This window comes from Aliirhizobium smilacinae (assembly GCF_006335145.1).
Taxonomy (GTDB): Bacteria; Pseudomonadota; Alphaproteobacteria; order Rhizobiales; family Rhizobiaceae; genus Neorhizobium; species Neorhizobium smilacinae.
This window is the reverse complement of sequence record NZ_VDMN01000002.1, coordinates 571,577-629,247: the sequence shown is the minus strand read 5'-3', so window position 1 is coordinate 629,247 and position 57,671 is coordinate 571,577. Positions and strand designations below refer to the sequence as shown.

Here is a 57,671-nt window from a genome sequence, read left to right as displayed (position 1 = left end):
GCCGCCCTTTGCCCACCAGAGCTCGTCATTGGCATCCAGGAATGTTTCGCCATGGCCGATATAGCCGCCGCGGCACAAGGTCAGCCAGTAGCGATGGATCAGTTCCGGCCCATCGATATTGCCCCATTCCTTGGGAATATTGCCCTCATATTCAGGCTCGTCGTTGATGACCGGCTTGCCGTAGGCCGCGCGCCAATCCAGCGTCTTCTTGACGTCCCAGTTCTGAATGCAGACATGATCCACCCAGGGCTTTCGATGGTCGTAATTCTTGTCGACGTCGCCATTGTGGATCGACTTCGGGTGACGAAGCGGATCGCCTTCCTCGATAACGTGGAAGAAGCGATCCCAGCGCTCCATCGGCTTGGTGTCCAGAAGGAAGTCGTATTCGTTGGCAAGCGACCACCAGACATTCCGGTAAGCGGCGATACGGGCAACGATGTAACGGAGATAGCGGAAATCCTGCTCCTCCGTCATCGTGCAATAACCCCAGCGGTCATAGGGATGGAAGAGGATGATATCGGCCTCGATACCCATTTCCATCAGGCGGCCGATCTGCGTTTCGAAATGCCGGAAGCATTCGAAATTCGGCTTGTCCATGTCGTGGCTGCCGTCGGCACGCTTTTCATAGACGTCGTAAAGCGGTTCGTTGGTGTTGTAGATGTAGTCCTTCGGGAATACGCCCATGCGGATCTTGTTGAACGGCGCATCTGCAAGCGTCTTTAAAGTTTGCTCCTGAAGCTCGACCGTCTGATGGGTCCAGGCGTAGCAGGTCGTGCCGAAGGGCAGATAGGGCTTGCCGTCGGCATGAGCGAAATGGAACTGGTTGCGAACGCGCACCGGGCCGTGGACGCCCGACCGGGCCGGACCAACCGTCAACCGGCCTTCCAGGCCTGCAAGTGCCTTGGCGCCGGACGTGGTTACAAACCGCCAGTCACCCTCCGTATCCGGGCAGAAACGTACCTTGTAGACACCGTCGCCGTCATAAAAGCCGGGAACAGGCACCTGGCGGTTATCCAGCGAAAACGTCGCTCCGAACGTCACGTCGAGATAAGGGTTGCCATCGGCCGGGCCATTGGCGGAAAACTCGAAGACATCCCAGCGGCTTGTTTTTTCTGTCATTTTCAACTCCCAGATATGATAGGATTTTCAGCCCTTTACGGCGCCCGATGTCAGTCCGCTAACGAAGTATCGTTGGAAGATCATGTAGACGAGGACTGCAGGAAAAACGGTCATTGCGATCGCAGCATTCAGTTGGCCGTAATCGGTCGAGAACTGCCCCTGGAAGGACATCAGGCCGAGCGGCAAGGTCCACATGTGGCGGTCCTGCAGAAGCACCAGCGCCATGGCGAACTCGTTCCAGGTGGAAACGAAATCGAGGATCAGCAAGGCGGCAAGAACCGGCAGAGAGATCGGCAGGAATATCCGGCGGAAAACGGTGACATGCGATGCGCCGTCGATCAGCGCCGCCTCCGACAATTCCTTCGGCACTGCCTTGAAGAAGCCGTGCAGGATGAAGACCTGATAAGGCACGCCGAATGCAAGATAGGGCAGGATCACGCCGGGATAGGTGTCGATCAGGCCAAAGCCGTTTACCAGCGTGAAGATCGGAGCCAGCATGACCTGGAACGGGATCATTGCGCCGAAAAGGAAGAACAGCAGAAGCAGTTTCCCGAACCGCAACCTGATCCTCGCCAGCGCATAAGCTGCCATGGCGGAGAACATCAGGCCGAGCGGCACCTTGATAACGGTGATGATGGCGCTGTTCCTGAACGTCGTCTCGAAATTGCCGCGTGACCAGGCACCGGAGAAATTGTTCCAGGCGATCGCCTCCGGCGGCGTGAAGGCGCTGGTGGCCATGATCTCGGCATTGGACTTGAGTGCCGTGAACGCGATCAGAACGACGGGCGCGATCCAGACCAGTGCAAAGGTGACGAGGACGATCCAGAGGATGATGAGGAAAGGATCCCTACGGGGTTTGATCTGCAGGGTTTCCTCCTGAATGCGGGGGGCCACAGTCGTCATTCGGCTGCTCCTTCATCACGTTGCGACCAGCGCAGATAGGGGACGACGATGGTGAGCGTGACCAGAAGCAGGATGACCGAGATCGCGGATCCCCTGCCGAAGTCGAAGATCTGCATCGACTGCATAAAGGCCCAAAGCGCCAGCATCTGCGTCGATTGCGCCGGGCCACCGCCGGTCATGCCGTAAACGATGTCGAAGGCCTTGAGTGAGGAGATCGTCGAAAGCACGAGGACGATCGCCAGCGTCACCCGCAACGCCGGCAGCGTCACATGCCGGAACACCTGCCACCGGTTGGCGCCGTCGATGCGCGCTGCTTCCACTAGAGACCGATCTACGCTTTGAAGGCCTGCCAGGAAAAGCACCATGGAAAAGCCGACATATTGCCAGGTATAGGCAACGAACATCGAATATAGAGCAATCTCGCGGTCGCCCAGCCAGTCGCTGATCAGGGACTGCAGGCCAAGACTGGTCAGTACCTGATTGAACAGACCGAAAAACGGATCGTACATCCAGCGCCACATGGTCGCGACGGCGATCGGCGCGATGATGACCGGCAGATAATAGATCGCACGCATCGGCACCCGGCCGAAAAGTCGCTCATTGAGGCCAAGCGCCAGAAGCAGGCCGATGCTGGGCGGAAAGATGACAGCGAGAATTGTCCATGTGATGGTGTTCCGCAATGCCAGCCAGAACACCGGGTCATTGGTCAGGATGTAGCGATAGTTTTCGAGCCCGACCCATTCCCTGTTCGGGGCAAGCCCGTTCCACTCCTGAAAGCTCAGGAACACGACCTCGATCATCGGCCAGATCGCGAAGGTCGCGTAAACCGCCAGTGCCGGACCGATAAGCATCAGCGCTTGCGTCCGTGAGGACTGCATGAATTTCGAATTGAACATTTGGAAACCCGCTTGTCCGAGTCCTGACCTGCAAGGCAGGTCGACAGTCTCCGCGGCACGGACGCCGCGGAGAGATCAGGCTTCTGCCCGATTTACTTCTTGCGATTGCCGATGAACGTCTGCATCGCAGCCGCCGCGGCCTGCGGCTCGATCCTGGCAGCCGCGACATCGTTGATGACGCGGAAATACTCGGTCGTCACATCGAGCGGGAACGCCTGGTCGCCGTTAACGAAAGTACCGGTCGCCTTGGCGAAGATCTCGGTCCATTCCTTGTGCATGGCGAGCGCATCGTCTTTCAGCTTCACTTCCTTGTTGACGGAAAGTGCGCCGAAGACACCGGCAATCTGGGTCTGAAACTCGGTCGAGGTGAAGGAGTTGATGAACTCAGCCGCCAGCTCGGACTTTTTGGTTTTCGACGAGATATAGAAATATTCCGCGAAGCCATAGAGCCGGCCGGTACCGTTCGGGAACGGGAAGACGTCGTAATCGTCAACGTTACCGCCTTCCTTGATCTGCGATACCAGCCAGTCGCCTTCGAGCATCATCGCGGCCCGCTTGGCCAGGAACAGCGTGAAGGACTGCTTCTGATCGACGCCCATGAACGGCGACAGGATATAATTCTGCCCCCACATCTTCATTTCGGCGAAGGCCTTGGTGACGCACTCGGTCTTGCTCCAGTCCACCTGCATCGACTTCAGCTGGTCATGCACCTCGGCGCCGCAGGTCGTCTCGAGGATCTCGTCCATCAGGCGCATCAGGTGCCAGTTGACCGAACCGCCGAAAGTGAAGGCGGGTATGCCTGCCGCTTTCAGCTTCTTGGCTGCTTCGACGAGCTCGTCATAGGTTTTGGGCTCTTGGGTGATGCCGGCCTTTTCGAACATAGCCTTGTTGTAATAGACACCTTCGCCGGAGAAGCGGAAGGGCATGCCGTGCTGGCCGGGACCATAGCTCTTGGAAAATGCGAGTGACGGCCCCGTCAGGCGGTCGTTCCAGCCGTATTTGGCGTAATCGGCAGTGATATCCTTGCTGAGACCAGCCTTGACATATTCGCCACCAAGGCCGAGGCCCGCCCAGCTCATGTAGACGTCCGGCCCCCTGTCCGATCCGGCCGCGACACGCAAGGCGGTCTTGTGTTCATCGACGCCACGCATGACGATTTCGACGTTTACACCGGGATGGGATTTTTCAAAATTTTCGGCGGCGGTGTGGAGTGCTTTGACCTGCGATTCCGCAGAATAACTGATCGTCCACACAGTCAGATCTTCTGCCTGTGCCGTCGTTGCGGCAACCACCACTACGGATGTCGCCAAAAGCCTTGCGAAACTATTCATAAGATCTCCTCCCAAAGATCGCTTGAAGCCCGTAAAAGACTATCAAAGCATTTTCGCTTTATGTCAATTATTTTCGAATGCTTTTATTTTGGTAATTTCGGCATTTCGGTTGCTTACATTTCGGTTCACACGCGAAAGTAGTTCGACTTGAATTGGCTTTGCTTAACGAGCAGCGGAGATTGCCAAAGCCTCTCGCTCCTCAGTTGGCAATAAGCCGTGCCAGCAGCGACTGCCAGCCGCGCGTGGCCTCAGTCCGCCAAGCGGCAGCATCGGTACGTGGTTGAAATTCGCTCCGGGTTTCATCCAGGCTCGGCGTATCGCCATGAAGACTGAGAAGCGCCATCATCGCCACGCCGATCGCCCCGACTTCCGCCTGACCGCTTCGTGTCACCGGCCGATCGAGAACATCCGCCTGCAACTGCATCAGAAAATCGTTCGAAGAAGCCCCGCCATCCGCCAGCAGGCCGTCCAGCCGTGCGCCGAGATCCTTTTCCATGGCGACAAACACATCCGACACCTGCAGAACGATGGCATCGAGCGTCGCGCGGGCAATATGGGCACGGGTTGTCGCCAACGTCATGCCGGAAATGGTGCCCGAGACATTGTCGTTCCAATGGGGAGCGCCCAATCCCGCAAGCGCCGGCACGAACGTAACCCCGGCAGCATCCGGAACAGTCTGAGCCAGTGCCGACAGAGCTTGCGCATCCGGCAGGCCCAGCATTTCAGCGGCAAAGGATGCCGCCTGAGCGGATACGGTGATATTGCCTTCCAGAGCGTAGGCGACGCCGCGACCATCGCTCCAGGCGATCGTGCTGGACAGGCCGTTTTTCGACAGGACACGCCCGGGCGTCAACGTCATCAGCGACGAACCCGTACCGTAGGTGGCCTTGACCAGACCCGGTGCCCGCACGCGATGACCATAGAGTGCGGCGTGGCTATCGCCCATCATCGCAAGGATCGGGACGCCTGCCTTGAGTGCCGTCGCGCCTTCGGCAACCTCACCGAACCGGCTATCCGAAAAGCGAACTTCTGGCAGCGCAGCGCCCGGAACGCCAAATAGTTCACAAAGACTTTCGTCCCATTTCAACGTGGCCGTATTGAATAGTTGCGTGCGCGACGCATTCGAATGATCGGTCGCGAATTCTCTTCCATTGCTCAACTTGTAAAGCAGCCAGCTATCGACCGTGCCGGCACGAAGGCGACCTTGCACCGCCAGCGGCTTCGCTTCCGGCACGTTTTCCATGACCCATGCGAGTTTGGAGGCCGGGAACAGGGCATTGATGGAAAGCCCCGTCGCCTCGACCACCATCGGGTCGCGACCTTCGGCGATCAGGGCTTCGCAGGCCTTTGCCGTGCGCCGGCACTGCCACAGGATCGCCGGAGTGATCGGCTTGGCCGTTTCAGCGTCCCAGACCACCAGCGTCTCGCGCTGGTTTGCGATGGCAAGCCCGGCGACAGCAACGCTATTGCGCTGCACGATGTCGGCGATCACCGCCTGCACGCTCGCCCAGATATCCTCCGCAGATTGCTCCGCCCAGCCAGGCCGGGGATAGCTGGACTTCAGCGGTGCCGAAGCCTTGGCGACGACTACGCCCGCGGAATTGACCAGGATGGCCTTGGTATTGGTCGTACCCTGGTCGATAGCAATGACATGTTCTCCCCTCCCGCCATCACTCATCCGCGTTTGCGCCCGATCGCCTTGCGTGCGGATCTGGCGATCCCTTCCGCCGTCAGGCCGAAATGATCGAACAGCCATTCAACGGAGCCGGTCGGCACAAACCCCGGGAACCCCATGCGCTCGATCGGCACCGGAAGATGGGCAGAGGTATGCTCGGCAACCGCGCCACCGAGGCCACCGTGAATATTGGCTTCCTCGACTGTAACGATCGCGCCCGTCTCGCTGGCGGCTTCGGAAATCGCGGCCTCGTCGAGCGGAGTGATCGTCGCCATGTTCAGGATACGGGCGGAAATGCCTTCGGCTTCCAGTTCTTCAGCGGCCTTGACCGCCAGATGAACCATCGTACCGCAGGCAATGATCGTGACGTCATTACCTTTGCGAACGAGTTCGGCCTTGCCGGGCTGGAACCTGCGGTTCTCGACAGCAAGATCGGGCACCGGCATGCGGCTCAGCCGGATATAGACCGGTCCCTCATGGACAGCGGCCCATTTCACCGCTTCGGCCGTCTCCCAGCTATCCGCCGGAACCACCACCATGATATTGTTCAGCGGCCGCAGCCAGGCAAAATCCTCGATAGAATGGTGCGTCGGTCCAAGCTCGCCGTAAGCCACGCCGGACGATTGGCCGACAAGCTTCACATTGAAACCGGCATAGGCAATATCGGCCTTGACCTGTTCAAGTGCGCGTCCGGTGAGGAAGCAGGAAGCCGCCGATACAAACGGGATGCGCCCGCCATTGGCGAGGCCGGCGCCGACACCGACCATGTTCTGTTCGGCGATGCCGACATTGACCAGCCGATCGGGGAATTTCTTCTGGAAGCCCCCAAGCTTCGAGGAACCGACGGAGTCATTGACGACGGCGACGATGCGCGGATCGTTTTCGGCAAGTTCCTCGATCGTACGAGCCCAGGCATCGCGACAATCGTAAAAACCTTCCTGTTTTGCAGCGGGAGCAGCCATCAGACCAGTTCCTCCATGGCAATCTTGAATTGTTCGGCATTCGGCACGCCATGGTGCCAGGACGCCTTGTTTTCCATGAAGGAGACGCCCTTGCCCTTGATGGTGTTGGCGATGATGCACAGCGGCTTGGACCGTCCGCCCGGCTGTTCGGACAAGGCACTGACGAGAGCATCGACATCATGCCCGTCGATCACTTCGACATCCCAGCCGAAAGCGCGGAACTTGTCGTCGAGCGGATCGAGGCCGTTGGTCTCTTCCGTACCCATGCCCTGCTGCAGCCGGTTGCGGTCGACAATGAGCGTGAACTTGCCGAGCTTACGGTTGCCGGCACTCATCGCCGCTTCCCAGTTCGATCCTTCCTGCAGCTCTCCGTCGCCGGTCAGCACGAAGGTGCGATAGTCGCTATTGGTCATATGCCCGGCGATCGCGATCCCGAGGGCGACCGGCAGACCGTGACCGAGCGGCCCGGTATTGGTTTCCACACCCGGAAGATAGTTGCGGTTGGGATGGCCGTTCAGCTTCGACTGCGGCTGCATGTAGGTCGACAGCCAGTCTTCAGGATAATAACCGGCGGCGCAAAGAGCGGTATAAAGCGCGCCCGTTGCATGGCCTTTCGACATGATGAAGCGATCCCGATCCGGCATGTCCGGCTTCTTCGGGTCATAACGCATCACGCCGAAATAGAGCGTCGCAATGATGTCGATCGCCGAAAAATCTCCGCCGGGATGACCGAGCTGCGCGTCGAAAACCATCTTGAATGCCCTGCGGCGCATCCACAATGCTTTCTCGCGGATCGTATCGGCGATGTCATTCTTCAACATGGGTATTGGCCTTTCATTGCCAGATTGGCTGCTGCCGTGACCGGCGCCTACATGGCGCCGAACAGGGCCTTCTGCGCGATCTTCAGCGCCCCGATCGCGTCGTGGCGGCTCTGGGCTTCCTTCAAGGCATCGACATCGAGAGCATCCAGCCCCTTCGATGCGGCCTTGAGGAAATCGATCGCGTGATTGGCGGTCGCGACGCTGTCTTCGCGGAACGGGAACTGGTCGAGCTGCCAGACGCCTTCCCACTTGTTCTTGCGCAGAACATAGAAGAACTCGAAGAGTTCGATCGGGTGCAGGCTGCCGGCAACCAGATCGTCATCCCAGGAACGGTAGTTGTCGTTGACGTCCATGCCGAACAGCCGACCGTAATCGATTGCAAGCTGGGCGCTGTCGGCAGCCGATTCACCGCCCATGATGGCATGGCCGAAATCGAGCAGGATGCCGACATTCGGCAGGCCTATCTTCTCGATGCCGAGAAGCGTGCGGGCAACCGAACCGAAACTCATCCGTACGCGCGGTTCGCGCGGCTTGTATTCGATGACGAATTTCAGATCCGGGTTTTCGCTGGCCAGCTGCCCGACGCCATCGAGCGAATGCTGCCAAAGCGTGCCGTAATCGACCTGGAACGGATAATCCCAGCCATCCTGGCCCGGCCACAGTTTGACGTAATCGGCACCGAAATAGCGGACCTGATCACAAGCTTCGGTTACCAGTTCATGGGTGCGGCGACGAACGCCCGCGTCCGGATTGGTGAAGGAGCCTTTGACGAATTCGCGTGTGTAGATCTCCGGCGTGATACCGATGACGCCGAGCTTGTTGCGATCCAGAGCTTGCTTTACCTGCGCATTGGAAAAGTCACCGCCGAAGAACGGATAATTGATATCCACCACGGACAGATCCGCGACCTGGCCGGCAAGATCGATGGCGTCGATGACGCTGCGTGGAGAGCCGTACCCGTCCGTCGCATATCGGTCGAGATAGGTTGCGAAGTGCCAGATTCCGGCGCCGTAACGTTGTTCGGTCATAAGGTTTCCTCCGATTATTCCGTTGTCGTCATTATTGGGCCATCCGTATGAGGGTGCGCGCTTCACCGCGCCGCCGCCCTCCTCAGGACAAGGCGCCCACCTTCGCGAAATCCAACAAAAGACTTTTGATTACTTTCGATCTCTTTCGTTTTCAAATTAACTGACATACGTCGACAGAACATTCAAGTGGATTGTTGGAGTTAAGGCGGCATGTCGCCTAAAAAATATGCCGCATTGCAACATGGGCGGGAAAGATAATAAGCATTTCGCACATAAAAGCGCAGCCATCAAAAACATATTGACATTAAACGAAAGTGATCGATAGTTTCGGGAGGAGGCCACGGGAGGGTGGTTTTTTCAACGGGAGGTTCTCATGAAGCTTACGAAACGTCTTTTGATGTCCGTGGTCGCACTTGGTATTGCCGGCGCCATGTCAGGCACTGCACTTGCAGCCGACACGATCGCAATCATTACGCCTAGCCACTCCAACCCATTCTTCAAGGCCGAAGCCGACGGCGCTGCTGCCAAGGCAAAGGAACTGGGTTATGCGACCATGGTTCTCGTTCACGACGATGATGCCAACAAGCAGAACGAACTTTTCGATTCTGCCATTGCAGCCGGCGTGAAAGCAATCATTCTCGACAATGCAGGCGCGGATGCCTCCGTCGCCGCCGTCCAGAAAGCCAAGGACAAGGGCATTCCCTCGTTCCTGATCGACCGCGAAATCACAACGGCAGGTGTCGCTGTTTCGCAGATTGTTTCCAACAACTACCAGGGCGCCCAGCTCGGCGCCGAGGAATTCGTCAAACTGATGGGCGAAAAGGGCAACTACGCCGAGCTTATCGGCAAGGAATCCGACACGAATGCCGGCATTCGCTCGCAAGGCTATCACGATGTCATCGACCAGTATTCGGAGATGAAGCTGGTTGCCAAGCAGACGGCCAACTGGTCGCAGACCGAAGCCTATACGGTGATGGAATCGATGCTGCAGGCCCATCCGGATATCAAGGGCGTGATCTCGGGCAACGATACGATGGCCATGGGCGCCTATGCGGCACTTGAGGCCGCCGGCCGCAAGGATGTGATCGTGGTCGGCTTCGACGGTTCGAACGACGTCCGCGATAGCATCAAGAAGGGCGGCATCAAGGCCACCGTTCTTCAGCCGGCCTACCAGCAGGCACAGAACGCCGTCGAACAGGCGGACAAGTTCATCAAGACCGGCAAGACCGGCCTCGACGAAAAGCAGCTGATGGATTGCATTCTCATCAATGCTGACAACGCCGCAAAGCTCGAGACCTTCGCGCTGGCAAAGTAACACCGCCATCCCCACCCGGGACACGTCACGTGTCCCGGGTGCCTTTGCTTTAAAAGAAGTGCGGGTACCCATGAAGATCACGACCCTGTTTGTGGCAAGCCTTCTTGCTGCGTCCGTTTCCGGCTGCAAACTGGTGAAAACCAGCAACGGTGAAGCGGGAGTTGCTGCGGATCCTATTGCCGAAGTCGTCGAGACGACGTTTGACGCCAAGCTCGTTCCAGCCTTGACGGAAAAGGCGGTCGATCTCGCAACCCTGCAGAATGCGATCAACGGCAGCCTGGACAAGGCGGGCGAGAGCTACGGCGTTCGTGTCGGCGGTGCTGGCGGCGGCTGGAACTTTCCTGTCAAGGGTAGTGCGACCGTGATCGAGGAGAACCGCGCTTCCAAGGCTGCCGTTGCCGAGATCGACATCGACGGCGATGGAAAAGCCGATGCAACACTCCAGCTCGGTCCCGTCGTCAAGGGCAGCGCATTGCGCGACACCGCAGGTCTTTATGATTTCTCGACGTTCCGCGACCAGATCGAATACGCAAAGCTCGGGCGCGCACTGAACGACAAGGCTGTTTCCAAACTTCCTGCGGCCGATACCGCGCTGAAAGGCAAGAAGGTGAATTTCGTCGGTGCGGTCGTGATCCGCACTGCCAGCGAAAAACCGCTTATCATGCCGGTTTCGATCGAGGCTGCGCCATGACGGAAGCCCATCCCATCGGCCTTTCGATCCGCAACGGCTCGAAAATCTATCCGGGCACTCAAGCTCTCAAGAATGTCGATTTCGACCTGCGCATGGGCGCGGTGAACGTTCTCGTCGGTGAAAACGGCGCCGGCAAATCGACGCTGATGAAGATCATCGCCGGTGTCGAGCAGTTGAACGGCGGTACGATCGAACTCGACGGACAACAAGTCGTCTTCGCGGATAAGACGGACGCCGCCAAACACGGTGTCGGCATCGTCTTTCAGGAACTCAACCTGTTTCCCAACCTGACCGTTGCGGAAAACATATTCGTCGGTCACGAAAAGACACGTGGCGGCATCCATATCGATCGTCAGGCACAAAGAACGGCCGCATCCGCGCTGATGAAGCGCCTCGAACAGAATATCGACCCGGACGCGCCGCTTGGAAATCTGCGGATCGGCCAGCAGCAGATCGTCGAGATCGCCAAGGCGCTCGCAGAGAATGCCCGCATCCTGATCCTCGACGAACCGACTTCGGCGCTGTCTGCTGCGGAGGTCGAGGTTCTGTTCAGGGTGATCAAGGATCTGAAGACGCAGGGCGTCGGCATCGTCTACATCTCCCACCGACTGGAAGAGCTGATCCGTATCGGCGATTACATCACCGTTCTGCGCGACGGCGCCATCACCGGATCGCGGTCGATGCAGGGTGTCGATATCCCATGGATCGTCGCCAACATGATCGGCAGCGCCTCCAAGGAATTTCCTAAAACCGGCGAGCATAAGCTCGGCAACGAAGTGTTTCGGGTCGACAACGTCTGCCTTCCAAGCCCCGCCGGCGGATATGCCGTGGACCACATGTCGCTTTCCGTCCGCGAAGGCGAGATCGTCGGGCTTTATGGCCTGATGGGCGCCGGTCGTTCGGAGCTTCTGGAATGCATCATGGCGCAGCACCCGAATTCATCGGGGCAGCTGTTCATCGGCGGCAAGCCGGTGAAGGAGAAAAGCGTCTCGGGCCGGATCAGACGCGGCCTTGCGCTTATTCCAGAAGATCGAAAGCGTGACGGTCTCGTGCAGATCATGACGATCCGCGAAAACCTGACAATGTCGTCGCTTCATGATTTTACCCGCGGGTTCCACCTTTCGCTGAAGGCCGAAGTCGCCAAGGCCGCGGACTTCGTCAAGCGCATGGCGATCAAGATCGCCAGCCTCGAACATCCGGTCTCCAGCCTTTCCGGCGGAAACCAGCAGAAGGTGGTGATCGGCAAAGCGCTGATGACCAGGCCGAAAATCCTGCTGATGGACGAGCCATCGCGCGGCATCGATATCGGCGCCAAGGCAGAGATCTTTCGCACGATGCGCCGGCTCGCGGCGGATGGGCTGGGCATTCTTTTCGTAACATCCGATCTGGAAGAAGTTCTCGCCCTCTCCGATCGCATCCTCGTCATGGCGAATGGAAGGCTGACCGGGCAATTTCCCGCCGGCGCCAGTGCTGCGGAGGTTATTTCCGCGGCGACCCCAAATCTGAACAGGGTTGAGACACAATGAGCAGCATCGACGCCACAACCAACGCCAAGACCGTCATCGGCGGTCACAAATCCAGAACATCGGCGCTTCTGCTGCTTCTGCACATGCGCACCTTCGTGGCGCTGATCCTGGTCTTCGCCTTCTTCGCCATTGCCGCACCGAACTTCCTGACGACAGGCAATATGCTGATCATCTCGAAGCATGTGGCGCTGAACGCGGTTCTCGCGATCGGCATGACCTTCGTCATCATCGCCGGCGGTATCGATCTTTCGGTTGGCTCTATCGTCGGTCTCTGCGCCATGGTGGCTGGCTACCTCGTTCTTTACGGTATCGACCTCGGGTTTCTTGGCATTGCCTACAGTGTCCAGTTCAACACGATCGAAATCTGCCTGATGGTACTTGTCGTCGGTATCTTCATCGGATGGATAAACGGGTTACTAATAACGAAGCTGAATGTCGCGCCGTTCATAGCGACGCTCGGCATCCTCTATGTCGCGAGAGGCGCAGCGCTTCTGTTCTCCGACGGCCGCACCTTCCCCAACCTTTCAGGCAATCCGGAATACGGTTCGGATACGTTTAGAGTGATCGGGTCGGGTACATTTTTCGGCCTCCCCGTATCCGTCTGGATCATGGTGGTGGTCGCGCTGGCCGCAGCCTATCTCGCTACCCGCACGCCGCTGGGCCGGCATATCTATGCCGTCGGCGGCAATGAGCGGGGTGCCGCACTGTCCGGCGTCAATGTCGACCGGACAAAACTGTTCGTCTACATGTTCTCCGGGCTTTGCGCCGCACTCGTCGGCCTGATCATCTCATCCCAGCTGCAGGCCAGCCATCCGGCGACCGGCGAAACATTCGAGCTCAATGCGATCGCCGCAGCGGTTCTTGGTGGCACGTCGATGTCCGGTGGGCGCGGACGTATCGGCGGCACGATCGTCGGCGCCTTCGTCATCGGCATACTGGCGGACGGGTTGATCATGATGGGCGTTTCCTCCTTCTGGCAAACCGTGATCAAAGGCCTTGTCATTATCGCCGCTGTTGTCATCGATCAGGTCCAGCAGAAACTTCAGGCCCGTGTCGTGCTACAACAGAACGCGAATTGAGGATTTGAAGCTCCACACGGTTCCTGTAAGTATCCCCTGGAAGAGAATCGAATAGTTTCGATTGTTTGCGGTTCAAGGAATTAGGCAGGCCCGAATGGAAGCAAAAGACGAGCATGACGCATCGGAATCGATGATCGGTCTTCTGTCCGAGCCGAGACGCCGCCGTATCCTTGAATGGCTTCAGGAGGAAGGTTCAGCGCGGGTCAGGGATCTCGCTGTGGCCTTTCGGGTCTCGGAAGCGACGATCCGGCAAGATCTGGAGCGATTGGAAAGCGAAGGCTTCATCACCCGCGAGCACGGCGGCGCCTATCTCAACACCGCTGCGCCGACAACCGGCACGATGACGCTCCATCATCAGGAAAACATGGATAAGAAGCGTCGCATCGGCGCACTTGCAGCCAGCCTCGTCAAGGACGGCGAGACACTGATCCTCGATGCGGGCACCACGACGACCGAGATAGCGACCCGGCTGACCAACCGGCGAGACCTGACGCTGATCACCAATGCACTCAACATCGCCATCATCCTGGGATCCGTTCCAACATTCGCGGTTCACATGCCGGGCGGCCAGTTCAAGTCTCCAACACTCTCGCTTTCGGGCGACAAATCGGTCGAATATTTCCGCAACATCTTCGCCGGAAAACTGTTCCTGGCAACCGCCGGCGTGGCGCTTGATGCCGGCCTGACCTACCCGAGCTTCGCCGACCTGCAACTCAAGGAAGCGATGATCAAGGCGGCGGCACACGTTTATCTTGTTGCAGATTCTACCAAGATCAACCGGTCGTCCTTTACCCGGCTAGGCTCGCTGGACGTCATCAACTCCTTCATCACCGACGACGGAATTTCCGATCGGGATGCGCGTGAGTTCGAGAAGCGCGGCATTGAGGTGCTGATAGCAAAATAAATCGCCCCTGCCCGCAGTCGCGCAAATATTTTCGTCTATTTCGGAGTTTTCAAAGCACGGTTCGCTGTTGCAATCCAAGTGCCTGTTGAAATACATTCCATCTGTTCTCAGGGCGGGGTGTAACTCCCCACCGGCGGTATCGGGATTTTCCCGGAGCCCGCGAGCGCTTCCTGAAAGGGAAGGTCAGCAGATCCGGTGAGATGCCGGAGCCGACGGTTATAGTCCGGATGGAAGAGACCAACCCGCGGCGGCCCTTGACCAGGCTGCCCGTGGCGCTTGTTCGCCCAAGGGAAAGTTTTGTCGGCGAAAGCCGATGCAACAGCCTTCACCGGCTTAACCCTTGAAAGACTTGAAATGACGATTTCCAGAATTGAAGATGCAATCGAAGCTTTTTCCCGTGGGGAGATGGTTGTGGTTGTCGATGACCAGGATCGCGAAAACGAAGGCGACCTGATTTTTGCTGCGGAAGACGCGACCAAGGAAAAGATCGCGTTCATGATGAACAAGGCTCGCGGCCTGATCTGCATTGCGATGGACCAGGATCGCCTCGACGAGCTTGATATTCCGCTGATGGTTCCGAACAATACGGAATCGATGAAGACGGCCTTCACAGTGTCCGTCGACTACATTCCAGGCACCACCACCGGCATCTCGGCCGCCGACCGCGCAGCGACAGTCAAGGCACTTGTTGACCCCGCTGCTCGCCCCAATGATTTTGCCCGTCCGGGCCATATCTTTCCGCTGAGAGCGAACCCGGATGGTGTTCTTGGCCGTACCGGTCACACGGAAGCAGCTGTTGATCTGTGCCGATTGGCCGGAAAACGTCTGTCGGGCGTTATTTGCGAGATCTCGAATGAGGACGGGACCATGGCTCGGCTTCCTCAGCTTGAAGTCTTTGCAGAGCAACACGGCCTGCTCGTCATCACCATTGAGGACCTCGTTCGATATCTGAGCGACCTGAAGGCCGAAGCGCCGATCGCTGAGCTGACCGCAGCCTGACGCTGCTGGCGGTACCCATGGGTCGCAGGCCATTTTATGAATTGGCTTGCGGCCACCTCAGCGTTGAATGGAACGCAGTAAGTCAATTCTTTCAATGATGCCTGCAGACTGACCTTGCTGGCGTCAGACGGCGAGCGGAATGCAAACATCTTGATAGCTGCCGTAAAACCTGACAAAATTAATCAAATTCAGCTCCACACGCCATGCCGAACCTTTCCTGAATGGCATGAGGAGGGAGCTGAGGGATTATTTTTCACCAAGGCGGATTTGAGATTGAGTTTTTGGCACTCCATGGACTGGCGAACCGAGGGAATCCAGGTCGTTTCTCCGGTCAAGTGGCGGCAGCTCGATGGTCTCGTGAGCGTTTACTGGCAGGCGGAAAGTCAGTCCGGTGCGCAGGGATATTATCTCGCCGAGGACCCACGCATCATGATCTTCTTCAACGACGTGTCGTCCAGGGTCAGGATTTCCAACAAGGATGGCAGTTTTACGCATAACTACCGCCCGATGACGCGTGCCATCTATGTCCCGGCCGGCGTGCCGATGTGGACGAGCAGCAGATCCACGCATCGCTTCTCGCATCTCAACCTGCATATGCACAAACACAGGCTGATGAGATATCTGGCCCCATCCATCGGCAGCTCGGCGGCGTTGACGGCACTGCGGCGCCCGGTCGAAATTCAGGATATCGGCCCGATCGAAACGTTGGCGGGCCTGCTCGTGGACGAGATATCCAATCCGTCACGCCATGCCATCTACGCCGAAAGTCTGGTTGGAAGCATCGTCACAGGGCTTCTCGACATACCCAACGACGAGGCTGTGAATGCAAGCGGTCGGTTGACGCATGCACAAATGAACACGCTGACAACCCATATCGACGCCCGAAGTGATCACCGGCTCACCATCGCCGAAATGGCTGCGATTGTCGGGTTATCGGAAAGCTGGTTTGCCAGCGTATTCAAGAACACGACCGGAAAAACCCCGCTGCAGTGGCAGCTCTCGCGACGAATAGACATCGCTCAAAACCTGCTGCTGGAAAGCGATCTGGCCGTAGCCGATATCGCGGCTCAACTTGGTTTCACCGATCAGGCGCATCTGACAAAGGCGTTCAGGCAGGTCGTAGGCGATACACCCGCCGCATGGCGGCGGATGCGGCAGATATCCTGACCTCTCAAACGGAATCCAAAAGGATCGACATGAGAGCCACTCGAAAGCGGCCCCCATTCTGTTCTCAGGATTGCCTTTTCAGCATCTCGCATCTTCTGGTTCAGAAGCGGTAGCGAAGCGATCCCATGACGGTACGGCCTTCTTCGACATAGCACCACGAGCCGGCGCATGTCGTCTCGCGATTGTCAAAGACGTTGCTGACGTTGAGCTTCGCCGAGAGACCTTTGAGATTGGGATTTACGACGCCAAAGTCATATCCCACCGATGCATCGACCAGCACGCGAGCGTCGTTCTTGCCGGTGTTGTTCTCATCGGTTTTCCACGTCTTCGAATAATACCGGGCACCGGCACCGAGGCTCAGGCCCTCCAGCGGTCCGGATGGCATCTGATAATTCGCCCAAAGCGTGAACTGATTTGTCGGAAGACCTGACGGAGCCTTACCCGGATTGTCGCCAGCCAGAATCTCCAGGTCGAGATATGTGTAGGATGCAAGCAGATCAAGACCGTCGAACAGGCTCGTCTTGGCTTCGATTTCAAAACCACGCGAACGAACCTTTCCGCGTGAAACCTGGAAGCCGATATTGTCGGGATCAGATGCCAAAGTGTTGGTCTGTTCGATATTGAAGATTGCAGCATTGACGGCAAGATTGAGATCCGTCGGCCGGTATTTGACACCCACTTCGAATTGCTCGCCTTCAGATGGAGCAAAATACGCACCCGAGAAACTTCTGCCGGAATTGGGTGCAAAGGATGTGGAATAGCTGACATAGGGCGAGATGCCGTTGTCGAAGAGATAGGCCAATCCGATGCGCTTGGAGAAATGCGTGACATCGTCGCTCTGGTTGCTATCCAGCCAATCGTAACGGCCGCCAAGGGTCAGCACGAAATTATTGAACTCGATCTGGTCCTGCAGATAAATACCGTACTGGTTTTGCCGTGTGATAGATGCTGGCCCCATATCCGCCGACGTCGGTCCCGAGATAGGCTGCTCGCCATAATTCCAATCGGTGTAATCAAAGAAAGGTGCGGCGATGCTTCCGTAGGCATAACTGCTCTCCAGATAGCTGTAGTCCATTCCGCCGAGCACTGTGTGATCCAAAGCACCCGTCGCAACGTTCCATTCCAGCTGGTTATCAACCGCGAATGTGGTCGCCGAATCCTGGATCCTGTCTGCGGTTCGCGTCAAGAACGGTTTGCCACCGATAATGACGGGTGCGCCGAAGCTGACATATTTCATGTCCACATCAACTTCCTGATAACGCAGGTTCTGGCGGAACTCGAGATTGTCGGAGAAGCGGTGCTGGAACTCGTAGCCGATCCGCTTCTGGTGCTGATCGAGATCGGCCCAAGCAGGATCACCGGATTCAAGGTCTGTTCTGGCGCCGTCCTGGCTGACATAGCCGGCGGCACCGCCGCTGGTAATATCGGAATATTCTCCCAGAATGGTCAATTGCGTATCGCGATCATCCGAGCGGAAGGTTAGTGCCGGTGCGATGTAGATGCGGTCGTTCTTGGCGGCGATGAACTGCGTGTCCGCGTCCCGAGCAAGGCCGGTGATGCGATACAGGACGTTGTCGTTGCCAGCGACGGGACCGGATGAATCGAAGCTGACCTGGCGGCGGTCGAAATTGCCAAGCTGAGCCTCGACTTCGTTGAAAGGCTCATCGGTCGGACGCTTCGAGACCACGTTGACCAGACCACCGGGAGATCCTCCACCATAAAGAACCGAACTCGGTCCTTTCAGGATGCTGACGGCCTCCAGCCCGTAAGGTTCCTTGCGGGCGACAGAGAAGTTGCCGCCGATGTCACGAAGACCATCCCGGTAATACCCGTTGCTGGTGACGTTGAAACCACGAATGAAAACCGTGTCGAAGCGCGGATCGAAACCGTAGACGCCGGTGCGCACACCGGAGCTGTAATTGGCGGCCTGGACAAGGCTTTGGACGTTGCGGTCTTCCAGTTCCTTGCGAGAGATGATGGAGATCGATTGAGGTACCTTGGACAGATCGGTATCGGTCTTCGTTCCAAGGGTCGCCGATTTGCCGACATAGCCATCAGCCTTGACGGCACTCGTCGAACTACTTCCAGGCGTGTTCTTGTTGGAAGTCAGCGTGATCGGAGCGAGCGTGGTATCCGAGCTTGAATTCCCGGCTTCCTGACTCAGCGCAAAGGTTGGGGCCAGGGCGATCAGCGCCGTACAACCGAGAAGGACCGAATTTCTGCAACGCTTGTGCGCCTGCTTCGAACTACCGCTCATCCGTTCCATATTCATATTTCATCTTCCATCGTTGATCCGACGGTTATGGCGTTTTGAAAAGTGAATGCCGCAACCGATGTCTGGCGGGAAAATGCGGCCTTTAGCCTACTCAGGACCGGTTTAGAGACCTCGTCTCGAAACCAGCCAGAAGCAAAAATCGTCCCGACATCCCCGGCACCTCCTCTAACTTGAGCGTAGTTATCCAGTATTGTAAGTTTCCGGATTTTTGTAGGAACCGATGGAATATCTTCAACGTGCTGCACTTGGCTTTCCATCAGCGCTGGCGATCCCCGACGCACCGGAGTTACACGACTTGCGATCAGCCACCGGGCGCAACACTTGATGTCGTCTAATCATTGCTGGCTCGAGGCTATCACCAGCCGCGCACACCAATGCCGACATGACGAAGCTGTGGCGGCACTGATCGATAAGGAAGCTTAAAGAGCGGGCGCTTTGCCGGTGTATCGCCGTGTCAGGAAAGTTTGCACCGGTTGGATGCGGCGACAATATCGTCGGTTAAAGCCCGATGATCGCCGGCCACCAGCCGAGCCCGACGAAAAGGCTGCCGGCAATGCCGGGAAGCAACGGCAGAAAACGTCGACGCGGAGCGACATTCTGTCGCTCGAGAATCTTTATGCCAAGCCAGACGCTCCACGCCAGGCCCATAAGAAACAGGCCACCTCGGATCGCACCTGCGCCGCTTGCGCCCAGGGCCGTATACCGCAGCGGCTCAAGCAACTCCGCTCCGAGCCCAATGATCAGGCTGATGAGTGCGATTGGGGCATATTGATAGCCGAGTTCGGTGAACAGCTGGCCGATGCGGCCATCCGCCCCCGCGCGCCTTGCCAGAAATGCGCTCATCGCAGTCAGCAGGGCAAGAATGACGGTCAATATCGCCATGACCGCCAGCATGAAGAAGACGATCATCGTGAAATCAAGCCAGCGGAACACCTCGGCGCGCGCCGGGTGAACGCTCATCAACCATGACGGGCCAATGGCGGTAACCCATTTCCAGTGATGTTCGATTGCGAACACCCCGAAAGCCTGCCGCCATTGTTGGTATTGCGGCAGCACCAGCCAGAGAAATCCGCCAAGTGCAACGCCGGTATCCATGAACAGGAACCATGCTTCCGCTTTGTTGGCACGATGGTCGCGGATGTCTTCGATCTCGCGGCCCGGCCGGCGGAGATCCAGTCGGACGCTGCCAGCCGCCTGAGGGTGAACGCAGCGAAAACATTCGATGCAATGCCGGCTTTCGCTTTTGCGCGGCAGATCGATCATGGTCGGGCAGGCGCCTTTCTGGCTGTACGCATCTCCCCCCGGCAACCGGATTTTCGGCGTGAACTGCACCGCGCCAAGGCGGGAATAAAGCCCGAGCACCCGACCGATCGGGCACAGATGCCTGCACCAGACCCGTTTCTTCCGGCCATATAGGCCACCGATCGCGATTGCCAGCAGCATGGTTCCGCCGAAGAGCCCGGCGGAGGCCTCCGGGTGATCGCGCACGCCGATCGTCTGGCCGTAAAGGGTCATGACGATGAAGCTGAGCGCAGGCGTTCCCTCCCAGCGTATCCATGCCGGTATCCTGCGCTGCAGCCCGTAACGATTGGCAAGCTCGGAGGCGGCGCCCATTGGGCAGAGAAGGCCGCACCAGATCCGGCCGAAGACGATGACGGAAAGAAAGACCAACGGAAACCAGATGCCCCAGAGCAGATATTGCAGCGCCAGCGTTGCATTCGACAGCGGGGTCGTTTCAGCCGGTGGATCCGGCAGCAGGAGCGGCAGGCCAAGCACCAGCAGGAAGAGGAGAAACATCACGCCCTGGATGATCCAGAAATACGGGCGTGTCTGCACGAAAAATGCCTCCAGACCGATCAACCAGCTCGAGCGTTCCGGCAACTCTTCGGAAGCCACAGGCGGCAATGGTTGAAAGGATGACGCGGAAGCGAAATCACGATGGCGGTAAATCTCTGTCATTTCATCTCTTTCGGCGTTCTGGCAACCTTTGCGCGCAAAACGACCGTGCGTTTTTGACGGGATGAGAAAACCCAAAAATCAAGATAAACACTCTCATGTTTAGCACGTAAAGAACCCGAAGTATTTGAATTTTGTCATTTATTTCATGGCGTTATTAAAAACTTTCAGACTTGACTCCACATTGTGCCGGGCGGATGCTGATAGCAATAATTGCCGAGACAAGGACCTGTTATGCGCGAAAAACATATATTCAAGGCGACTCTTCTGCCGGCCGCTTTCACCGCTGCTACGATCTTCTCCGTCGGTTCGGCGGCTGCTCTGGAATATCCGATCGGGGAGCCACAAGAGGGCGGTGGAATGGAGGTCGCAGCGGTCTATCTGCAGCCGATCCTGATGGAGCCCGCCCATATGATGCGCGCGGCAGCAGACTCGGACGTACATCTGGAGGCCGATATCCACGCAACCAGAGACAATAAGAATGGTTTTGCCACCGGCGACTGGCTGCCTGATCTTACAATCAGCTACGTCCTGACCAAGGGTGGTGCGGCTGTGTCGGAAGGTCCGCTGATGCCGATGGTTGCCTCGGACGGTCCGCATTACGGCGACAACGTCAAGCTTGACGGTCCCGGCGAATATCGCCTCGTGTTCAAGATCGCACCGCCAGACGGCATGATGTTCGGCCGCCATGTCGATGATGAAACCGGCGTCGCCAAATGGTTCGAACCGTTCGAGACCAGCTATGACTTTACCTTCACGGGCGTGGGCAAAAAGGGTGGCTACTGATCATCCCGATATCAGGCCCGAAATTCGCAAAGGGCAGTGCCTTGGCCTCACCACGGCACTGCTCCTGGCCTTTTCGATAGTCTCACCGGCTGCAGCAATCGCCGAAGACGATCCGGTCTTCACCATTACGTTCAACGATGGCGAAGTTTCGCCATTGCGTCTTGAGGTGCCGGCCGAGACACGCTTCGAAATCCGATTGATCAACCACGGTCAGACGCCAGCGGAATTCGAAAGCATTCCGCTGAGCAAGGAAAAGGTCATCGGGCCGGGAGTCTCGACCTTTATCGTCATCAAATATCTCGATCCGGGGGAATATTCGTTCTTCGACGATTTCCACCCGGACGCCGCGCCCGCGATCCTGGTCGCAGTTCCTCCGAAGGGCTGACATGTTTGCGTCCATTGCCTTTGTCGTCTGGCGCGAGAGCGTCGAAGCTCTGCTGGTAATCGGCATTCTTGATGCCTGGCTGGTCGGCCGGAGTATCGATACCCGCCGCGCGCGCGGTTTTCTTTGGGGCGGTGCCATCGCTGGCCTCGGTGTTGCCGCTGTGCTGGCAGCGCTTCTGCTCTGGCTTGGTGAAGCCGTTTCCGACGAGACCCAGACCATTTACCAGACGGTGATCGCGCTGCTTGCCGCCGCGCTTATCCTGCAGATGGTATTCTGGATGCGCCGTCACGGTCGCTCGATGCGCAGTGAGCTCGAGGGATCGATGAACAGGGCGGTTACTGCAGGCAGCTGGTGGGGTGTCTTCACACTGGCGCTCATCGCCGTTGCCCGCGAAGGCAGCGAAACGGTCGTGTTCATCTACGGCATCCTGTCTGCAGGCGTTCTGGGCTCGCTGACCGCAGGCCTCCTCGCCGGTTTGACCGGATTTGGGCTTGCAGCGATAACCTATGCCTTGCTGATGACCGGCAGCCGGGTCATTTCGTGGCGGCTTTTCTTTCGGATCTCCGAGATCGTGTTGCTGTTTCTCGCCTGCGGCCTGCTGATGACCGGTGTCGACGGATTGATCAACCTCGATATATTGCCGCGGCTTTCGCGTGCGCTTTGGAATACCAACTTCCTCCTATCCGATGGCACCACTGCCGGCGGCTTCTTCGCATCGATGACCGGCTATCGCGCTCGACCGAACCTCATGGAACTCATCGGCTTCTGCAGCTATTGGATCGTCGTGCTGGCCGTTATTTACCGGCCACGCAAGAATTCTCTTTCCGCTACCGCACCACGCTAGCAGTCCGATCTAGGCATGTCTGGTACGCATGCCGATAGCAGCAAGGATGAGGTTGAGATCTCTTCTCATATGAACGTTCTTGGCTGCTGGTCATGCTTCGTGACGAGGCTGGCGAGACAGGGGGTCGCATAGGCCTGCAGCCTGAAACCCACGGCCTCGGCTTGATTGGGGATCTATTCGCCATCATGACCGAATGCCATGGAGCGCTGCGAAAAGCGCTTGCGTCTCGATACCCTCGACACCAGTAGCGATGGCGCATCTATCCTCCATGCACTCGCCTTGTGATCGCTGAATTGCTATAAGCAATCGGATCATATAGCTATTTGTCAAGCAGCTTTACATTTCTTGAGGGGTATCGTTTGAAAGTCGCTGGAGTATCTGGTCAGGTCGGCCGCAACGGTTTCACTTCGAGCGCACGTGCGGTGTTCCGTATGCTGTTCTCCGAAGGGCAGGCGACCCGTCCCCAACTCTGCGAAGCGCTTGGCCTTTCACGTCCGACGATGTCGTCGTCCATGGCAGAACTCGACCGGTTCGGTTACGTGGAAAAGATCGGCGAGATTCAAGGGGCCGTCGGTCGCAAGGCAGCGATGTACCGGCTGGGAGAAAATGCCGGCCATATCATTTCCGTCGATGCCGGCTCCACGCATGTTCGTCTGCGCGTATCGACGCTCGATCGCCGCCTGCTCCATCATCGCACCTACCGGTTATCGTCGAGCCAGAGGTATCTCGGGGACGAAATCAGCGTTGCGGTTGCCGAGGAAATCGAAGCATCGCGTCAATTGACGGAGAAAACATGGGGTCCGCTCCGTGCCATCGGGATCGCGTTGCCATCGCGTGTTGTCGCCGATGACGGCGATGCCAGGATGACCCGGCAGGAACAGATATTCAGCCATTTCACTCCGCCATCCGATATCCCGGTCGTTCTCGAGAATAACGTGAATTGCGCAGCGATTGCCGAACACAGCCACGGCATTGCCAAGGGAAGGCAGGACTTCGCCTATGTCCAGGTCGGTTTGAAAATCGGCATGGGCATCGTGCTGCGTGGCCAGCTTCTGCAGGGGAGAAACGGTGCCGCCGGCGAAATCAGTCATATCGCCTTCCCATTCGGACCGAACGCCCTGCCCGCTAATGCGGCGGAGCTTGAATATTATCTCGGCTCCGAAGCGCTGATGGCGCGTGTTCACCAGGCTTGGCCAGCCGATGCGGGAACGGCGCCGCAGGATACGGCACATTTGCTGACACTGGCCAAGGACGGCAACGAATCGGCCAATGCTGCGGTCGAGCGGCATGCAGGCGACATCGGCGCTGTCGTCGCAACCTGCATCAGTATCGTCGATCCAGGCCTCGTCGTCCTGGGCGGAGGCATCGGCACAAGCCCGCTCATCCTTCCGCATGTGCGGGAAATGGCCAATCGTCTCAGTTATCCGACAGAGATCCAGTCCAGCACGCTCGGAGCGGACGCGACGGTGCTTGGCATAGAAAAGCTTGCAGCTGAGCATGCCTGCAATCTGCTTATCGGCGAGAGCCCGGAATAGCCCTTTAGCGAACCATACTCACGACACAAGATAGAGGCCGCAGCATCCGCGCGGAGTGATGACACACGCCAATTTGACATCGTCAGCAAAAAAGCGATTGCGCATCTGAATTTGTTTGTTAGGCTACGTAACATAATCAAAAAACAAACGGGACGTTCCGGCTTTCGTGACGCATCCCGTATCTGGAACAGCGAAATCAGCCATATTCGGAGGGTTACCATGGGTGCCGTACGACTTCTCGCAGGGTGCAGTTTCTTCGCATTATCCCTTATCGCCGGTACTGCGAAAGCGCAGACGCCGGTGACTTTGCAGTACTGGGTCTATTCGGACTTCGCGCAGGGCGAAGCTCTCAAGCTCCAGCAGGAATTCATCGCGGAATTCGAAGCCGCCCATCCGGGCGTCAAGATCAGCATATCGGGCAAGGGCGACGATGATCTGACGACAGGTCAGGTAACCGGTGCCGCAAGCGGCAACCTGCCGGATGTGTTCATGAATGGCCTTGCCGCCGGAGCACAGCTCGTCGAGGCTGGCGCCCTCGACAATATCTATTTCAGGTGGATGGCGATGCCGCAATCCTATCGTGATCAATTCGACACGTCGGCGATCGCAAGCTGCATGCCGAAACCCGATACGATGTATTGCCTGCCCTATACCGGTTTCGGTGAGATCATGTTCCGCAATCTGACGGTGCTGAAGGAAGCCGGTATCGACACCACCAATCCTCCCAAGGATTGGGCCGAATGGCTCGACCAGATGAAGAAGGTTAAGGCCGCCGGCAAGTTCGCGATGCCCGACCAGACCCAGGTCTTCAATTCGGTCGCCAGCACCTACGCCATAGTTGGGCCCGACAGCGATTGGGGCATCGACTTCGCCACCAAGAAAACGCTGGTCAAGCCGGAGAGTTACGCCAAGGCATTGCAGCTTCTCGTCGACATGGCGCCGCTGACCAGCGGTACGAGCCGCAACGACCAGGCGACCAAGGACCTGTTCATCACCAACCAGCTCGCCTTTCATGTTGTCGGTCCCTGGGTTGATCCTACCTATGGACAGGCAGCAAAGGATTCCGGCCTGAAATACGACTTCGTCCTCGTTCCCGCCGCAAAGGAGGGCGATCATGGCGGCGTCAAGAGCTATGAAATCCTGTCGGTGGCGCCAGGCAAGAATGCCGATATATCCTGGCAGTTCGCATCCTATATCGCCGAGAAGAAGCAGATGCTCCGCTGGGCCAAGCTGCTTTCGCGATACAATGGCAACGCGGCGGCGATGGCCGATCCGGAAGTGACATCACTGCCCCTCGTCGCGAAATCGGTCGAAGCGGTAAAATACGCGCTTGAAGTCCAGCCGCCCTATTTCGTCGGCGCCTATCCCAACTGCTACAAGTCGATCGTCACCGACAACGCGGCTGCCGTCGCCGATGGCGACATGACACCCGATGAAGGCGCCAAGGACCTTGTCGAGCAACTGAACGACTGCATCGCCAGCAATTGATCTGGTTTGCTTAGCACATGGCCGGTCCATCCGGGTCGGCCATGCCTGGTTCAGCGAGGTGCCCCGATGATCGCCAAGAAACACATCCCCCATTACATGATGGTCCTGCCATTCATGTTGCTGTTTGCCGTCTTTTTTCTTTACCCGATTGCCAGCGGCTTCTTTTACAGTTTCCACGACTGGAACGCGACGACGACCGCCCGCTTTGTCGGCATCGACAATTACACGCGGATCATCACCTCGCGCGATTTCAAAAAGGCGATGTGGAACCTCGCAACCTACATCGTCATCACCGTACCGCTCGGTATCTTCGTCGCATTCTGTCTTGCCCTGCTGGTAGACAGCTTCAAGGGCACATGGTCGAACATCTTCCGCAGCGCCTTCTTCATGCCGGTCGTGCTTCCGGCATTCCTTGCAGCGACCGTCTGGCGCTGGATCTACACGCCGAACTTCGGTTTGCTGAACATGCTGCTCGGCTGGTTCGGACTTCCCTCCGTGAGCTTTCTCAACGACACGGGCAGCATGCTCTACGCGCTGATTGCCGTCGATGTATGGGTATCCGCAGGCTTCAACATGGTGATCATACTTGCCGGATTGAAGAATATCCCGACCGACGTCTATGAAGCCGCACGCCTGGATGGAGCCAGCCCGCTTCAGCAGGTCCGCTACGTGACGGTGCCGATGCTCTATCCGGTGCTTTTTTTCGTCGCGACCTATGGCGTAATCTCCGCACTGCAGGTTTTCGACGTGCCGTGGCTGCTCACTGGCTCTTCGTTCGCCAGCTATGGCGGCCGCTCCAATGCGCTGCTTTTCCCGGTCATGGACATGATGGGGCGCGGTTTCGGTGCGCTCAAGTTCGGCCAGGCCTCTGCCTACGGCTTCATCCTGACGGCGATCATTATTCTGTTCACCGCCGCAATGTTCGTCTTTCGCAGGAAAGGGTATGATCAATGACCATCGACGCTATTGCCGAAGCGCCTGCCACCCGGTCGATCGCCCTGACGATTTCCCCCTGGGCAGTGCTGAAATGGGTTGTTGCCATCTGCGTGGCCATCGTTGCCGTATTCCCGATCTGGTGGATGATCAACGTCGTCTTTTCCGAACCCGGTACCCCGGTCTCGCTCAACCCGAGGCTTTACCCGACGTCGTTCAGTGCCGGCTTCGGCAAGATCATGATGATCATGCGCGAAACCGACTACCTGAAAGCCTACTATGTTTCGATAACCTACAGCCTGCTGACCATCGTCGGCGTGCTGCTGATCGGTTCGATGGCAGCCTTCGAGTTCGCGCTGTTCAACTTTCCCGGCAAGCGCCTGATGTTTGCGGTCGTCATGCTGTCGCTGATGGTGCCGACTGCCGTCACCATCATTCCGACCTACCTGCTGACAGCTGAAATCGGCTGGCTGAACACGATGCAGGGGTTGGTCGTCCCCGGCCTGGCATCCGCCTTCGGTCTCTTCATGCTGATCCAGTTCATGAAGACATTGCCGAAAGAGATGCTGGAGGCAGCCCGCCTCGACGGCGCCAGCCACTTTCAGCTTTACCGCTATATTGCACTGCCTCTGTCGAAGAATGCGCTCGTGACGCTGGCAATCCTGACCTTCATGAAGACCTGGGGCAATTTCATCTGGCCGCTGATCGTGGCGCCCAATCCGGAACTCTACACCGTCGGTCAGGTGGTGGGCCTGTTCAATTCCCCCTACTCCCACCAGACGGTCGACGTGGTCATGACGGCAAACCTGCTGGCAGCACTGCCGCCGCTGGTCTTCTTCCTGATCTTCCAGCGCAAGATCGTCGAGGGCATTGCCATGTCCGGCACGAAGGGCTGAGGTCGGGCATGCGCACCGGTCCCCTGCAACACACAGTCTCAAGGGTTTGAAAATGGCTCAGCTTGAAATCGTCAACGTATCGAAATCGTTCGGCAAGACAGACGTGCTGCGCAACGTCAATCTCGACATCTCATCGGGTGAATTCGTCGTCTTCGTCGGGCCATCCGGCTGCGGCAAGTCTACCCTGCTGCGCATGATCTCCGGGCTGGAAGAGATCGGCGCGGGCCACATCCGTCTTGACGGCAAGGCGATGAATACGGTCGATCCGGCCCATCGCGGCGTCGCCATGGTGTTCCAGTCCTACGCGCTCTATCCGCATATGACAGCGTTCGAGAACATGGCCTTCAGCCTGAAGATCGCCAAGGAGAACAAGGGCGTAATCCGCGAAAAAGTGGAAAAGGCCGCAAATATCCTGCGTCTCGAACATTTGCTCGAACGCCGCCCCGGCGAGCTTTCCGGCGGCCAGAAACAGCGTGTCGCTATCGGTCGCGCCATCGTGCGCGAACCAAAGGTGTTTCTCTTCGACGAGCCGCTCTCCAACCTCGACACGGAATTGCGCGTCCAGATGCGCGCCGAACTGATCCAGCTTCATGCGAAGCTGAAGACGACGATGATCTATGTGACCCATGACCAGGTCGAGGCGATGACGCTGGCTGACAAGATGGTCGTGATGAACGGCGGCGTGATCCAGCAATGCGGCCGGCCGCTCGATCTCTATGACGATCCGGACAATGAATTCGTCGCAGGCTTTGTCGGCTCGCCGCGGATGAATTTCATGAAGGCGAACGTCGTCTCCACATCGAAGGACGCAATTCTGGTCGATGGCGTCGGCGGCGAAGGCCGTTTCGAAATTCCCTTTACCGGCTTCGACCCCACGTTCCGCAAGATCAAGCTCGGCATACGCACCGAGCACGTCGGCTTCGTCAATGGAAAGGCAGGCCAGGTTTCGCTCCCCGCGAAAGTGGCCTTCGTCGAAGAGCTCGGTGACGTCAGTCATATCCACACCGACCTCGCGAGCGGCGAGCGAATGGTCATTCGCAGCACTGGCAAGCGTTATGCCGGCTCGGACGAGTGCTCCGCCGTGATCGATATCAAGGGGCTAATGGTCTTCGACGAGGCCGGCCAACGCATCCGGCCGGCGCATTAAGAACGCGCTCCGTAAAGAGCGCCTGCACGACAGACATGCTGCGCAGGATCGCAGAAAGAGACATGCCATGAAGACCTCGAAGAAGATCGCAACTGAAATCGGCATTGATATTGGCGGGACCAAGACTCACCTCAGGCGCTATCTGCCTGACGGGACCGCACAGGACCTCATTCTGCCGACCGTCGAATGGCGAGTTCGCGACTGGGCAAGCGACGCCGGCGCATTGCTTGCTATCGTCGAGCAATTTTCCGGGGGTACGACCATCGCCTCGATGGCCGTTGGCGCACATGGGTGCGACGATGCCGAGGAATGCAATGCGTTCCAGGCGGCATTTGCCGAGCGGGTGAATTTTCCGGTCCAGGTCGTCAACGACGCCGAGCTTTTACCGGCAGCCTTCGATCTGACCGATGGCATCGGTGTGGTTGCTGGCACCGGCTCGATCGCGGTCTGCCGCAATCCCGATGGCCGCATGCTGGTGGCCGGTGGCTGGGGATGGGTCATCGGTGACGAGGGAAGTGCCTCCGGCCTGATGCGCGAGGCGGCCAGAGCGGTTGCCCTGCATCTCGACTATGGCGGCATACCCGACGAGCCCTTGGTCCAACGTCTCTTCGAAGCCCTCGACATCAAATCGGCGGCGCGTATCGGCAGTGCGATCGGCAGGAGCGGAAGCGCCGCGCAGCTCGGTCGACATGCCCATATCATATTCGAAGCGGCTGAAGCCGGTTCGCTTCTTGCCCGGCAGGTGGTGCGCGACGGCGCCAAGGAACTTGCGGATCTGGTCGCACGGCTGAAACAGAATGGAGCCGCGGCGACGACCGTCGTGGCCGGCGGAAGCGTCATCGCGTCCCAACCGATGTTGTGGAGCGCCTTTTGCGAACAGATCGGCAATCGCTTTGCCGGCAGTGTGACCGCCAGATTGTTTGCCGGGCCGCCCGTTGAAGGTGCCTGCCGTCTGGCGGCTCGCCTCAATCCCACTGCGGCAAATGCAAGAAATCCCGTTTCCTCTTCTTCCTGAACCCCGCAGATATACCGAAAGGACCATTCATGAGCTATCGATCCACAATCGCACGGCAGCCGGAATCGCTTGCCGACAGTTTTTCCGCAGCCGGCGTAGAGCTCCAGGATCTCGACCTCACCGCCTTCAACTCGGGCCTGATCGGGATCACCGGCATCGGCGCAAGTTATGCCGCAGCAACGGTAGTCGCCGGCGAACTGACGCGCCGTGGCCGCCGGGCAATTCCGCTACGCCAGGTCGAGATGATGGGAGGCGACGTCGCCGACGCGGTCATCGCGCTTTCCCACCGTGGCCGCAGCGTCGAAACGGTCGATGCGCTGAATGCCAATCCCAAGGCGGCAAAACTTGCCATCACCAAGGATCCTGAAAGCCCGCTGGCAAAAGCGTCCGGCACGCATGTCATGATCAATAACGGCTCCGACGCCACGCCGTCGAGCACCGGTTATACCGGCACCCTCGCGGTTGCGGGACTGGTTGTGGATAAAATCTGCGGAGGCACCACCGCAGACTGGAACGCAATCCCTCAGCTCGCGGCCGAAGTGCTGTCGAATGCCGGCAAGAAGATGGAGAGGCTTGGCGAGCTTTTCCGTGACCGCCGTGCCATCGATTGCGTCGGCGCAGGCGCGTCGCTCGGGACCGCTGACGGCGCATCACTCCTGATCCGTGAAGCATCCCGTATTCCAGCAGGTCCGTCAGAAACCCGCCATTATCTGCATGGACCGATGGAATCCATGGATGGCAGAACCGGCGTCGTGGTGTTCGGCGATGGACGTGAACTGCAGATGGCGCGCCAGCTTGAGGAAATCGGTTGCCCGGTGCTCCTGGTCACGGCAAATCCCGATATTCAGGACGGCTCGCTCCTCACCGTCATGCGCGTACCCGAGCAGGAAAACCGCATCGCTCGCGCAATCCTCGACATTCTGACGGCGCAGCTTTTCGCCGCCCAGCTGTCCGACGCCGCCGGCCTTACGGATACCAAGTTCCGCTATCCGCAAACGGACACCAAAATCAAGGCGGCCTGATGGGTTCCACGCCCGCCCGAAGCTTGGGCGGGCGCTCATGATCGCGGCGGCTTTTCAGTCGATCTCAATTGAAAGACCGAAAGCTGCCGTTTCAAGATCAACCGCCTCGAAGCCGATTTTGAACACGCGCGGGCCCCAAACTTCGAGATGACGCGGATCTGAAATCTCGATCTGTTCGATGCCGGTAACCCGGAGATTGAACGGGGTAACAACCATGACACGGTCCTTTCCATAGATCCGGCACGCCCCGTCTGCCCCGACCGTTATTTTGCGATCGGACACATAAATCGGCAGCTCAAATCGGGATAACGGTTCGCCCAGATCGATCTCGTCGCGGATCTCGATTTCAGCCTTCTCATGGTCGAAGCCTATGTGCCGGACCATGTGCCGCGACCCGCGATCGCTGAAATAGGCGGGACTGGCGTCAAGCGACAGAACGCTTTTGGCGCCCTCGTGCCGATAGCTGACATCACGCGCCTGTGCGCCTTTTCCCGCGAATTGAAGCCGGCCGTTGACGGCGGGAACATTGTGCCCCTTAGAACTGATATGCCACATGTCATATCGGGTCTCGGTGAAGGTTGCGCGCGAATAAGCCCCCTGCCCCAGATCGATGATCATCGGCTCACCGTCCAGATAGACACTGAAATGCCCGACATCGTTGTGCGAGTGATGATTGACCTCAGGATCGTTGCTGCCGGCGATTGCACTCAGCATCAGACCGGCCCCAGGCTTCTCGTCGGAGCGGGCAATCATCATCTGCATGTCGGCAAGCCAGACGCTCTTTTCGCAGGTTCTTGTGGCGCTCTTTCTGTTTTCCGGCGTCCAGAAAAACAACCGTGTCAAATGAACCAGAAACTGGCGGGCATAGTCGTTCCTGCCCCGGCCTCTACCCGGATTTGCCAGCTTGTGCCTGGCCGATCGGGCAATGTCGTCACCGATCAGGTCAGAAAGCTGGTCGGAGCCGATAAGGCTGGCATAGCGGCTCAACAGCCCCTGATCGAGATCGATCTTGAGACTGCCGTCCGCGAAGTTCACGAAGAGATTGCCGCCGATATTGAGCGGCAGGATATGCTCTCCGAAATTACGGAACTTCTCATTGTCCCCTGCTTTCAGATCGATACCGAAGCGTTCCTCGACGAGGCTGACAAAGCCGGCGAGCCGACCGGCACTGACGACCCAGTAACCAGGACCTTCGATGCAGGCCCCGGAAGGTTCGATCGTATCGAAAAAACGCTGCATCGGCACCATCAGCTTCAGAGCGATGGCAGCCAGACGTTGGTCATCCTCGACGGTATAGCAAGCGGCCAGAAGCAGATTGTGGGCGCACCATGCCGTCCAGTTGTTCCGACCGAGGTACCAGCCGTAATGCTTGGGGCCTTCGAGAAGCCGCAGCGTACGACGGTCGATTTCGCCCTGGATGCGATAGTAAAGCGAAGGCACGGTTTCGAGCAGGGTGTGTTTCAGGAGATAGCAAGTCTCGGCCAGCGTCGCGGCTGTTTCGCAGGCGAAAAGGTCGAGATAGTCGTCTCCGGGAACAGGAAGCGGATCGTCTTGCTTCCAGGGATTGGATTGCTTGAACATAACCATGTCATGCTGCCCGGCAAAATTATGGGCGGGAACGCACCAGCTGATTTCGCCAAGGATTTCCCAGAGATAATCGATGATTTTTGGAAGATAGGTTCCGTCGGCTTTCAGGCATTCGGCGATGACGAGATGGGAAAGTTCATAGCGGCGGCGAAAGTAGTTCTCTTCATAAAGAAGCCGATCTCCATTCGTCATGAAATTCATGTACATGGTGCCGGTCAAAGGGTCGATCTGCTGATCGAGTAGTAAATCCGCGACGGCAACTATGGCCTGCGCCGCGACCTGCAGATGCGGATCACCAGCTGCCGCTTTCCATTGAGAACGGTCCTGAATACCGGGAAACGGCTTCCAATCTCGGTTTTCGGACAACCCCTTGAGGAGTTTTTCGATCTTCATCGCATCTTTGAACATTTCAATCTTCCCATTCGGGGAGCACCACCGGCCGTGAAGCCGGCCGGCGCGCCACTTCCGTTATTTCTGGAGGTTCAGCTGTTTTCGTGGCGGCGGATGCGTTTTCCGCTCCCGGCATCGAATACACGCACCTTGGAATGGTCCGGTATGAGTGTAACCGTTTGCCCCGGCTCCAGCGGCCGCTGTTCCTTGAAGGCGGCAGAAACGCGGAAACCCTGAGCATCCGAGAGGATCACCATATCCGAGCCGGTATTTTCGACGGCATGAATAGTGGCGGTGATACCGCCCTCCTGCCCGCCCGCGACGATGCCGACATGCTCCGGCCGTATGCCGTAGAGGATCGCTTGACCTTCCCTACAATCATGGCCCGAACCAAGTGGCAGCAGTGCTCCATCCGGCAGGCGCGCGGCTGCTTCGCCGCCGCGCATCTCCACGCACGCCTCGATCAGATTGATTGATGGCGTGCCCAGGAAGCTTGCGACGAACGTGTTTATCGGGTCGTTATAAAGCGTCAGCGGTGGCCCCGCCTGTTCGACCCGCCCATCCCTGAGGACGACGATCTTCTGGCCGAGCGTCATGGCTTCGACCTGGTCATGCGTGACATAGATCGACGTCGTGCCGAGACGCCGGTGCAAGTCGGCGATTTCGCCACGCACCTGGACACGAAGCTTGGCGTCGAGGTTCGACAGAGGTTCATCGAACAGAAAGACGGAAGGGTCACGCACGATCGCGCGGCCCATCGAGACACGTTGCCGCTGGCCGCCGGACAAAGCCTTTGGCAGGCGCTCAAGCAGCGGCTCAAGCTCCAGCATACGCGCCGTCTGCCTGACCTTTTCGGCGATTTGCGCTTTCGGCATTCCCGCCAGCTTCAACGCGAACCCCATGTTTTCAGCGACCGTCATCTGCGGATAGAGCGCATAGGTCTGGAACACCATTGCGATATCGCGCTGCTTGGGAGGCAGCTCTGTAACATCCTTGCCGTTGATCGACACGGTCCCGGTCGTAACCTCTTCCAGACCGGCAATAATCCGAAGCAGGGTGGATTTCCCCGATCCGGAGGGGCCGATCAGGACGCAGAACTCTCCGTCCTCGATTTCGAGAGCCACGTCATGGATCACATCGACGGCTTTGAAGGACTTGTTGATATTGTGAAGGCTTACTGAACCCATTTTTTTCACCCGAACCTTTCGCTTCAGCCCTTGACCGCGCCGGACATCAGCCCGCGATTGAACTGTTTTTGAAGCAGGAGATAGACGACGATGCAGGGCACCGTGGCGATGACCGTGACGGCGATGAAGATGTTTTGCTGCAGCACTTCGTCGACACGCAAAGAGCGCAGAACGACGGGAATCGTGTAGAGATTGCGGTCGTCGACGGCGATCAGGGGCAGAAGGTACTGATCCCAGATCATCAGGAAACCGAAGATGGTTGCCGTGCCGAGCGCCGGTCTGACGAGCGGCAGCACCACGCGCCAGAAGATCTGCAATTCGTTCGCCCCGTCGACGCGTGCTGCATCCTCGAGGTCGCGCGGGATCGCTTTCATGAATTCCGTCAGAAGGAAGACGGAGAAGGCCCAACCGACGACCGGAAGGATCATGGCCGCATAGGTATTGTAGATCGATGTGTGCAGGAGAGGCAGTTCCGCATGCAGAATGAGATAAAGCGGGATCGCGATGACCTCATCGGGCAGCATCATTGTCGAGATGATCGCAAGGCTGACGATGGCTGCGCCACGAAACTTCTTTCGTGCCAGCGCATAGGCAGCCAGAGCGCTCACAAGCGTCTGCAGCACCGTCGCAATCGCGACGACGAACAGCGAGTTGAAGAGGTAGATCCAGATTTTGACTTCCGTCCAGGCGTAGATGAAGTGATCGAAAGTCGGATTGCTCGGCCACAGGACAAGCTGGCCCGGCTGAACTGTATTCTTGGTGAAGGCGGTCGCCACGATCCCCCAGAAGGGACCGCAGAAGACGATGAGCAACAAGGCATAGACCAGACCGCGGGCAATGCGTTGCGGGATTGTCATTTTCATCGGATGCTCTCCTCAGGTCCGATCGATACGGTTCTTCACGGTGACATGCACGATGGTCAGGCACACGGTGAAGGCGAACAGCAGGAATGAAACCGCTGCGGCATAGCCGTAATCGAAGCGCTCGAAACCGGTTTTGAAGATATTGGTCATGATCACTTCGGTTGCGTCAGCGGGTCCGCCGCCGGTCGTGGTGTAGACCTCGGTGAAGACGCGAAAACCGCGAATGAGCGACAGCATGATGACCACGGAAAATGCCGGAACGAGACCCGGAATGGTGACGTGCCAGAGCTTGCGTAACGCGCTTGCGCCGTCGACGGATGCGGCATCGTAAAGCTCGCGGTTAATGCTCGCGAGACCGGCGATGAAGATCACCATGTTGTAAGGAACGTTCTTCCAGATCTGCAGCAGAATGACGATGAAGAGTGCCTGATCGGGATCGGACATAAAGCCTTGCGGAGCGATCGCGAAAACGCCGAGCATCTGGTTCACGACGCCCGTTGCACCCGGATAGAACAGGATGCGCCAGATTTCCGCCAGAACTGCAATCGAGGTGACCGCCGGAATGAAGATCGCAGTACGGATAATACGTATATGACGGGCCTGGCCTTCGAGCGCCATGGCCACGGCGAAGGATAATACGCCGCCTGCGATCGTCGTCGAGACGACATAGATAAGCGTATTCAATGTTGCGGCATGCAGGGCGCTATCGGAAAAGGCGCGCTCGAAATTGGCAAGGCCGACCCATTGATCCGACCCGGAGAACCTCACCTTATAGAAGCTCATGACCAGCCCTCTGATGATGGGCACGAACTTGAACCAGGTGAAGACGATCAGAGCCGGGGCCAGAAATAACCAAGGAATGGTCCATCTCAGGCGTTTAGAGTGAAACCACATGTGTTCCTCCGCTTGGCACCAGAATATGCTGGCGGGCGTCAGACGACGCTCGGGCGATAAAATTGCGACTTTTTACTGAGGGAAATTCGTCGACAGGATTCTGCCGGTTGGCGCCGCGTGGCGGAAGAGATGGCTGCGCGGCGCCAAGCTTTGCGGCAGGACTATTGGGCCAATACCCCCTGAATTTTCAGTTCCGCATTGATAGCCTTATCGGTGGCTTCGAGCCCGGACATGATGTCCGAATTGCAGCTGGAAAGGACTTGATTGAGACCATCGGCGGCAACCTGACGGATCGGCTTCCAGTTCGGCACGCGCGGGAAATATCGTGCATTCGTGGCATAGAGATCGGCAAAGGTGCCCCAGGCAGGGTCGGGCTGGACCTTTTTCACATCGACGTTCTTGTTGACCGAGAGCCGGACAATGGCGTTGTCGCTGGTGCCGGCGGCCATGCCGGTTTCCTGTCCCGTTTGCGAGACCAGATATTCGATGAACTGTTTTGCCTCCGTCTCGTGCTTGGTCGAAGCCATGATGAAAGCGGCCTCCCCTTCTGCCAGTTCGGCCTCACCGGCCGGTCCGGATGGAGGGGCGACGACCTCGAACTTGTCACGTCCCGGTTCGCGCGTGAACGCTGCGATGTGGTAAGGTCCGGAGCGGAAGATCCCGCCTTGTCCCGACACGAAAACAGGCAGTGTGTCGCCGGTCGTCGACGTGATTGCAGCGGGCTGTGCATAACCGTCGCAGATCATCTTGCGGGCGAAGGTCACCGCCTTTTCGACTGCCGGCGTTGCCATGGATGAAACATAGGCGTCACCCTTCTGCTCTAGAAAATCACCTCCCGCCTGCCAGATCAGATCGGACATGAACCAGGATGCATAACCACGCGTGCCCGAAAGCGGCATGACATAACCGTAGGTATCCTTCCTCCCGTTGCCGTCAGGATCCTTTTCCGTAAAGGCTTTCGCCAGATTGTAGAGATCCTCCCAGGTTTTGGGGACATCGTAGCCGAGTTTCTCGCGCCAATCCTTGCGGATGAAGACCGCAAACGCCTGGGCCGACGTCGGGACGCCGTAATAATTTCCATCGGCGGCCTGAACGCTATTCCAGGCGACATCGTGAAGTTCATCTCCTCCCTTGAGCGCAGCGCGGTCGATCTGCTTGACGACACCCATGTCGAGCAACTGGCCCATGAAGGTGGCGTCGTTGACGACCAGGTCAGGCAGACTGCCACCCGCTGCGGCGCGGGTTAGTCGAGTTTCAAAGTCGATATTGGCGAGAAACAGATCCACCTTGATGCCTGTCTTGGCCGTAAAGCCATCGACGATGCGTGCGATCGTCGGCCGTTCGGCATCGCCGTATCGCATCCAGACATTGATTGTTTCAGCTGAATAGGCCGTGGACACCATCGTCGTGCTTGCCAGCGCGGCAAACGCGAACGCCCTTATCTTCTTCATGGAAAACCTCCTCTAAAGTTACCATCTACCCTGCACGCCTCCAGAACATGACTAAGGTACTGTCCCCGGCAGAGCCGTTATCTTCTGAGCCCAGCGCTCATAAGCACGCTTCCATTTTTAGGAAAACGTTTAACTTCAATTTTTACCGTATTGCGGGCTCGACAGAATGATATAGATCAACCGAAACCGCTGAAAATAATGTGTTACTCTTGAGATAAAGGCCGATAACCGAAATCGACATGGTGCTCTCGGCGAACCATCCAGTTAAAAAATAGAAATCAAGGAAAGCGCTTAACTTCATGAATCGCCGAAGAAGACCGACCATCCGGGATGTTGCGGAGAAAGCCGGCGTATCAATTGCTACGGTGTCGAAATATGTGAACGGACAACAGTCATTCTCGCAGGCAGTGGAAGACAAGCTGCGCGATGCTATCGACGCGCTGGGTTACAGCCAGAACGCGCTGGCCCGCGCGATGGTGACCGGTCGAACGACCGCAATTGGGCTCGCGGTAATGGACCTCGCCAACCCTCACTATTCGAATGTCGTGAAGGGCGCCAATCGCGTGGCTTTGGCAAATGGCTACAATCTCTTTGTCGTAGACATGGAAGAAAGCATTGCTGCGGTTCGCCCTTTGCTGGAAGCCTTGGCGCCGCGCACGGATGGATTGATCGTCAGTGCGCGAATACCCAACGATGTCACCGACTGGCTGGCCGAACTCGACAAACCGGTTGCTTTTCTCGGACAGCCGGAACGTGACGACGTTCTCACTGTCGGGACGGATAGTGTCCAGGTTGCCGCCTTGCTTGCCCAATACCTTGTCCGACAGGGTTTCAAGCGGTTCGGCTATGTGGGCTATTCACGCGCATCCTCGAATGCCGATCGCCTGCGCGGATTAAGGCGGGTTCTGGAACCGGCAGGAGTGGAACTCCTTGTCTTCGACGTGGATGAACCGACGAATGAGGCCGGCGAACGGGCAGTCGCCCGTGTATTGCTGCGTCCGGATCGGCCAGATGTGATCATCGGCTGGAATGACCTCGTCGCGATCGGCATGATGAACGAGGCTCGTTCGCTTGGCTTCAAGGTTCCTGACGACGTGGCATTTGCCGGCATCGACAATATTCCGATCAGTCGCTACGTCACGCCGCCGCTGACGACGGTCGACGTCTGCAGCCAGGCAACCGGTGAAGTGGTGATGAAGAAAATCATCGCGATGATCGAGGACAAGCCTCAACCAACAGGCCTGACGCTGGAGCCAGCCTTGATCATCCGCGAGTCGACGCAGCGCCAGTTCACCTAAAGGACACTCAGTCGGACTTATGACGAACTGCTGGTGTAAGAACCTTCGACATCGGGCAGGGCAAGCACGACGGAATCATTCCAGGCGATATCAAATCCGCGGCCATAAGCGCCATCAATCGATACGAATGCCGCTCGCTGTATCGAAAACATGGCCATTGGTCGGCAAAAACGCCAGGTTCAGTATCTCTCCCGTCTTGATGAACAGGCGCTCGCGCAGAAGCGCCGAGATCTTCTGCCCGTCCACGGTTCCCTGCACGAATGTTTCGGAGCCGGTGGGTTCGATATTGGTGACGGTCACCGGAATGCCCTCTCCGGCCTGCCCGATCGCCAGGTGTTCGGGGCGAATGCCGTAGGTCACCTCGGATCCCGGCGTAGCGGATGCGTGCTTGCCGAGCGGCATGCGGACACCATTCTCAGTTGTCACCGACGTGAGGTCTTCGCCAAGCTTGCCGGTGATGAAGTTCATTGAGGGCGAGCCGATGAAGCTGGCGACGAAGGTGTTGACCGGCCTGTCGTAAAGATCCAGCGGGGCGCCGACCTGCTCGACGATGCCGTCGCGCATGACCACGATCCTGTCGGCCATGGTCATGGCTTCGATCTGGTCGTGGGTGACGTAGACTGTCGTCGTCTTGATGCGCGCGTGGATATCCTTCAGCTCGGCGCGCATCTGCACGCGTAGCTTGGCGTCGAGGTTCGACAGCGGCTCGTCGAAGAGAAAGACTTTTGGATTGCGGACGATGGCGCGCCCCATGGCGACGCGCTGGCGCTGGCCACCGGAAAGCATCTTGGGATAACGCCCAAGATAGTCCGTCAAGCCGAGAATACGGGCGGCATCGTTGACACGCTCGGCAATCTCTTCTTTCGACTTTTTGGCGAGACGAAGCGAGAAGCCCATGTTCTCGGCGATCGTCATATGCGGGTAAAGCGCATAGTTTTGGAATACCATGGCAATGTCGCGGTTCTTCGGCTCGACATCGTTGATGATGCGGCCGTCGATACGGATCGTCCCGCCGCTGATTTCCTCGAGGCCGGCGATCATTCTGAGCAGCGTGGACTTTCCGCAACCGGACGGGCCAACCAGCACGACGAAAGCGCCATCCGGCACTTCGACGGAAACACCCTTGATGGTCTCGAAGTCGCCATAGGCTTTGCGGACATTCTGGATTTCAACGGAAGCCATTGTTTCACCTTGCAATTCGAGTGTTCGGCATCAATCCGTCAGCGGCATGGATCGCCGCAAGCAGGCTGAGGCCGGTGTGATAACCGGGATCGAGATCGGGCGTGGCCGGCACAAAATCCACCGGCCCATCCTTCGTCATCGTCTGATAAGCGATCGGCGGGCTGCCGCGCCAATAGTGTTCAAAGAAGGCCGCATGCGCCGCCTTCCAGACCCGCAGGCTTTCAGCACTGCCGGTGCGCAGATGAACGAGTGCCGCAGCACGGATCGTCTCAGGCAGCGACCACCAGGGGCAATAGGGGCTCTGCGGCTCTCCGGTTGCCGTCGAAACGGTCAAAGCAATGCCCGGACCGACAAAACCCTTGTCGAAGGAGGAGATCAGAATGCGCTCAAGCTTTTCGATCAGCGTCGGATCGGTATCGTCGCCAAGATAATCGAGCACGAAACCCACAAACTCGATCCCATGACCGACATTGCACAAATCCTCGCCCGGCACATTGCGCAGCAGGCCGGTGGCATCATCGAAATGGCGTTCCATGACGTGAGCGATGAAGCGATCCGCATAGTCAAGATGGCCGGTGTGGCCCAGGCGCTTCAACATGCCTGCAGCCCCGAGCAGAATCATCCTCGGCCCGAAATCATCCGCCTGCAACGCGATTCTGTCGATCGACAGAGGCCGGCGATCATCCATCTGAAAATGGTCGCTTTCGATCGCGGCGATCACCTGGTCGAAATAGGCGAGATGCTCTGTCAAATCAGGCAGACCGTAACGGCTGGCGGCAGCAACCAACCCCTTGGCCACAAAGGCATCCGAGTAGCTGTAGATCGTGCCCTGCCGATGCTGCTCACGGATCGCGCCGGACGCGTCGGCATAGACCGGGCGCATATCGCAGTCGTAGCAGAAATACGCATGGCCATCGGCCTGCTCCAGATCGACAAGCAAACCGTACAGACGACGACCCGCGGCATCCAGCTTTTCAGCAAGCGGCGGCAGTTCCTCTTCGAAGAACTCCGCATGCCCGACCAGGGCTTCTAGACCGCGCCCCTGGATCCAGCCGTAGGTATAATCCGGACCACGCAGGCCATCTTCTGCACCGTAATCCTTCAGTGTAAGGCTGTTCTGCTTGGTGTTGAGAAATCCTCCGCCAAGCGCCGGCCGTTGCAGCATCCAGTAAAGCGTGCCGGCATTGGCGGCGACATAGTCCCGCCGCGCCGCATCGAAAAATGTCATTACCGTCATTCCTTGAGGCCGGTGCTGGCGACGCCCTGCACGAAGTTGCGGCGCAGGAGGACGAACAGCAGGATCGACGGAATGAGTACGGTGGCGGAGGCGGCGCTGAGCCTGCCGAGATCGACGGTAAAGCCGGTCTGGAACAATGCCAGCCCCACTTCGATCGTATAACTCGACCGGGTCGTGGCGACGATCATCGGCCAGGCAAAGGCGGTCCATGCCTGAAAGAAGGCGAGCACGGCGAGCGCACCGAGTGCACCACGCAGCAGCGGCAGAACGATACGGAAGAAGATCCAGAACTCGCCAGCGCCATCGATGCGGGCTGCTTCCAGCAACTCGTCAGGGATCGAGTGAATGACATTCTGGCGCACCAGAAAGATGCCGAAGCTCATGACCAGATAACCGAGCAGCAGGCCCCAGAGCGAATTCAGGATGCCGAGGCTCTTGGCCTGGAAATAGAGCGGGATCATGTAGACTTCGAACGGCACGATGGCTGTCGCCAAAAACAGCGCGAACAGAATGTTCATCGTACGGAAGCGGAATTTGCCGAAAACATAACCGGCGATTGCGGATGTCGCGACGATGGCGATGGTCGACAGGACCGCGAAAGCGATGCTGTTGCCGATCCAGCGCAGAAGAGGCGTCTCGCCGAGAACGGCCGAAAAGTTCGCGATAGTTGGATCACGCGGAATGATGGTCGGCGGCCAGCTGAGCATTTCCGCCGGTGTCTTGAACGCATTTGCCACCAGAAAGACGAGCGGCAACAACATCATGATCGAGACAATGAGCAGGAAAACGTCGATCGCCAGATTGGTCGCCTGCTTCTTGCGGCGAAGGCGCCGGCCTTCGGCCAATTCGTCCGCGGTCGGCTCGATGGTGCGCATGGTATCCATGGTCATGCCTTGCCCTTTTCCCGCAGCATCGAGAACTGGATGAGTGTCAGCGCCAGCACGATCACCAGAAGCACGACCGCTTCTGACGCCGCATAACCGACGCGATAATTGCGAAAGCTGTTTTCCAGCATGTCGAGCACCAGAACGCGCACCTGCCGGCCGGGGGCACCCTGCGCATCGGAGGCGAGCACGAAAGCCTGCGCATAGACATTGAAGCCGGACACCAGCGTGACGACCGAGACGTAGAGGGTGATCGGCTTCAGCATCGGGATAGACAGATGCCAGAAGCTCTGGCGCCCCGAGGCGCCGTCGAGTTTGGCCGCCTCATAGAGCGAAACAGGCAGGTTCTTGAAGCCGACAAGATAGATCAGCACGGCATAACCGAGTGCCTGCCACGAGCAGAGCACGATGATGCAGATGACGGAGAGAACCGGGTCGAACAGCCAGCTCTGCATGGGAATGCCGAAGAAATCCAGGAGCGCATTGAGCGGACCGAGCCTTGCGTCGAAAATCCACTTCCAGGCCATCGCGGCAGGCACAAGCGAGACGACGTGCGGAATGAACACGGCGGTCTCGTAAAAGCCCGCCATTCTTGAGCGCGTCCGGTGGAAGATCAGCGCGGCAATAACGAGCGCCATCGGGATCGTCAGGGCCAGAACCCCGAAAGCGATGATCGTCGTATTGATCAGCGCGTCGAGAAACAAGTGATCGCCCATCAGTTCGCGGAAATTCGCCAGCCCGATGAATGGCTTGTTCTTTGACAGGATATTCCACTGGTAAAGGCTGAGCCTCAACGTGTCCGCGATCGGATAGAGCCGCACATAGGCAAAGATCGCCAGTGTCGGCAGGATCGCGAGCATCGCAAAGATGAATCTCTTGCGCTTCAGCATTCTGACTTGGCCTGTAGACATGAGGGGTCGGCCGCAATGCGATCAAACCCGGATATTCGGGACGTGTCTTCCGGGGCAATCATCTGCACGATGCCCCGGAAAAACACGAATGACGAGACTTCGATGCGATTATTTCGCAGCAAGACCTTCACGATCGAGAATAGCGACCACTTCGTCACTCGCCTTCTTGAGGAAGGCGTCGATCTTGGCGTCATCTGCAGCCATAGAGGCATCACCAAAGGCGGTGACCAGCTGAGCCGCGACGCGCGTCAGGACTTCTTCGATCGGGCCGATCGCCGGAAGCGTGAAGAATTCGTAGCCCTGCGGATAATCGACAAAGGCGGCAAAAGCGGGCTGCTTGGCTGTGACGCTGGAATAGTCGACGCCAGAACGGTTCGGCAGCCAGCCGACATTCTGGAGCAGCCAGATAAGGTTTTCCGGCGAGTTGGCAGCCTTGGCGAATTCCCAGCCTATCGCGGCATCATCACCGGCGACATAGAGATTGGTCGGCAGCGCGATTGAGCCCTTCGGCAGCGGTGCAGTCGCATATTTCAGGTCCGGAGCCTTCTTGGCGATATCGCCGATCACCCAGGATTCGCGGATGAACATGGCCGTCTGACCGCGCTCGAAAGCATCGGCATCGGCCGGCATCTCAGGAGACACGGTTTTCGTTGTGAAGATGTTTGCCAGATACTGCTTCAGCGCCTTGCGGCCGGCCTCATTGGCGAAATCCGGCTTCCACTTGCCGTCACCGGCCGGAGCGAGAATTGCACCGCCGAATTGATGCAGATTGGTCCAGAACTTCTCGGCAATACCCTGACCGCCGCCGGAAAGACGCAAGCTCCAGCCAGAGACGGTCGCCTTGCCCGATGCATCCCGCTTGGTCAGCTTCTCCGCATAAGCGGAATATTCGTCCATGGTCTTCGGCGGCGTGGTCAGGCCGGCAGCGGCGAACATGTCAGTGTTGTAGTAGAGCGAGCCCTGACCGCGGAACAGCGGCACGCCGTAGACGGCACCGTTATAACTTGCGCTGTCGATGAAGAACTTGCTGAAATTCTTCTCGTCCTTGACGAACGCGGACACGTCATCTGCGGCTTTCGGCAGCAGGTCGTTTTCGAGATAACGGGTCGCGGTCGAACCGGACAATTCGATAACCGTCACGCCATCCTGGCCACCGCCGGTAAGCCCCAGGGCAACACGTTTTTCATGCTCGCGAAGTGCAATCGCCTCGACCTTGACGTCGAGATCGGGATGGCTCGCCTTCATACCCTGCGCAACATGTTCGTAGAACGGCGCCATTTCAGGATAGCCGCTCCATACGGTGAGCGTTTCGGCCGATGCGGACGCGACGCCGGAAAGCAGCGTGCCGACAAAAGCCGTGCTCAGCAGCAGCGCGCGGGTGGAAATTCTGGTTTTTACGGATGCGTTTTTCATGTCCTGTTCCCTTATCGTTGTTAACAAAAAACTCTCATGCAACCGGTTGCGTGTCAAGCGTTGGATGGCTCCCCATGGCCGACCTGAATCACGTTTGTCAGTCTTCAAACACCCTTCACAAGGCCGATGGCGCAGTCGGCAATCGCTTCCGCCGAACCCGGCGCGAATGTCATCGGCAGCCCGTAATAACGATGCGCTTCGTCGACTTCGTAGCCGCCGTGAATGAACTCGCTCGCCGGGGGAATGTAACCGGGATTGTCATCCGCAAAGCCGATGACGAAAGCTAGCTGTCCCGGCCCGAACGCAGCGCGGATTGACAGCGCAGTCTGCGCAAAAATCTCCCCCGGTAGAGCCACGATCGACACGCCGCACCAGTCCAGAACGGTGACTCGGACAGCGAAGGGTTGCGGCACAATGGGCGCAATGCTGCTGGCCCATTGCGACCAGAAGCCGAGCAGGCTTTTGCGCGCAGGCTCGGCATCGAGTGCCTCGTTCCTCCAGCGCATTTCGAGGTCGGCAGGTGCTTCGCTTTCTCTCCGTTCGAAATCCAGCACCACAGAGCCGTTGCGGGCGACAGCATCGCCGGAAAGAACATGTTCCGCCGTCGCCAGAGCGGCCTCGGCGATCTTTCGGCCGATCCGTTCCGCCGCATCGAAACTGCGATCGGGATTGGCCCCGAGAGAGATTGAGGCATGCGCGGAATGGCCGGTATTGGCATCGCCGGCACATCCGGTCATGAACAGCGCGACGGCACCGGGATGGGCTTCTTCCAGCACAGTCCGAACGAAATGCGGATAATCGGCGGTCCAGAGCAGATTGTCGGCGGCAAGTACCACGGGATGGCAGGCATAGGCCGTGACCAGCGCGATCATGCGGCCATCCATGCTACGGATGCGCAGCAGCGACAGGGAAGCGTCCGCGGGCCCTCCGGGATGCCGCCTGTTGCGCGCTATCCCCGGGTCGCTGCCCTGCGCAACCGAGATTGTCGCCGGACGTCGTCGGGCCGTTGCCTTGTCTATCGCCGCAACGCAGGCGTCTTCCAGTCGTTCCAGATAGGCAGGATCGGCGGAAATGCCCAGCCTTCCGGCCATTGAAACCGGCCCGCCGTGATTGTGCAATGCCGCCACCACGACATTGCCCGCCGGCAAGACGCATCGCTGCCGGATACGGGCGCTCATATCGGCATCGATGCCGATGACATCCGCCACAATAACAGCCGTATCGCCAATGACCACGGCCCGAACCGTCAGCGCATCATGCGCGCCGGAGGCCGGCAGGCTGCGAGCGGCAAAACCCGACATCGGAAGTCCCGGCGTCGGCGTGATGTCGATAACGGCGGCCCCGGCTTCGATCATCGGCTGAAAACCTTCTCGCCGTGGACCCAGGTCTCACGAACAGCAATCTCACGCTGGCCTTCCGACCAGTCGAAACGGATGAGATCTGCCCTCGCGCCCACTTCCAACCCGCCTCGCCCGCCAACAAAGCGACCGGGATTTTGTGTTGCCAGTCTCAACGCATCGGCGAGAGAAATGCCTGCCATCTCTGCTGCGATCGCCACGTTGGCGGAAAGCGGCAAGCTCGCGCCCGCCAGATAAGGCGTGCCGGCGACGCTGATTCTGCCCTCTTCGGAAACCTCGACGCTGCCGCCGATCGCCTCTTCGTAAAGACCGGGCGGCATGCCGGCCAGAGCCACCATGTCGGAGACGAGAACGGCACGCTCCATGCCCTTGGCGCGTAACATGGCCTTGAAGGCATCGGCAGGCAGATGCCAGCCGTCGGCGATAAAGCTTGCGGTCAGTCGATCATCGGCAAGTTGCGCCCAGATGAAATTCGGGTGGCGCGGCAACATGGCAGCGGCACCATTGCCCAGATGCGTGGACAATTGAGCGCCGGCCTCAGCCGCCGCATGGATTTCCTCCGGCGTCGCTGCCGTGTGGCCGAGAGCCACAAGAACGCCCCGTTCGGCAAGCGCCCGGATGTAATCGAGACTGCCGACATGTTCCGGCGCCAGCGTCACCATCCTTACCAGATCGCCGAACGCCTTCTGCCAGCGTTCGAATTCGCCAATCGAAGGTGCTCGCACATGTGCGAGCGGATGCGCGCCGCGCGGACCATCCTTGGCGGAAATCGACGGCCCTTCCACATGCACGCCCGGCACCATTTCCGCAATCAGCCGATGTCCGGCACGGCCTCGGGCGATCGCGTCCAACGCCTGAAGAATGGATATTTCCGAAGCGGTGATGATCGTCGGCAGCCAGGTCGTGACACCGACGCTGAGCAGTTCCTCGCAAAGCGAGAGCAGCGTATCTGTCGTGAGATCGCCGGTATTAAGGTCAAGACCGCGAAATCCGTTGATCTGGAGATCGACCAGACCTGCCGAAAGATAGGCAGTGGTCGTGGTCTCAACCGGGCGGATGACAGTGATGATGCCGTCGACGATTTCGACCGCCATACCCCTGCCCGTGCGGGTATCGATGCCGTCAACGGTTTCCATCAGAGCGCCTTCACCCGTCCCTGGAAGTCGGCAATGAACCTCCCGTTGGCCTCGTCTCCACCCGGCGCGTTGCCGCTGCGCCAGACCGGCGGCGTGATGCCGCGCTCGACCAGCTTGGCAACCGTGCGGATCACCAGGCAGTTCAGCGTGAAAGCATTGGCGAAGGTCGAGATCGCCGCGATATTCTCGCTCATACCCGGTACGCTGACGACGGCGTCGCCGATCGGAACCTTGCAGTCAATGGCAATGTCGACGACGTCGTGCAGGTTCTGCTTCGTCGGATGGCGAGCGGGATGATCCGGCGATGTATTTTGCGCATGCTGGCGCGAACTGACGCCAATCAGAAAAGCGCCCCGCTGCCGCGCTTCCAGTGCCGCATCGATCAATGCGGCGTTAATACCATAGGCGTTGACGAGGATCAGCAGGTCGTCTGCGCCGAGCCGCTGGTTGGCAATCACGACCTTGCCGTAACCCGGCGTACGTTCGATCGCCATGGAGCGCAACGCCCCGTTCGACAGCAGCGTGCCCTCGTCCAGAATGGCGCTGATATGCATCAGCCCGCCGGCGCGAAAAAACACTTCCTGCGCGGCGAGATTGGAGTGACCGCCAGGCCCATAGATATGCACCAGCCTGTTTGCCGAGATCTGCGCGGCGAGCCTCGATGCCGCCTGATCGAGCGACGCCTTTTCCTCCTCAAGAACCCGGCGCATCAGAGCCTGGGTCGCGTCGAAATAGCCTTCGCAAAGCGTGTCCGCATCAATGACGGTATCAGGCATCGGGGTCCGATTCCTTTTCGATATAGAGTGTGCAGGCCGGATGGCTGCGCAGGATGCTGGCCGGGCATTCGGTGGTCAGCGGTCCGCGAAGCGTCTTCTGGACCGCATCGCGTTTGCTCGCGCCGGGAACGATGCAGAAAAGCCTGTCTGCACGCATCAACCGCGGCACAGTGAGCGTAACGGCATGAAGCGGCACGGAGGCCAGATCCGGGAAACAATCGTCATCGACCTGTTGCTGCCGGCAAATCTCGTCCAGCTCGACGATCTTGACATCAAGCGGGTCGCTGAAGTCGGCCACTGGCGGATCATTGAAGGCGATGTGTCCGTTCACGCCGATACCCAGGCAGACGAAATCGATTGGCGCCTCGTTCAACCGCTTGGCGTAAAGGCGGACTTCTGCCTCGGCATCCGGCTCGGGGGTAATGCGATGCACGGCGGCAAACGGCAGACGACCGAAGACATGAACGTCGAGCCAGTTGGCAAAACGGGCGGACGAGGCCGGATCAAGCCCGATATATTCGTCCATGTGGAAAGCGGTTACCCGGTCCCATTCGATGCCGGGAATGGCGCATAGGGCGTCCAGCATATCCGCCTGGCTGGGCGCGGCCGCAAAGACCATGCGCACGCCAGCCTGCTTTGCCAGTCGATCTTTCAGAGCCGCCGCAATATCGGCAGCAGCTGCAGCGCCCATGTCGCCCCGGTTGACGAAGCTCTCGACCGACAGGTGATCAAAGGTTCGGCGGGTTTTCGGTGCGGGACGAAGGACGGCGGCAAGGCTCAAGGCGATCTCCAGTCTGCAAGCACGGGAGACCCATTCGTGCCGCGCCATTTCTGACGGCAACCCCGTGTGTCGTTCCCTTTGTTATCGTTGCCTGAAGATTTCCATGCAACCGGTTGCATGTCAAGTGGAGGGATGGCAGAATGCCGGTGCAAAGATTGTGGAGACCGCGGCCTTCATGGTAAGCGGAACCACGAACGGCGAGTTTCCAGAAACGATGATCAAACGAACCAAGGGCGTCACAATCAGTCAGGTGGCGGATGCCGCAGGCGTGGCGCGCTCAAGCGTGTCGCGCGCCTTCACGCGCCCGGACATGCTGTCACCCGAAACCGTGGACCGCATCCTCAGAGCCGCCGAGACGCTCGGCTACGTACCCAATCACACGGCACGCGCACTCAGCACCGGCAGGCACGGCAATATCGGCCTTATCGTTCCCGACATCGCCAACCCGTTTTTCCCGCCGCTCATTCAGGCGGCCCAGACCGAGGCGGACAGGTCCGATTTCTGCGTCTTCCTTGGCAATACGGCGGAAAGTCCAAAGCAGGAAGACAAACTGGTCGGCCGTTTCGCCGGACAGGTCGAAGGCCTCGTTCTTGCTTCCTCGCGGCTGTCCGATGAGCGCATCCGTGCCCATGCAAGACAATTGCCTCTGGTGCTGATCAACCGCGACATCGAGGGAATTCCGCGGGTTCTGATCGACAGCAGTGCCGGCGTCAGGCAAGCGGTGGAACATCTCGCCAATCTCGGGCATCGGAGAATTGCCTACGTGAGCGGACCGGCCGCCTCATGGTCCAACAAGCAGCGGCGCTCGGCAATCAGGGCCGGAACCACCGCACGCGGCATGGAGCTTTCGATCATTCCGACGCCGGCACCAACTTACCAGGCCGGTCGCGAAGCTGTCGCTTCCGTGCTTCAGACAGGAGCCAGCGCCGTCGTGGCATTCGATGATCTGACCGCGCAAGGTATCCTGACGGGGCTGGCCGAAAGAAATATCGTGGTTCCAAGGGATTTCAGCATCATAGGCTGCGACGACGTGCTGGGTGCCATGACGTTTCCCGCGCTGACTTCGGTGTCAAACCATTCTGCGGATGTCGGGCGTATCGCGATATCCATGCTTCTCGACATTCTCCGCTCGCGCAGCGTCGCAGACGTCCGATATGCGCTCGATACGAAGCTTGTCATCAGAGACACGACAGCACAGGCGCCGGGCAGATAGTACCAGCGGCTTCGAGAAAGCTTTGCGCGTTGCCGCTAAGTTTCTCGTTCCGTCGGGCTTGCCGCTTTGGTGGAGGATCTCGCAAAGCGAGAACCCCAGGCAATCCTATTTGACTGCCTCGTAGCTAACCCGCCGATTCCAATCGTTGAACACCGCTCGCCAAACCCATGCCGGGCATGACGGCTTGGCGCACCCACCAAACGGTTAAGGTTCGATGGGTGCGCCCGTTGTGGGCTGGGAGGTTCCCCACAAGCGGGTATGCGTCGTGTAACCGTTCAGCCCTTAGCCTTGATGGGCACCACGCGTGGTTCCCTGGTGGCGGGCTTGTCCTTCTGTTCCTCGACATAGGCCACGCCGTGATAGCTGGCGATCAGCACGTCGCGGATTTCAGCGATCAGCGGGTAGCGCGGGTTGGCACCCGTGCACTGGTCGTCGAAAGCCATCTCGGCGACCTTGTCGACCTTGGCCATGAAGTCGGCCTCGCCGACACCCGCCGCCTGGATCGAGGCCGGAATGTCGAGATCTTTCTTCAGCTGTTCCAGCCACTGAACAAGGTTTTCGACGGACGCGGCGTCGTTCTTGCCGCCGAGACCGAGATGCTGGGCGATCTCGGCATAACGGCATAGCGCCTTCGGCCGGTCATACTGGCTGAATGCCGCCTGCTTGCTCGGATTGTCGACCGCATTATAGCGGACAACGTTGGAGATCAGCAGTGCGTTCGACAGGCCATGCGGCAGGTGGAATTCGGCGCCGATCTTGTGCGCCATCGAATGGCACACGCCGAGGAAGGCGTTGGCGAAGGCGATGCCGGCAAGCGTTGCCGCATTGTGAACCTGCTCGCGCGCTTTCGGATCCTTGGCACCGTTCTTGTAGGCCGAGGGCAGATAGGTCTTGAGCAGTTTCAGGGCCTGCAGCGCCTGACCGTCCGAATATTCGTTGGCCATGACCGAGACATAGGCTTCCAGCGCATGCGTTACCGCGTCGATACCGCCATGTGCGGTCAGCGACTTCGGCATGTTCATCACCAGATTGGCATCGACAATCGCCATATGCGGTGTCAGTTCGTAGTCGGCGATCGGGTATTTGATACCCGTCGTTTCGTCGGTCACCACGGCAAACGGGGTGACTTCCGAACCGGTGCCCGAGGTTGTCGGAACGGCGACAAACATGGCCTTCTTGCCGAGCTTGGGGAAACGATAGATGCGCTTGCGGATATCCATGAAGCGAAGCGCCAGATCGGTGAACTCGACATCCGGATGTTCGTATAGCACCCACATGATCTTGGCCGCATCCATCGGCGAACCGCCACCGACGGCCAGGATCAGATCCGGCTGGAAAGCATTGGCGAGTGCGGTTGCCTTGCGTACGACAGCCAACGTCGGGTCGGCGCTGACCTCGAAGAACACCTCGACCTCAAGACCAAGATCTTTCAGGATCCGGATCGTGTCGTTGACATTGCCGTTCTCGAACAGGAACCGGTCGGTGACGATCAGGCAACGCTTCTTGTCCTTCAGGTCTTCGAGCGCAAACGGCAGGCTGCCGCGGCGGAAGTAGATCGAAGGCGGCAGCTTGTGCCACAGCATGTTTTCGGCGCGCATGGCGACGGTCTTCCTGTTAATCAGATGCTGCGGACCGACATTTTCCGAAATCGAGTTGCCGCCCCAGGAACCGCAACCGAGCGTCAGCGATGGTGCCAGACGGAAGTTGTAGAGATCGCCGATGCCGCCATGCGAAGCCGGCGAGTTGATCAGGATGCGCGAGGTCTTCATCTTGGCGCCATAGGTGGCGATGCGCTGCGGCTGGAGGTCCTGGTCGGTATAGAGAACCGACGTGTGGCCGACGCCGCCGAAGGCGACCAGCGCCTCGGCCTTGTCGCAGGCCTGTTCGAAGTTCTTCGCCTTGTACATCGCCAGAAGCGGCGACAGCTTCTCATAGGCGAAGGGTTCGGTTTCATCGATCGCATCGACTTCGGCGATCAGCACCTTGGTGCCGGCCGGTGCCTCGAAGCCCGCCATCTCGGCGATCTTTCCGGCAGACTGGCCGACGATCTCGGCATTGATCGAGCCCTTCTTCAGGATCAGGCTCTTGATCGCGCCGGCTTCGTTGCCCGAGAGCACATAACCGCCATGGCTGCGGAACCGCTCACGCACGGCATCATAGACCTCTTCCACAACGACGACCGACTGTTCGGAAGCGCAGACGACGCCATTGTCGAAGGTCTTCGACATCAGGATCGAGGCAACGGCACGCTTGATATCGGCATATTCGTCGATGACGGCCGGCGTATTGCCCGCACCCACGCCGATTGCCGGCTTGCCGGACGAATAGGCGGCCTTGACCATGCCCGGACCGCCGGTTGCGAGGATAAGGTCGATCGCAGGATGGTGCATCAGTGCGTTGGAAAGCTCGACGCTCGGCTCATCGATCCAGCCGATAATGTCCTTCGGCGCCCCGGCCTTCACAGCGGCCTCCAGCACGAGGCGTGCCGCCTCGCAGGTCGAACGGCGCGCACGCGGGTGTGGCGAAAAGACGATGCCGTTGCGGGTTTTCAGCGCAATCAGCGCCTTGAAGATCGCCGTCGATGTCGGATTGGTGGTCGGCACGATGGCGCAGATAAGGCCGATCGGCTCGGCAATCGTCGCAATCCCGTATTCCGGCTCTTCGGAGAGAACACCGCAGGTCTTCTCGTCCTTATATTTGTTATAGATATATTCGGAGGCAAAATGGTTCTTCACCACCTTGTCCTCCATCACGCCCATGCCGGTCTCCTCGACCGCCATCTTGGCAAGCGGAATACGCGCATTCGCCGCGGCAAGCGCCGCATTGCGGAAAATCTCGTCAACCTGCTCCTGGCTGAAAGATGCATAAGCCTTCTGAGCAGCTTCAACCCGCGCAACAAGCGCGCCCAACTCCTCGATAGTGCTGACCGTCATGATAATTCCACCTCAAATTGTATCATGTGCGTGATCGATTGCTTTCGTCACGCATACTAATCGATTTAGAAGACCGAATACTGGACCGATGGGGCCAGGACGCAAGCCGCTAATGGGGCTTTTGGAAACTATGTCGCTGCGGTAAAAACCCGCGTTGAGGCAGATCAATTATTGCTTGACCTTATGCAAAAAGCGGAGACTCAGCTTTCAACCAAACCCAATGAACTTCAGCGGTTGACTGGCCTCCGTCACGGACTATCACTGCAGGCCCGCGATTGGGACAATGCGACGCAGAGAAATCCATGCCTGTTGAGATCCAAGACACCACCATCGACGCCGACAACGAAGTAAAAATCCGCCAGCGGCTGACACTAGTCGCGCTCGGCAAGGAAAAGGCAGATGTCGCACTGCGCGTCGGGCGATTGCTGGATGTCGCTACCCGGACATGGTCGGAAGACCAGGAAATCATCATCAAGGACCGGCGCATCGCCTATGTCGGCAAGGCCGGCAGCTATCCGGGCGAAGTGGAACGCCACGTCCACGAACCCGATCTCGCTGCGGTTCCTGGTCTGGGTGAGGTGCACAAGCATATCGAAAGCTCGCATCTGACACCGGAATGGGAAGCAGCCCTCGTTTTGCCGCGCGGCAATACCTGGACCTGCGAGGCGAGCCACGAGTTTTCCAACGTCAATGGCGGCAAAACACTGGAATTCTGGCTGAAAGCCCGCGAGGCCGGTTCGCCACTGAAGATTTTCCCCCTGCCCGGCTCTGCCGTACCGCCGACGGGTTACGAACATGGCGGCGGTTATCTCGGGTATGACGAACAGAAGGCGTTCCTGCAGCAAAGCCTGATGACGGCCGGTCTCGACGAGGTGATGGACTGGCCAGCCGTCTGGAACCCGGAAAATCCGTCGCACGAACGTCTCTGGGGCATGATCCGCGCGACCTTCGAAAAGCGCGCCGTGGTCGAAGGCCACGCAGCCGGCATCCGCGATCTGCCCTCGATCAACGCCTTTGCCGCAGCGGGTCTGGCTTCCGACCACGAAGCCTGGACGCCGGAGGAATTCTGGGACAAGCTCACCCATGGCCTGTTCATGGAGCTTCGCCCGCACAGCTTGCCGGAAGTCATCAAGGGGCTTCTCGATCGCGGCCTTGCCGACTGGTCGCAGATCGCGCTCACCACCGACGATCGCTCCGCCTCCGACACGCTGAAACTCGGCGCCACCGACCACAATGTGCGTCTGGCGATCGAAGCCGGTCTCGCCCCAGAAATCGCCATCCAGTGCGTCACGATCAACCCCGCCCGCCACATGCGCCTCACCCCCTGGGTCGGCTCCATCGCACCCGGCCGTTATGCGGATATCGTGCTTCTGTCGAATGTCGAAAAATTCGAGATCGCAAAAGTCTGGGCCGATGGGAAACAGATTTCCGATGGCAAGACCTATCTGCCCGACGTGCCGAAGATCGACTGGCCGGAATGGGCGACAAAAACCATCAATATCGGCCGCGAGCTGATCGCGGAGGATTTCGCCATCAAGGCCGAACCCAGCCGCGAGACGATGACAGCCGCAGTGCTTCGCCCCTTCCACTGGGCTGACGACTTTCTGACCTTCGACCTGCCGGTGAAAGACGGCCTCGTGCAGCGCGACGAAAGCCGCAACATCACCAAGTTCTCCGTCATCGACCGCTTTTCCGGCAAGGGCAGCGTGTCGAAAATGTTCTGGCTCGGCTGCGGCCCATCGACGCCGGATGCGGCGCTTGCCTGCTCCATGGCGCATGACAAGCATAACATCTGGTGTGTCGGTTCATCCGACGAGGCGATGGCCAGGGCCGTCAACGCGGTTGCCGACAATGACGGCGGCTGGGCTCTGGTGCGCGAAGGTGAAGTCGTTGCCCGCGTGCGTTACGAGGTTGCCGGCCTGATGAGCTGCCGCTCGGCGCAAGACCTGCATGAGGAGATGCAGGCGCTTTATGCCGAGGGCGAAAAGGTGGACTGGATGTACGAGCCGAGTTTTCATCCGCGCTGGTTCCCCGGTTTTCCGGAGCGTCTTGCCTTCGCCACGCTCACCTGCGCGCCCTGGCGCTGGGTTCTGGTCGCGCCAAGCGATCACGCACCGCAAGGTCTCGTCAATGTCGAGACCGGCGCCACCCATCCCGTCGTCTTTTAAATCCGTCCGAACATCCTTCAGGAACCAGAATATGAGTGCCCATTCCTACAAGTCCTTCAAACAGTCGCTGGCCGAATTCGAAAACATTGCCGCCGCCGTGCCGCCGATCTCCATCGAGGAACTGCAGGCTCGCATTACCAAGTTGCAGGGCCTGATGCGGGAGGCGGGCGTCAAGGCCGTCTATCTCGACACCTCGACCAGCCTCACCTATTTCACCGGCATGACGCTCGGCGCCAGCGAACGACTGCACGGCGCGATCATCCCGTCCACCGGCGCGCCGATCTATATCAGCCCGGCCTTCGAAGAGCCGAAAACGGTAACGCTGATCAAGATCGACGGTCAGATCGCCACCTGGGAAGAACACGAGGACCCGGCTTTGCTCGTCGCAAACCTGATCTGCGACCTGCCAGCTGAAGGCGGGACGCTCGCTTTCGATCCCGCCACACCCTTCCTGTTCTCAAGCCCGATTACAGCTTATATCGGGGCACGACTGACGATAATCGGTGCCGGTGATCTCATCGCCGCATGCCGGCAGATAAAGTCGGCAACCGAAATCGCCATCATCCAGACGGCGATGACGGCAGGCCTGCAGGTCCACAAGGCCGTATGGGAAGGCCTTCATGAGGGCGTCTCGACCACGGAGGTGACGGATTTCATCGCGGCTGCCCATGCAAAACTCGGCATGCGCCATGTCTTCGCCGCCGCCCAATTCGGCGAGGCAACCGCTTATCCGCACGGCGTTCCCTATGCCCAGACGCTAGGCAAAGGCGACATGGTGCTGATCGATCTCGGTGCCCATATCCATCGTTATTGCTCGGATATCACCCGCACCTATGCCTTCGGCGAAGCGACGGAGCGACAGCGGGAACTCTGGAACATGGAAAAGAAGGCCCATCGCGCCGCCTTCGAGGCCGCTCAGCTGGGCTCTGCCTGCGAAGACGTCGATACCGCCGCCCGAAAGGTTCTGACGGAAGCCGGTTACGGCCCGGACTATCAGGTTCCCGGCCTGCCTCACCGCACCGGCCACGGTCTCGGCATGGACCTGCACGAAAACCCGTTCATCGTTCGCGGCAACAAGACCAAGCTTGAGCCCGGCATGGTATTTTCCGACGAACCGATGCTCTGCGTCTACGGCGAATGCGGCGTGCGTCTTGAGGATATCATCTACATGTCGGAAACCGGTCCGGTCTTCTTCACCGAACCGGCGCATTCCATCGACAGGCCTTTCGGCTGAACACTCGACATCATCCGAACTCGGGCGGGATCACGGCTTGAAGACCGCAGGCCGTACCCAATCGGGATATTATTGAATGCCTGTCCCGGAGAGGCGGTGCAGGGTCGGCGCCAGGACAGCGGCAAACACGTCCGGCCTGCCATAGGCGCGTGCAGAAAGCATCGCCCCATGAACCGAGGCCATGAATGCTTCGGCCTCGATCTCCCGCGTACTGGTCAGGTTCAAGGTGCCAGCCTTCGCGCCTCGTTCCATGACCGAAGTAAGCCAGGAGGATATGAAACGGAAAAACGCCGTCACCTCGGCAGCAACTTCGGGCGGTAGCGACGGTAGTTCACTTGCCAGCAAGGCGCAGACACAGAAGGGTCTGCTCGCGTCTTCGATGCACTTGGCCCAATGCCCGGCATAGAGTTGCAGGATCTCAAGGGGATCCTGCACGTTGCGCTCCAGGGAGGACAAGCCCTCCTGCGCATCCTCGCGATACCGCGCCACAAGCGTCCGAACCAGATCGACCTTGCTTGGAAAATGATGGTGGATGCTCGCCTTGCGAATGCCGACCACCTCGGCAATGTCGGCATAGCTGAAACCATTATATCCGCTGCTCATGATCAGCACGCGCGCGGAGGCAAGAATCTCGTCGGATGTTTTCGAAAGAGTGCTCATGATCCATACCTACCTTCCGGTAGGAAGCCCATCAAGCAAAAAGATGATGCCGAGCCGCACACCGTGCGGCTTGGCATGTTCAAATGACCCATCCGTAAGATTGAGAGCCACAATGCTGCAGTCACAACCTATCGTACGGCCGCTTGATCCAGTTTCATGAACGCAGGCGGAACGGGTATCAGAAGCTCGGCTTCCGTGGCTGCGACGACCTCCTCAACCGTGTATCCCGGGGCGATCTCGCGCAGGATCAGGCCGTTATTCGTCGGCTCGATCACGGCAAGTTCGGTGACCACAAGATCGACGCGGCGAACGGATGTTAGTGGAAGAGAGCATTTCTTGAGGATTTTGGGTTCACCCTTGGCGGTGTGGGTCATCGCGACGATCACGCGCTTGGCCCCTGAAACAAGATCCATCGCACCCCCCATACCGGGCACGATCTTGCCGGGAACCATCCAGTTGGCCAGATGCCCCTCTTCATCGACCTGAAGCCCGCCCAGCACGGTGACATCCAGATGACCGCCACGAACCAGCGCAAACGACATGGCGCTATCGAAGGCGCAGGCTCCGGGCAATGCACCGGCAGGCGTACCGCCGGCATCCGTCAGATTGCTGCCGGCAAGGCCCGGGTCCGGCAGGGCACTCATCCCGATTATGCCGTTCTCCGACTGGAATGCGACGTCCAGTCCGGCAGGAAGATAGGATGCCACCATGGTTGGTAGCCCGATTCCGAGATTGACCAAAGTGCCCGATTTGAGTTCCTGCGCAACACGTCTTGCGATGATCTCTTTCTCGTTCATAACGTGGCTCCCTTGGCAATCAGCAGATCAACGAGGACATGCGGCGTGACGACGGCATCGGGCTCGATGCATCCGATCGGCACGATTTCGTCCGGTTCCGCGATGACGAAATCCGCAGCCATGGCCATCAGCGGGTTGAAGTTGCGCGATGTCAGGGAATACCGGAGGTTCCCGGAATAATCGGCGCTCCGGGCCTTGATCAGGGCAAAATCCGCCTTAAGGGCAGTTTCCAGCAGATACTGAATTCCGTTGATCTCGATCGTCTGTTTTCCAAGGGCGGCGTCCGTGCCCACCCCGGTCGGCGTCAACACGCCGCCAAGCCCGGATCCGCCAGCGCGGACGCGCTCGGCCAATGTGCCCTGGGGAACCAGTTGCACCTCGATCACTCCACTGATCATCTGCTTCTGCGTGACGGGATTGGTGCCGATATGGCTGACGATCGCCTTGCTCACCAGGCCTGCGTCGATCAGTTTGCCCACTCCCACATTCGGGCGTGCGGTATCGTTCGCGATCAGCGTCAAACCCTTCTTGCCCTGACGAACCAGTTCATCGACAAGATCTTGAGGTGTCCCGATACCAACGAAGCCACCGATCATGAGAACGGCCCCATCTGGTATCCG

The 57,671-nt window shown here is 58.6% G+C and carries 49 protein-coding genes and 1 riboswitch (2 of these 50 running past the window's edge); of the genes, 21 read left to right on the top strand and 28 right to left on the bottom strand.

The features are described from left to right. The 8 genes from FHP24_RS13650 to FHP24_RS13615 all read right to left on the bottom strand — a co-directional run. Positions 1–1,119, bottom strand: partial view of a DUF5060 domain-containing protein gene (locus tag FHP24_RS13650; RefSeq protein ID WP_139676728.1) — the 5' portion only. Its footprint begins 399 nt before the window's first position; 1,119 of the gene's 1,518 nt are visible here — the first part of the coding sequence; it begins with the start codon at positions 1,117–1,119; its stop codon lies off the left edge, out of view. 27 nt (positions 1,120–1,146) lie between these two features. Then, entirely contained in the window at positions 1,147–2,022 is an 876-nt protein-coding gene (locus tag FHP24_RS13645; protein WP_139676727.1) for a carbohydrate ABC transporter permease, read from the bottom strand. Further along, the gene (locus tag FHP24_RS13640) at positions 2,019–2,918 is read right to left on the bottom strand and encodes a carbohydrate ABC transporter permease (protein ID WP_139676726.1); all 900 of its coding nucleotides are present in this window, start codon (positions 2,916–2,918) and stop codon (positions 2,019–2,021) included. Before FHP24_RS13640 ends, FHP24_RS13645 begins: the two co-directional genes overlap by 4 nt. A 92-nt stretch (positions 2,919–3,010) precedes the next feature. Next, positions 3,011–4,249 (bottom strand): ABC transporter substrate-binding protein, encoded by a 1,239-nt coding sequence (locus tag FHP24_RS13635; RefSeq protein ID WP_139676725.1) that lies wholly within the window; start codon positions 4,247–4,249, stop codon positions 3,011–3,013. A 199-nt stretch (positions 4,250–4,448) separates the two neighbouring features. Further along, on the bottom strand, positions 4,449–5,927 hold the full coding sequence (locus FHP24_RS13630) for an FGGY-family carbohydrate kinase (protein ID WP_139676724.1): 1,479 nt from the start codon (positions 5,925–5,927) through the stop codon (positions 4,449–4,451). Further along, positions 5,924–6,886, bottom strand: a complete 963-nt coding sequence (locus tag FHP24_RS13625) for a transketolase family protein (RefSeq protein ID WP_139676723.1) — start codon at positions 6,884–6,886, stop codon at positions 5,924–5,926. The genes FHP24_RS13630 and FHP24_RS13625 overlap by 4 nt, the downstream gene beginning before the upstream one ends. Continuing rightward, positions 6,886–7,707: a transketolase gene (locus tag FHP24_RS13620; protein ID WP_139676722.1), complete on the bottom strand. Its 822-nt coding sequence runs from the start codon at positions 7,705–7,707 to the stop codon at positions 6,886–6,888. Before FHP24_RS13620 ends, FHP24_RS13625 begins: the two co-directional genes overlap by 1 nt. 47 nt (positions 7,708–7,754) lie before the next feature. Beyond that, positions 7,755–8,735, bottom strand: coding sequence for a sugar phosphate isomerase/epimerase family protein (locus FHP24_RS13615; protein ID WP_139676721.1), 981 nt, complete (start codon positions 8,733–8,735; stop codon positions 7,755–7,757). A gap of 373 nt (positions 8,736–9,108) precedes the next feature. On the opposite strand from FHP24_RS13615, the gene FHP24_RS13610 reads away from it, so the two are divergent. The 7 genes from FHP24_RS13610 to FHP24_RS13580 all read left to right on the top strand — a co-directional run bounded on the left by FHP24_RS13610 (position 9,109) and on the right by FHP24_RS13580 (position 16,416). Further along, positions 9,109–10,050 carry a D-ribose ABC transporter substrate-binding protein gene (locus FHP24_RS13610; protein ID WP_139676720.1) on the top strand — a complete coding sequence of 314 codons (942 nt, stop codon included), beginning with the start codon at positions 9,109–9,111 and terminating at the stop codon, positions 10,048–10,050. 70 nt (positions 10,051–10,120) lie between these two features. Next, positions 10,121–10,741, top strand: coding sequence for a DUF2291 family protein (locus FHP24_RS13605; RefSeq protein ID WP_180355991.1), 621 nt, complete (start codon positions 10,121–10,123; stop codon positions 10,739–10,741). Then, positions 10,738–12,267 (top strand): sugar ABC transporter ATP-binding protein, encoded by a 1,530-nt coding sequence (locus FHP24_RS13600; RefSeq protein WP_139676718.1) that lies wholly within the window; start codon positions 10,738–10,740, stop codon positions 12,265–12,267. The genes FHP24_RS13605 and FHP24_RS13600 overlap by 4 nt, the downstream gene beginning before the upstream one ends. After that, positions 12,264–13,346: an ABC transporter permease gene (locus tag FHP24_RS13595; RefSeq protein WP_246091742.1), complete on the top strand. Its 1,083-nt coding sequence runs from the start codon at positions 12,264–12,266 to the stop codon at positions 13,344–13,346. Before FHP24_RS13600 ends, FHP24_RS13595 begins: the two co-directional genes overlap by 4 nt. A gap of 94 nt (positions 13,347–13,440) precedes the next feature. Next, positions 13,441–14,250 (top strand): DeoR/GlpR family DNA-binding transcription regulator, encoded by an 810-nt coding sequence (locus tag FHP24_RS13590; RefSeq protein ID WP_139676717.1) that lies wholly within the window; start codon positions 13,441–13,443, stop codon positions 14,248–14,250. Between the two features lie 99 nt (positions 14,251–14,349). Beyond that, positions 14,350–14,493: riboswitch (FMN riboswitch) on the top strand. 111 nt (positions 14,494–14,604) lie between these two features. Then, on the top strand, positions 14,605–15,249 hold the full coding sequence (gene ribB / locus FHP24_RS13585; RefSeq protein WP_139676716.1) for a 3,4-dihydroxy-2-butanone-4-phosphate synthase: 645 nt from the start codon (positions 14,605–14,607) through the stop codon (positions 15,247–15,249). A gap of 273 nt (positions 15,250–15,522) precedes the next feature. Beyond that, entirely contained in the window at positions 15,523–16,416 is an 894-nt protein-coding gene (locus FHP24_RS13580; RefSeq protein ID WP_139676978.1) for a helix-turn-helix domain-containing protein, read from the top strand. Between the two features lie 100 nt (positions 16,417–16,516). On the opposite strand, the gene FHP24_RS13575 is transcribed toward FHP24_RS13580, so the two are convergent. Both FHP24_RS13575 and FHP24_RS13570 read right to left on the bottom strand, forming a co-directional pair. After that, complete coding sequence (locus FHP24_RS13575; RefSeq protein ID WP_139676715.1) at positions 16,517–18,688, bottom strand: TonB-dependent siderophore receptor; 2,172 nt, start codon at positions 18,686–18,688, stop codon at positions 16,517–16,519. Positions 18,689–19,189: 501 nt separating this feature from the next. Continuing rightward, complete coding sequence (locus FHP24_RS13570; protein WP_139676714.1) at positions 19,190–20,650, bottom strand: 4Fe-4S binding protein; 1,461 nt, start codon at positions 20,648–20,650, stop codon at positions 19,190–19,192. A gap of 231 nt (positions 20,651–20,881) precedes the next feature. On the opposite strand from FHP24_RS13570, the gene FHP24_RS13565 reads away from it, so the two are divergent. The 10 genes from FHP24_RS13565 to FHP24_RS13520 all read left to right on the top strand — a co-directional run bounded on the left by FHP24_RS13565 (position 20,882) and on the right by FHP24_RS13520 (position 30,698). Beyond that, positions 20,882–21,433: an iron transporter gene (locus tag FHP24_RS13565; RefSeq protein WP_139676713.1), complete on the top strand. Its 552-nt coding sequence runs from the start codon at positions 20,882–20,884 to the stop codon at positions 21,431–21,433. Beyond that, a complete protein-coding gene (locus tag FHP24_RS13560; RefSeq protein ID WP_342782343.1) occupies positions 21,423–21,818 on the top strand; it encodes a cupredoxin domain-containing protein in 396 nt (131 codons plus the stop codon). The genes FHP24_RS13565 and FHP24_RS13560 overlap by 11 nt, the downstream gene beginning before the upstream one ends. Before the next feature lies 1 nt (position 21,819). Continuing rightward, positions 21,820–22,662 carry an FTR1 family iron permease gene (locus FHP24_RS13555; RefSeq protein ID WP_139676711.1) on the top strand — a complete coding sequence of 281 codons (843 nt, stop codon included), beginning with the start codon at positions 21,820–21,822 and terminating at the stop codon, positions 22,660–22,662. Positions 22,663–23,021: 359 nt separating this feature from the next. After that, positions 23,022–24,197, top strand: coding sequence for an ROK family transcriptional regulator (locus FHP24_RS13550; protein WP_246091741.1), 1,176 nt, complete (start codon positions 23,022–23,024; stop codon positions 24,195–24,197). Positions 24,198–24,416: 219 nt separating this feature from the next. Beyond that, on the top strand, positions 24,417–25,685 hold the full coding sequence (locus FHP24_RS13545; protein WP_139676710.1) for an extracellular solute-binding protein: 1,269 nt from the start codon (positions 24,417–24,419) through the stop codon (positions 25,683–25,685). 66 nt (positions 25,686–25,751) lie between these two features. Further along, positions 25,752–26,639 carry a carbohydrate ABC transporter permease gene (locus FHP24_RS13540; RefSeq protein ID WP_139676709.1) on the top strand — a complete coding sequence of 296 codons (888 nt, stop codon included), beginning with the start codon at positions 25,752–25,754 and terminating at the stop codon, positions 26,637–26,639. Further along, positions 26,636–27,514, top strand: a complete 879-nt coding sequence (locus FHP24_RS13535) for a carbohydrate ABC transporter permease (protein WP_139676708.1) — start codon at positions 26,636–26,638, stop codon at positions 27,512–27,514. The genes FHP24_RS13540 and FHP24_RS13535 overlap by 4 nt, the downstream gene beginning before the upstream one ends. 52 nt (positions 27,515–27,566) lie before the next feature. Next, complete coding sequence (locus FHP24_RS13530; RefSeq protein WP_139676707.1) at positions 27,567–28,661, top strand: ABC transporter ATP-binding protein; 1,095 nt, start codon at positions 27,567–27,569, stop codon at positions 28,659–28,661. 67 nt (positions 28,662–28,728) lie between these two features. Further along, entirely contained in the window at positions 28,729–29,676 is a 948-nt protein-coding gene (locus FHP24_RS13525) for an N-acetylglucosamine kinase (protein WP_139676706.1), read from the top strand. Positions 29,677–29,705: 29 nt separating this feature from the next. Beyond that, a complete protein-coding gene (locus tag FHP24_RS13520; RefSeq protein ID WP_139676705.1) occupies positions 29,706–30,698 on the top strand; it encodes an SIS domain-containing protein in 993 nt (330 codons plus the stop codon). 54 nt (positions 30,699–30,752) lie between these two features. On the opposite strand, the gene FHP24_RS13515 is transcribed toward FHP24_RS13520, so the two are convergent. From FHP24_RS13515 to FHP24_RS13495, 5 genes are all read right to left on the bottom strand, one after another. Further along, positions 30,753–32,693 carry a heparinase II/III domain-containing protein gene (locus tag FHP24_RS13515; RefSeq protein WP_139676704.1) on the bottom strand — a complete coding sequence of 647 codons (1,941 nt, stop codon included), beginning with the start codon at positions 32,691–32,693 and terminating at the stop codon, positions 30,753–30,755. Between the two features lie 74 nt (positions 32,694–32,767). Then, the gene (locus FHP24_RS13510; protein ID WP_139676703.1) at positions 32,768–33,862 is read right to left on the bottom strand and encodes an ABC transporter ATP-binding protein; all 1,095 of its coding nucleotides are present in this window, start codon (positions 33,860–33,862) and stop codon (positions 32,768–32,770) included. Between the two features lie 23 nt (positions 33,863–33,885). Further along, on the bottom strand, positions 33,886–34,725 hold the full coding sequence (locus FHP24_RS13505) for a carbohydrate ABC transporter permease (protein ID WP_139676702.1): 840 nt from the start codon (positions 34,723–34,725) through the stop codon (positions 33,886–33,888). A gap of 12 nt (positions 34,726–34,737) precedes the next feature. Beyond that, entirely contained in the window at positions 34,738–35,619 is an 882-nt protein-coding gene (locus FHP24_RS13500) for a carbohydrate ABC transporter permease (protein ID WP_139676701.1), read from the bottom strand. A 161-nt stretch (positions 35,620–35,780) separates the two neighbouring features. Then, positions 35,781–37,070 carry an ABC transporter substrate-binding protein gene (locus tag FHP24_RS13495; protein ID WP_139676700.1) on the bottom strand — a complete coding sequence of 430 codons (1,290 nt, stop codon included), beginning with the start codon at positions 37,068–37,070 and terminating at the stop codon, positions 35,781–35,783. A gap of 299 nt (positions 37,071–37,369) precedes the next feature. On the opposite strand from FHP24_RS13495, the gene FHP24_RS13490 reads away from it, so the two are divergent. Continuing rightward, positions 37,370–38,368 (top strand): LacI family DNA-binding transcriptional regulator, encoded by a 999-nt coding sequence (locus FHP24_RS13490; RefSeq protein ID WP_139676699.1) that lies wholly within the window; start codon positions 37,370–37,372, stop codon positions 38,366–38,368. Between the two features lie 114 nt (positions 38,369–38,482). On the opposite strand, the gene FHP24_RS13485 is transcribed toward FHP24_RS13490, so the two are convergent. The 9 genes from FHP24_RS13485 to FHP24_RS13445 all read right to left on the bottom strand — a co-directional run bounded on the left by FHP24_RS13485 (position 38,483) and on the right by FHP24_RS13445 (position 47,956). Further along, on the bottom strand, positions 38,483–39,550 hold the full coding sequence (locus tag FHP24_RS13485) for an ABC transporter ATP-binding protein (RefSeq protein ID WP_139676698.1): 1,068 nt from the start codon (positions 39,548–39,550) through the stop codon (positions 38,483–38,485). Between the two features lie 4 nt (positions 39,551–39,554). Then, the gene (locus FHP24_RS13480; protein ID WP_139676697.1) at positions 39,555–40,778 is read right to left on the bottom strand and encodes an AGE family epimerase/isomerase; all 1,224 of its coding nucleotides are present in this window, start codon (positions 40,776–40,778) and stop codon (positions 39,555–39,557) included. A gap of 5 nt (positions 40,779–40,783) precedes the next feature. Then, positions 40,784–41,677, bottom strand: coding sequence for a carbohydrate ABC transporter permease (locus FHP24_RS13475; protein WP_180355990.1), 894 nt, complete (start codon positions 41,675–41,677; stop codon positions 40,784–40,786). Then, on the bottom strand, positions 41,674–42,561 hold the full coding sequence (locus tag FHP24_RS13470) for a carbohydrate ABC transporter permease (RefSeq protein ID WP_139676696.1): 888 nt from the start codon (positions 42,559–42,561) through the stop codon (positions 41,674–41,676). The genes FHP24_RS13475 and FHP24_RS13470 overlap by 4 nt, the downstream gene beginning before the upstream one ends. A 129-nt stretch (positions 42,562–42,690) precedes the next feature. Further along, complete coding sequence (locus FHP24_RS13465; RefSeq protein WP_139676695.1) at positions 42,691–43,995, bottom strand: ABC transporter substrate-binding protein; 1,305 nt, start codon at positions 43,993–43,995, stop codon at positions 42,691–42,693. 104 nt (positions 43,996–44,099) lie between these two features. After that, on the bottom strand, positions 44,100–45,350 hold the full coding sequence (locus FHP24_RS13460; protein ID WP_139676694.1) for an alkaline ceramidase: 1,251 nt from the start codon (positions 45,348–45,350) through the stop codon (positions 44,100–44,102). After that, complete coding sequence (locus tag FHP24_RS13455) at positions 45,347–46,489, bottom strand: N-acetylglucosamine-6-phosphate deacetylase (RefSeq protein WP_139676693.1); 1,143 nt, start codon at positions 46,487–46,489, stop codon at positions 45,347–45,349. Before FHP24_RS13455 ends, FHP24_RS13460 begins: the two co-directional genes overlap by 4 nt. Then, positions 46,489–47,265: a sugar isomerase domain-containing protein gene (locus FHP24_RS13450; RefSeq protein WP_139676692.1), complete on the bottom strand. Its 777-nt coding sequence runs from the start codon at positions 47,263–47,265 to the stop codon at positions 46,489–46,491. The genes FHP24_RS13455 and FHP24_RS13450 overlap by 1 nt, the downstream gene beginning before the upstream one ends. Next, entirely contained in the window at positions 47,258–47,956 is a 699-nt protein-coding gene (locus FHP24_RS13445) for a 6-phosphogluconolactonase (protein WP_210237838.1), read from the bottom strand. The genes FHP24_RS13450 and FHP24_RS13445 overlap by 8 nt, the downstream gene beginning before the upstream one ends. Positions 47,957–48,260: 304 nt before the next feature. Here FHP24_RS13445 and FHP24_RS13440 point away from each other — a divergent pair, with 304 nt between their 5' ends. After that, a complete protein-coding gene (locus FHP24_RS13440) occupies positions 48,261–49,259 on the top strand; it encodes a LacI family DNA-binding transcriptional regulator (RefSeq protein ID WP_139676975.1) in 999 nt (332 codons plus the stop codon). A 275-nt stretch (positions 49,260–49,534) separates the two neighbouring features. Here FHP24_RS13440 and adhE read toward each other — a convergent pair whose 3' ends face one another. Next, positions 49,535–52,192 carry a bifunctional acetaldehyde-CoA/alcohol dehydrogenase gene (gene adhE, locus FHP24_RS13435; protein ID WP_139676690.1) on the bottom strand — a complete coding sequence of 886 codons (2,658 nt, stop codon included), beginning with the start codon at positions 52,190–52,192 and terminating at the stop codon, positions 49,535–49,537. Positions 52,193–52,494: 302 nt separating this feature from the next. Between adhE and FHP24_RS13430 the strand changes: the two genes are divergently transcribed. Both FHP24_RS13430 and FHP24_RS13425 read left to right on the top strand, forming a co-directional pair. After that, the gene (locus FHP24_RS13430; protein ID WP_139676689.1) at positions 52,495–54,360 is read left to right on the top strand and encodes an adenine deaminase; all 1,866 of its coding nucleotides are present in this window, start codon (positions 52,495–52,497) and stop codon (positions 54,358–54,360) included. A gap of 31 nt (positions 54,361–54,391) precedes the next feature. Next, a complete protein-coding gene (locus FHP24_RS13425) occupies positions 54,392–55,594 on the top strand; it encodes a M24 family metallopeptidase (RefSeq protein ID WP_139676688.1) in 1,203 nt (400 codons plus the stop codon). 69 nt (positions 55,595–55,663) lie between these two features. Here FHP24_RS13425 and FHP24_RS13420 read toward each other — a convergent pair whose 3' ends face one another. The 3 genes from FHP24_RS13420 to FHP24_RS13410 form a co-directional block, all read right to left on the bottom strand. Next, positions 55,664–56,254, bottom strand: coding sequence for a TetR/AcrR family transcriptional regulator (locus FHP24_RS13420; RefSeq protein ID WP_139676687.1), 591 nt, complete (start codon positions 56,252–56,254; stop codon positions 55,664–55,666). 128 nt (positions 56,255–56,382) lie between these two features. After that, positions 56,383–57,051, bottom strand: coding sequence for a 3-oxoacid CoA-transferase subunit B (locus tag FHP24_RS13415; protein ID WP_139676686.1), 669 nt, complete (start codon positions 57,049–57,051; stop codon positions 56,383–56,385). Next, positions 57,048–57,671 carry the 3' portion of a CoA transferase subunit A gene (locus FHP24_RS13410; RefSeq protein ID WP_139676685.1) on the bottom strand. Its footprint extends 36 nt past the window's final position, so only the last 624 of its 660 coding nucleotides appear in the window; the start codon falls outside the window, past its right edge; it ends in the stop codon at positions 57,048–57,050. The genes FHP24_RS13415 and FHP24_RS13410 overlap by 4 nt, the downstream gene beginning before the upstream one ends.

Coding starts and splice junctions, on each gene's coding strand:
- FHP24_RS13440 (WP_139676975.1), top strand. CDS start 48,261: ATGATCAAACGAACCAAGGGCGTCACAATCAGTCAGGTGGCGGATGCC.
- FHP24_RS13495 (WP_139676700.1), bottom strand. CDS start 37,070: ATGAAGAAGATAAGGGCGTTCGCGTTTGCCGCGCTGGCAAGCACGACG.
- FHP24_RS13635 (WP_139676725.1), bottom strand. CDS start 4,249: ATGAATAGTTTCGCAAGGCTTTTGGCGACATCCGTAGTGGTGGTTGCC.
- FHP24_RS13455 (WP_139676693.1), bottom strand. CDS start 46,489: ATGGAAACCGTTGACGGCATCGATACCCGCACGGGCAGGGGTATGGCG.
- FHP24_RS13445 (WP_210237838.1), bottom strand. CDS start 47,956: ATGGGCGCTGCAGCTGCTGCCGATATTGCGGCGGCTCTGAAAGATCGA.
- FHP24_RS13530 (WP_139676707.1), top strand. CDS start 27,567: ATGGCTCAGCTTGAAATCGTCAACGTATCGAAATCGTTCGGCAAGACA.
- FHP24_RS13645 (WP_139676727.1), bottom strand. CDS start 2,022: ATGACGACTGTGGCCCCCCGCATTCAGGAGGAAACCCTGCAGATCAAA.
- ribB (WP_139676716.1), top strand. CDS start 14,605: ATGACGATTTCCAGAATTGAAGATGCAATCGAAGCTTTTTCCCGTGGG.
- FHP24_RS13465 (WP_139676695.1), bottom strand. CDS start 43,995: ATGAAAAACGCATCCGTAAAAACCAGAATTTCCACCCGCGCGCTGCTG.
- FHP24_RS13485 (WP_139676698.1), bottom strand. CDS start 39,550: ATGGCTTCCGTTGAAATCCAGAATGTCCGCAAAGCCTATGGCGACTTC.
- FHP24_RS13425 (WP_139676688.1), top strand. CDS start 54,392: ATGAGTGCCCATTCCTACAAGTCCTTCAAACAGTCGCTGGCCGAATTC.
- FHP24_RS13515 (WP_139676704.1), bottom strand. CDS start 32,693: ATGTTCAAAGATGCGATGAAGATCGAAAAACTCCTCAAGGGGTTGTCC.
- FHP24_RS13470 (WP_139676696.1), bottom strand. CDS start 42,561: ATGCTGAAGCGCAAGAGATTCATCTTTGCGATGCTCGCGATCCTGCCG.
- FHP24_RS13490 (WP_139676699.1), top strand. CDS start 37,370: ATGAATCGCCGAAGAAGACCGACCATCCGGGATGTTGCGGAGAAAGCC.
- FHP24_RS13610 (WP_139676720.1), top strand. CDS start 9,109: ATGAAGCTTACGAAACGTCTTTTGATGTCCGTGGTCGCACTTGGTATT.
- FHP24_RS13565 (WP_139676713.1), top strand. CDS start 20,882: ATGCGCGAAAAACATATATTCAAGGCGACTCTTCTGCCGGCCGCTTTC.
- FHP24_RS13450 (WP_139676692.1), bottom strand. CDS start 47,265: ATGCCTGATACCGTCATTGATGCGGACACGCTTTGCGAAGGCTATTTC.
- FHP24_RS13480 (WP_139676697.1), bottom strand. CDS start 40,778: ATGACATTTTTCGATGCGGCGCGGCGGGACTATGTCGCCGCCAATGCC.
- FHP24_RS13500 (WP_139676701.1), bottom strand. CDS start 35,619: ATGTGGTTTCACTCTAAACGCCTGAGATGGACCATTCCTTGGTTATTT.
- FHP24_RS13600 (WP_139676718.1), top strand. CDS start 10,738: ATGACGGAAGCCCATCCCATCGGCCTTTCGATCCGCAACGGCTCGAAA.
- FHP24_RS13620 (WP_139676722.1), bottom strand. CDS start 7,707: ATGTTGAAGAATGACATCGCCGATACGATCCGCGAGAAAGCATTGTGG.
- FHP24_RS13615 (WP_139676721.1), bottom strand. CDS start 8,735: ATGACCGAACAACGTTACGGCGCCGGAATCTGGCACTTCGCAACCTAT.
- FHP24_RS13595 (WP_246091742.1), top strand. CDS start 12,264: ATGAGCAGCATCGACGCCACAACCAACGCCAAGACCGTCATCGGCGGT.
- FHP24_RS13535 (WP_139676708.1), top strand. CDS start 26,636: ATGACCATCGACGCTATTGCCGAAGCGCCTGCCACCCGGTCGATCGCC.
- FHP24_RS13510 (WP_139676703.1), bottom strand. CDS start 33,862: ATGGGTTCAGTAAGCCTTCACAATATCAACAAGTCCTTCAAAGCCGTC.
- FHP24_RS13505 (WP_139676702.1), bottom strand. CDS start 34,725: ATGAAAATGACAATCCCGCAACGCATTGCCCGCGGTCTGGTCTATGCC.
- FHP24_RS13420 (WP_139676687.1), bottom strand. CDS start 56,254: ATGAGCACTCTTTCGAAAACATCCGACGAGATTCTTGCCTCCGCGCGC.
- FHP24_RS13415 (WP_139676686.1), bottom strand. CDS start 57,051: ATGAACGAGAAAGAGATCATCGCAAGACGTGTTGCGCAGGAACTCAAA.
- FHP24_RS13555 (WP_139676711.1), top strand. CDS start 21,820: ATGTTTGCGTCCATTGCCTTTGTCGTCTGGCGCGAGAGCGTCGAAGCT.
- FHP24_RS13540 (WP_139676709.1), top strand. CDS start 25,752: ATGATCGCCAAGAAACACATCCCCCATTACATGATGGTCCTGCCATTC.
- FHP24_RS13525 (WP_139676706.1), top strand. CDS start 28,729: ATGAAGACCTCGAAGAAGATCGCAACTGAAATCGGCATTGATATTGGC.
- FHP24_RS13430 (WP_139676689.1), top strand. CDS start 52,495: ATGCCTGTTGAGATCCAAGACACCACCATCGACGCCGACAACGAAGTA.
- FHP24_RS13605 (WP_180355991.1), top strand. CDS start 10,121: ATGAAGATCACGACCCTGTTTGTGGCAAGCCTTCTTGCTGCGTCCGTT.
- adhE (WP_139676690.1), bottom strand. CDS start 52,192: ATGACGGTCAGCACTATCGAGGAGTTGGGCGCGCTTGTTGCGCGGGTT.
- FHP24_RS13460 (WP_139676694.1), bottom strand. CDS start 45,350: ATGATCGAAGCCGGGGCCGCCGTTATCGACATCACGCCGACGCCGGGA.
- FHP24_RS13575 (WP_139676715.1), bottom strand. CDS start 18,688: ATGAATATGGAACGGATGAGCGGTAGTTCGAAGCAGGCGCACAAGCGT.
- FHP24_RS13640 (WP_139676726.1), bottom strand. CDS start 2,918: ATGTTCAATTCGAAATTCATGCAGTCCTCACGGACGCAAGCGCTGATG.
- FHP24_RS13475 (WP_180355990.1), bottom strand. CDS start 41,677: ATGACCATGGATACCATGCGCACCATCGAGCCGACCGCGGACGAATTG.
- FHP24_RS13520 (WP_139676705.1), top strand. CDS start 29,706: ATGAGCTATCGATCCACAATCGCACGGCAGCCGGAATCGCTTGCCGAC.
- FHP24_RS13545 (WP_139676710.1), top strand. CDS start 24,417: ATGGGTGCCGTACGACTTCTCGCAGGGTGCAGTTTCTTCGCATTATCC.
- FHP24_RS13630 (WP_139676724.1), bottom strand. CDS start 5,927: ATGAGTGATGGCGGGAGGGGAGAACATGTCATTGCTATCGACCAGGGT.
- FHP24_RS13625 (WP_139676723.1), bottom strand. CDS start 6,886: ATGGCTGCTCCCGCTGCAAAACAGGAAGGTTTTTACGATTGTCGCGAT.
- FHP24_RS13570 (WP_139676714.1), bottom strand. CDS start 20,650: ATGACAGAGATTTACCGCCATCGTGATTTCGCTTCCGCGTCATCCTTT.
- FHP24_RS13590 (WP_139676717.1), top strand. CDS start 13,441: ATGGAAGCAAAAGACGAGCATGACGCATCGGAATCGATGATCGGTCTT.